At 59.9% G+C, this 56922-nt stretch carries 54 protein-coding genes and 2 pseudogenes (1 of these 56 only partly in view); 31 read left to right on the top strand and 25 right to left on the bottom strand.

Translation table 11 applies throughout. The annotated features are described in order from the left end of the window. Positions 1-507, bottom strand: the start of a protein-coding gene (locus BQ8794_RS13190) for an arylsulfatase (RefSeq protein WP_077377954.1). 1215 nt of this gene lie to the left of the window's left edge; only the first 507 of its 1722 coding nucleotides appear in the window; its start codon is at positions 505-507; the stop codon falls past the left edge of the window. A gap of 221 nt (positions 508-728) precedes the next feature. On the opposite strand from BQ8794_RS13190, the gene BQ8794_RS13185 reads away from it, so the two are divergent. The 7 genes from BQ8794_RS13185 (at position 729) to BQ8794_RS13155 (ending at position 5247) form a co-directional block, all read left to right on the top strand. Beyond that, positions 729-2612: a sensor histidine kinase gene (locus tag BQ8794_RS13185; RefSeq protein ID WP_077377952.1), complete on the top strand. Its 1884-nt coding sequence runs from the start codon at positions 729-731 to the stop codon at positions 2610-2612. 5 nt (positions 2613-2617) lie between these two features. Further along, positions 2618-3289 carry a response regulator transcription factor gene (locus BQ8794_RS13180; protein WP_077377950.1) on the top strand — a complete coding sequence of 224 codons (672 nt, stop codon included), beginning with the start codon at positions 2618-2620 and terminating at the stop codon, positions 3287-3289. Between the two features lie 99 nt (positions 3290-3388). Beyond that, entirely contained in the window at positions 3389-3727 is a 339-nt protein-coding gene (locus BQ8794_RS13175; protein ID WP_077378365.1) for a response regulator transcription factor, read from the top strand. Between the two features lie 23 nt (positions 3728-3750). Beyond that, positions 3751-3960, top strand: coding sequence for a hypothetical protein (locus BQ8794_RS13170; protein WP_143744543.1), 210 nt, complete (start codon positions 3751-3753; stop codon positions 3958-3960). Between the two features lie 63 nt (positions 3961-4023). Further along, positions 4024-4422: a polyketide cyclase gene (locus BQ8794_RS13165; protein ID WP_077377944.1), complete on the top strand. Its 399-nt coding sequence runs from the start codon at positions 4024-4026 to the stop codon at positions 4420-4422. Between the two features lie 29 nt (positions 4423-4451). Further along, positions 4452-4808 carry a VOC family protein gene (locus tag BQ8794_RS13160; RefSeq protein ID WP_077377941.1) on the top strand — a complete coding sequence of 119 codons (357 nt, stop codon included), beginning with the start codon at positions 4452-4454 and terminating at the stop codon, positions 4806-4808. 4 nt (positions 4809-4812) lie between these two features. Beyond that, entirely contained in the window at positions 4813-5247 is a 435-nt protein-coding gene (locus BQ8794_RS13155) for a hypothetical protein (RefSeq protein WP_143744542.1), read from the top strand. Here the strand turns inward: BQ8794_RS13155 and BQ8794_RS13150 are convergent. The 5 genes from BQ8794_RS13150 to BQ8794_RS13135 all read right to left on the bottom strand — a co-directional run bounded on the left by BQ8794_RS13150 (position 5228) and on the right by BQ8794_RS13135 (position 9399). Further along, positions 5228-5485, bottom strand: a complete 258-nt coding sequence (locus BQ8794_RS13150; protein ID WP_077377934.1) for a hypothetical protein — start codon at positions 5483-5485, stop codon at positions 5228-5230. The genes BQ8794_RS13155 and BQ8794_RS13150 overlap by 20 nt on opposite strands. 135 nt (positions 5486-5620) lie before the next feature. After that, on the bottom strand, positions 5621-5824 hold the full coding sequence (locus BQ8794_RS13145; protein WP_077378362.1) for a hypothetical protein: 204 nt from the start codon (positions 5822-5824) through the stop codon (positions 5621-5623). 117 nt (positions 5825-5941) lie between these two features. Next, entirely contained in the window at positions 5942-6175 is a 234-nt protein-coding gene (locus BQ8794_RS34645) for a hypothetical protein (protein ID WP_143744541.1), read from the bottom strand. A 644-nt stretch (positions 6176-6819) separates the two neighbouring features. Then, a complete protein-coding gene (locus BQ8794_RS34640; protein ID WP_143744540.1) occupies positions 6820-7044 on the bottom strand; it encodes a hypothetical protein in 225 nt (74 codons plus the stop codon). A 633-nt stretch (positions 7045-7677) separates the two neighbouring features. Continuing rightward, positions 7678-9399: a hypothetical protein gene (locus BQ8794_RS13135; protein ID WP_077377928.1), complete on the bottom strand. Its 1722-nt coding sequence runs from the start codon at positions 9397-9399 to the stop codon at positions 7678-7680. A 351-nt stretch (positions 9400-9750) separates the two neighbouring features. Between BQ8794_RS13135 and BQ8794_RS13130 the strand changes: the two genes are divergently transcribed. From BQ8794_RS13130 to BQ8794_RS13105, 5 genes are all read left to right on the top strand, one after another. Then, positions 9751-10062, top strand: a complete 312-nt coding sequence (locus BQ8794_RS13130) for a hypothetical protein (RefSeq protein ID WP_077377925.1) — start codon at positions 9751-9753, stop codon at positions 10060-10062. A 322-nt stretch (positions 10063-10384) separates the two neighbouring features. Continuing rightward, positions 10385-11197 carry a YfaZ family outer membrane protein gene (locus BQ8794_RS13125; RefSeq protein ID WP_077377922.1) on the top strand — a complete coding sequence of 271 codons (813 nt, stop codon included), beginning with the start codon at positions 10385-10387 and terminating at the stop codon, positions 11195-11197. A 34-nt stretch (positions 11198-11231) separates the two neighbouring features. Beyond that, the gene (locus BQ8794_RS13120; RefSeq protein WP_077377919.1) at positions 11232-12548 is read left to right on the top strand and encodes an alpha/beta hydrolase; all 1317 of its coding nucleotides are present in this window, start codon (positions 11232-11234) and stop codon (positions 12546-12548) included. Between the two features lie 105 nt (positions 12549-12653). After that, positions 12654-13667, top strand: coding sequence for an Lnb N-terminal periplasmic domain-containing protein (locus tag BQ8794_RS13115; protein ID WP_077377916.1), 1014 nt, complete (start codon positions 12654-12656; stop codon positions 13665-13667). 1155 nt (positions 13668-14822) lie between these two features. Beyond that, positions 14823-15098, top strand: coding sequence for a hypothetical protein (locus tag BQ8794_RS13105; protein ID WP_077378361.1), 276 nt, complete (start codon positions 14823-14825; stop codon positions 15096-15098). Positions 15099-15220: 122 nt separating this feature from the next. On the opposite strand, the gene BQ8794_RS13100 is transcribed toward BQ8794_RS13105, so the two are convergent. The 14 genes from BQ8794_RS13100 to BQ8794_RS13030 all read right to left on the bottom strand — a co-directional run bounded on the left by BQ8794_RS13100 (position 15221) and on the right by BQ8794_RS13030 (position 30260). Beyond that, positions 15221-15793 carry an alpha/beta fold hydrolase gene (locus BQ8794_RS13100; protein WP_077377913.1) on the bottom strand — a complete coding sequence of 191 codons (573 nt, stop codon included), beginning with the start codon at positions 15791-15793 and terminating at the stop codon, positions 15221-15223. Between the two features lie 56 nt (positions 15794-15849). After that, the gene (locus BQ8794_RS13095) at positions 15850-17466 is read right to left on the bottom strand and encodes a DUF1254 domain-containing protein (RefSeq protein WP_077377910.1); all 1617 of its coding nucleotides are present in this window, start codon (positions 17464-17466) and stop codon (positions 15850-15852) included. A gap of 508 nt (positions 17467-17974) precedes the next feature. Beyond that, the gene (locus tag BQ8794_RS13085; RefSeq protein ID WP_077377904.1) at positions 17975-18502 is read right to left on the bottom strand and encodes a hypothetical protein; all 528 of its coding nucleotides are present in this window, start codon (positions 18500-18502) and stop codon (positions 17975-17977) included. A gap of 342 nt (positions 18503-18844) precedes the next feature. Then, positions 18845-19051: a mechanosensitive ion channel family protein gene (locus BQ8794_RS13080; protein ID WP_077377901.1), complete on the bottom strand. Its 207-nt coding sequence runs from the start codon at positions 19049-19051 to the stop codon at positions 18845-18847. Between the two features lie 215 nt (positions 19052-19266). Continuing rightward, positions 19267-21111, bottom strand: a complete 1845-nt coding sequence (locus tag BQ8794_RS13075; RefSeq protein WP_244554933.1) for a mechanosensitive ion channel family protein — start codon at positions 21109-21111, stop codon at positions 19267-19269. 283 nt (positions 21112-21394) lie between these two features. After that, a complete protein-coding gene (locus BQ8794_RS13070) occupies positions 21395-22108 on the bottom strand; it encodes an LssY C-terminal domain-containing protein (protein ID WP_077378359.1) in 714 nt (237 codons plus the stop codon). Between the two features lie 354 nt (positions 22109-22462). Beyond that, positions 22463-23062, bottom strand: a complete 600-nt coding sequence (locus BQ8794_RS13065) for an outer membrane beta-barrel protein (protein ID WP_167378728.1) — start codon at positions 23060-23062, stop codon at positions 22463-22465. Positions 23063-23204: 142 nt separating this feature from the next. Beyond that, a complete protein-coding gene (locus BQ8794_RS13060; RefSeq protein ID WP_174654430.1) occupies positions 23205-23708 on the bottom strand; it encodes an ion channel in 504 nt (167 codons plus the stop codon). A 354-nt stretch (positions 23709-24062) separates the two neighbouring features. After that, the gene (locus tag BQ8794_RS13055; RefSeq protein WP_077377895.1) at positions 24063-24773 is read right to left on the bottom strand and encodes a hypothetical protein; all 711 of its coding nucleotides are present in this window, start codon (positions 24771-24773) and stop codon (positions 24063-24065) included. Between the two features lie 114 nt (positions 24774-24887). Beyond that, positions 24888-25460 (bottom strand): OmpA family protein, encoded by a 573-nt coding sequence (locus BQ8794_RS13050; protein ID WP_077378357.1) that lies wholly within the window; start codon positions 25458-25460, stop codon positions 24888-24890. A 27-nt stretch (positions 25461-25487) separates the two neighbouring features. Next, on the bottom strand, positions 25488-25916 hold the full coding sequence (locus BQ8794_RS13045; RefSeq protein WP_077377892.1) for a hypothetical protein: 429 nt from the start codon (positions 25914-25916) through the stop codon (positions 25488-25490). A gap of 430 nt (positions 25917-26346) precedes the next feature. After that, on the bottom strand, positions 26347-27864 hold the full coding sequence (locus tag BQ8794_RS13040) for a DUF1254 domain-containing protein (protein ID WP_077377889.1): 1518 nt from the start codon (positions 27862-27864) through the stop codon (positions 26347-26349). A 68-nt stretch (positions 27865-27932) separates the two neighbouring features. Then, on the bottom strand, positions 27933-29363 hold the full coding sequence (locus BQ8794_RS13035) for a DUF1254 domain-containing protein (RefSeq protein ID WP_077377886.1): 1431 nt from the start codon (positions 29361-29363) through the stop codon (positions 27933-27935). A 75-nt stretch (positions 29364-29438) separates the two neighbouring features. Continuing rightward, positions 29439-30260, bottom strand: a complete 822-nt coding sequence (locus BQ8794_RS13030; RefSeq protein WP_077377883.1) for a hypothetical protein — start codon at positions 30258-30260, stop codon at positions 29439-29441. Between the two features lie 805 nt (positions 30261-31065). Between BQ8794_RS13030 and BQ8794_RS13020 the strand changes: the two genes are divergently transcribed. From BQ8794_RS13020 to BQ8794_RS12975, 10 genes and pseudogenes are all read left to right on the top strand, one after another. Beyond that, positions 31066-32388 carry a DUF3300 domain-containing protein gene (locus BQ8794_RS13020; RefSeq protein ID WP_077378356.1) on the top strand — a complete coding sequence of 441 codons (1323 nt, stop codon included), beginning with the start codon at positions 31066-31068 and terminating at the stop codon, positions 32386-32388. A gap of 20 nt (positions 32389-32408) precedes the next feature. Then, positions 32409-33395, top strand: coding sequence for a DUF2950 domain-containing protein (locus BQ8794_RS13015; RefSeq protein WP_077377877.1), 987 nt, complete (start codon positions 32409-32411; stop codon positions 33393-33395). Positions 33396-33926: 531 nt separating this feature from the next. After that, positions 33927-34739 carry a DUF2092 domain-containing protein gene (locus BQ8794_RS13010; RefSeq protein ID WP_077377874.1) on the top strand — a complete coding sequence of 271 codons (813 nt, stop codon included), beginning with the start codon at positions 33927-33929 and terminating at the stop codon, positions 34737-34739. Further along, positions 34736-34945 carry a hypothetical protein gene (locus BQ8794_RS13005; protein WP_077377871.1) on the top strand — a complete coding sequence of 70 codons (210 nt, stop codon included), beginning with the start codon at positions 34736-34738 and terminating at the stop codon, positions 34943-34945. The genes BQ8794_RS13010 and BQ8794_RS13005 overlap by 4 nt, the downstream gene beginning before the upstream one ends. Before the next feature lie 14 nt (positions 34946-34959). Next, positions 34960-36021, top strand: a complete 1062-nt coding sequence (locus BQ8794_RS34635) for a hypothetical protein (RefSeq protein WP_143744537.1) — start codon at positions 34960-34962, stop codon at positions 36019-36021. Beyond that, positions 36018-37952 (top strand): DUF3604 domain-containing protein, encoded by a 1935-nt coding sequence (locus BQ8794_RS12995; RefSeq protein WP_077377866.1) that lies wholly within the window; start codon positions 36018-36020, stop codon positions 37950-37952. The genes BQ8794_RS34635 and BQ8794_RS12995 overlap by 4 nt, the downstream gene beginning before the upstream one ends. A gap of 117 nt (positions 37953-38069) precedes the next feature. Further along, positions 38070-38948 carry a peptidyl-prolyl cis-trans isomerase gene (locus BQ8794_RS12990; protein WP_077377863.1) on the top strand — a complete coding sequence of 293 codons (879 nt, stop codon included), beginning with the start codon at positions 38070-38072 and terminating at the stop codon, positions 38946-38948. Positions 38949-39046: 98 nt separating this feature from the next. Then, positions 39047-39967: a HupE/UreJ family protein gene (locus BQ8794_RS12985; protein ID WP_244554931.1), complete on the top strand. Its 921-nt coding sequence runs from the start codon at positions 39047-39049 to the stop codon at positions 39965-39967. A gap of 10 nt (positions 39968-39977) precedes the next feature. Continuing rightward, positions 39978-40313: pseudogene (locus tag BQ8794_RS12980) on the top strand (DUF2950 family protein); the annotation flags it as partial. A 216-nt stretch (positions 40314-40529) separates the two neighbouring features. Continuing rightward, entirely contained in the window at positions 40530-42662 is a 2133-nt protein-coding gene (locus BQ8794_RS12975) for an adenylate/guanylate cyclase domain-containing protein (RefSeq protein WP_174654428.1), read from the top strand. 659 nt (positions 42663-43321) lie between these two features. Here BQ8794_RS12975 and BQ8794_RS35610 read toward each other — a convergent pair. Then, positions 43322-43768, bottom strand: a complete 447-nt coding sequence (locus BQ8794_RS35610; RefSeq protein WP_167378724.1) for a sodium/glutamate symporter — start codon at positions 43766-43768, stop codon at positions 43322-43324. Between the two features lie 30 nt (positions 43769-43798). Between BQ8794_RS35610 and BQ8794_RS35605 the strand changes: the two genes are divergently transcribed. After that, positions 43799-44239 carry a calcium:cation antiporter gene (locus tag BQ8794_RS35605; protein ID WP_174654436.1) on the top strand — a complete coding sequence of 147 codons (441 nt, stop codon included), beginning with the start codon at positions 43799-43801 and terminating at the stop codon, positions 44237-44239. 75 nt (positions 44240-44314) lie between these two features. Here BQ8794_RS35605 and BQ8794_RS12960 read toward each other — a convergent pair whose 3' ends face one another. Then, complete coding sequence (locus tag BQ8794_RS12960) at positions 44315-45964, bottom strand: alpha/beta hydrolase (RefSeq protein ID WP_077377849.1); 1650 nt, start codon at positions 45962-45964, stop codon at positions 44315-44317. Between the two features lie 702 nt (positions 45965-46666). Then, positions 46667-47191 (bottom strand): PTS sugar transporter subunit IIA, encoded by a 525-nt coding sequence (locus BQ8794_RS12955; protein WP_077377846.1) that lies wholly within the window; start codon positions 47189-47191, stop codon positions 46667-46669. 436 nt (positions 47192-47627) lie between these two features. On the opposite strand from BQ8794_RS12955, the gene BQ8794_RS12950 reads away from it, so the two are divergent. The 3 genes from BQ8794_RS12950 to BQ8794_RS12940 all read left to right on the top strand — a co-directional run bounded on the left by BQ8794_RS12950 (position 47628) and on the right by BQ8794_RS12940 (position 49492). Then, a complete protein-coding gene (locus tag BQ8794_RS12950; RefSeq protein WP_077377843.1) occupies positions 47628-48041 on the top strand; it encodes a DUF5602 domain-containing protein in 414 nt (137 codons plus the stop codon). Continuing rightward, complete coding sequence (locus BQ8794_RS12945) at positions 48038-48562, top strand: plastocyanin/azurin family copper-binding protein (RefSeq protein ID WP_167378727.1); 525 nt, start codon at positions 48038-48040, stop codon at positions 48560-48562. The genes BQ8794_RS12950 and BQ8794_RS12945 overlap by 4 nt, the downstream gene beginning before the upstream one ends. Before the next feature lie 108 nt (positions 48563-48670). Next, positions 48671-49492, top strand: a complete 822-nt coding sequence (locus BQ8794_RS12940; protein ID WP_077377840.1) for an ATP-binding protein — start codon at positions 48671-48673, stop codon at positions 49490-49492. A 14-nt stretch (positions 49493-49506) separates the two neighbouring features. On the opposite strand, the gene BQ8794_RS12935 is transcribed toward BQ8794_RS12940, so the two are convergent. Continuing rightward, on the bottom strand, positions 49507-50358 hold the full coding sequence (locus BQ8794_RS12935; RefSeq protein ID WP_077377837.1) for a LysR family transcriptional regulator: 852 nt from the start codon (positions 50356-50358) through the stop codon (positions 49507-49509). A 156-nt stretch (positions 50359-50514) separates the two neighbouring features. Here BQ8794_RS12935 and BQ8794_RS12930 point away from each other — a divergent pair, with 156 nt between their 5' ends. Continuing rightward, complete coding sequence (locus BQ8794_RS12930; protein WP_077377834.1) at positions 50515-50814, top strand: hypothetical protein; 300 nt, start codon at positions 50515-50517, stop codon at positions 50812-50814. Positions 50815-51066: 252 nt separating this feature from the next. Here the strand turns inward: BQ8794_RS12930 and BQ8794_RS12925 are convergent, their stop codons facing one another. Beyond that, a complete protein-coding gene (locus BQ8794_RS12925) occupies positions 51067-53115 on the bottom strand; it encodes a family 16 glycosylhydrolase (RefSeq protein WP_077377831.1) in 2049 nt (682 codons plus the stop codon). 1262 nt (positions 53116-54377) lie between these two features. Between BQ8794_RS12925 and BQ8794_RS12915 the strand changes: the two genes are divergently transcribed. From BQ8794_RS12915 to BQ8794_RS37360, 4 genes and pseudogenes are all read left to right on the top strand, one after another. Then, a complete protein-coding gene (locus BQ8794_RS12915) occupies positions 54378-54809 on the top strand; it encodes a transposase (protein WP_077377824.1) in 432 nt (143 codons plus the stop codon). Beyond that, positions 54806-55699 carry an IS3 family transposase gene (locus BQ8794_RS12910; protein ID WP_078060887.1) on the top strand — a complete coding sequence of 298 codons (894 nt, stop codon included), beginning with the start codon at positions 54806-54808 and terminating at the stop codon, positions 55697-55699. The genes BQ8794_RS12915 and BQ8794_RS12910 overlap by 4 nt, the downstream gene beginning before the upstream one ends. A gap of 65 nt (positions 55700-55764) precedes the next feature. Then, a pseudogene (locus tag BQ8794_RS12905) lies at positions 55765-56323 on the top strand (helix-turn-helix domain-containing protein); the annotation flags it as partial. A 74-nt stretch (positions 56324-56397) separates the two neighbouring features. Then, positions 56398-56646: a DUF982 domain-containing protein gene (locus tag BQ8794_RS37360; protein WP_077377821.1), complete on the top strand. Its 249-nt coding sequence runs from the start codon at positions 56398-56400 to the stop codon at positions 56644-56646. Positions 56647-56922 lie beyond the last annotated feature (276 nt).

Here is a 56922-nt window from a genome sequence, read left to right as displayed (position 1 = left end):
GCTCACCCCTTGCATGGCATCGAGGTGATACAGATACCCCCAGAATTCCTGGAAGCCATGTGCAGTAGGCAGGGCGTCGGTGTGATCGCCGAGGTGGTTCTTGCCGAACTCGCCGGTGCTGTAGCCGAGATCGTGCAGGAACTTTGCGATCGCCGGGGTGCCAGGCTTGAGATATGAGGGGCTGCCCGGCAATTGGGGCGGGATCATGCCGGTGCGCAGGGGGTGCATGCCGGTGAAGAACGCATTGCGGCCGGCGGTGCAGCTCTGCTCGGCGTAGTAGGTCATGAATTTCGCACCCTCCTGGCCGATGCGATCGATGTTGGGCGTTTCGCCGACCATCAGGCCCTGATGATAGATGCTGGGTTGCATCCAGCCGATATCATCGCCCATGATGAACAGGATGTTGGGTTTTTGCGCATCCTGGGCCTGTGCCGGCGCTTGCGCGCCCCATAGAACCGCCGCGGCAGCCAAGGTCCCAATGCTGTAGTCAAGGATCTTAAAACTCATGTTCAGCTCCTCCTGCTGGGATAAAATCTCGCCAACCGTTCGAATTGGCACGATTTCCGGGCCTGTGCGCCCCTCCTTTAACTAGTCGGCACGCTCAAGCTGACGCGACGGTAGCCCTAAGGAAGCCTTGGTGATATTGTCCTTTGGGGAAGTTGTTCCGGGCGCAGATGCGCCCGATCTACTTTCCCAGCCAAAAGCTTGGCTTGTCAGGGGGTACCACCATGCTGTGCGATCCGCCTGTTCGGTCGCGCCGACGCGCCCAGAACGCGGTCAGGTTCCTTGTTGCAATTTTGATTGCGATTTTTCTGGACGGCGGCTCTGCAGCAGCTGAGGTCGTCGGCCGGTCCCCCCGTGTGCTCATCCTCCATCCGTATGACGAGTGGCTGCCAGCGAGTGCGATTGCCGGAGCTAACGCCAGGGCGCGACTACAGGAGGCGACGGCCGGCAAAATCGATCTGTTCTCGGAATATCTGGACCAAGCGAGGTTTCCCGAGCGTGCTCACATCGACCGCATGGCACGGTCCATGGCCGATAAATACGTCGATCGTCGCCCGGACGTCGTGATAGCGCTCGGCGAATCAGCAACACGTTTCATCGTCGAGCATCGTGAGGCGATCGCGCCCGATGCAAAAATCGTATTCGGTGGCTTTGGTCGCGACAGTGTTTCGAAACTCAACCTGCCCGTCGGTGTCGTCGGGGCTTTCAGCGAATTCGACATAACCAAGACGCTCGAACTGGCCAGCGCCCTCCAGCCGGATGCCGAAAATCTTTTCATCATCGGCGGTTCGGCGGCTTTCGATCGCACTTGGCTCGCCAACGCCAGACGCGACTTGGCAGACGCTGCAAAAGACTATGAAACGACGTACCTGGAAGGGCTTGCGATCGATGAATTTGCTGAACGCGCCTCTCGTTTCCCGGCCGACAGCATAGTCCTGTTCCTCACCATTCTGGCTGATGGCACCGGCCGCAACTTCCTGTCCAAAGACGCTTTAGCAATAGTGGCGGCGAAGGCCAGTGCGCCGATTTATGGCCCCTATGACACCTATATTGGTCAAGGTGTCGTAGGCGGAAACTCGGTAACCTTCGAGTCCTTAGGAAACGCGGTCGCCGGCTTGGCTTTGGATGCACTCGCGGGAAAGCCGATCACAGACATCGAAGTGCCGCAAACATTCTTTGCCGACGCAAGGCAGCTAAAGCGATGGGATTTGTCGGAAAGCGCGCTGCCGGCGGGGACCGCTTTGAGCTTCAAGCAGCCGGACATCTGGCAGCAATATAGGCGGTTGGTTCTCGGCATCATCGCTGTGGTCGCATTGCAAGCCGCCGTCATCACAGGGCTGCTCGTAGAACGGCGTCGGCGTTTCGCCGCCGAAGGCGAATCCAGGCAGCGTCTCCTTGAGCTGGTCCACATGAATCAGTCCGCAACCGCCGGCGCGCTTTCGGCTTCGATTGCGCACGAATTGAACCAGCCCCTGGGCGCCATCCGCAGCAATGCCGAGGCGGCAGAGGCGATACTGAATGGAAAAAATCCGGACCTGAATCTCATCCAGCAGATTTTGGCTGATATCAGGGATGATGATCAGCGAGCGGGGGATATTATTCTTCGCCTTCGCGGCATGCTCAAGAAAAGGGGTGAGGTCGACTGGCAGGAGTTCGACCTCAATGAGGTCGTCGACAGCGCCATCAATATCTTGCACGCCGAAGCTGCGAAGAAACAAGTGGCGGTCAGCGCCCAGCAATCCGGGCGCAGACTGCCGGTGCGGGCCGACAAGGTTCATCTCCAGCAAGTGATCCTGAACCTTGCGACCAATGCAATGGACGCGATGGTAGAGGCCGCCACAGCCGACCGGAAGCTGGTTCTACACACGACGTTGCATGGCGATACCAAGGTCGAGATGTCGATTTCGGATACCGGACGTGGCATTCCGAAAGATAGACTCAACAGCATCTTCGACGCTTTCTACACGACGAAGCCAACCGGAACCGGGCTCGGGCTCTCCATCGCTCGATCAATCGTGGAAACCTACGGTGGAAAGATCTGGGCGGACAATCGCGCCGGCGGCGGCGCGGTGTTCCGTTTCGTCCTGCCGCTCGCCCAGGCTGCTTGAACGTCATGGAACCGTTCATTCATATCATAGATGACGACGCATCGTTTCGAACGGCGTTGGGACGGCTTGTCGAAACCTACGGTTTTTGTGCGAACCGCTACGATTCGGGCGATGATTTCCTGGCGCGGCTGCCGAAATCGGAAGCCGGCTGCATCCTGCTTGATCTGCGCATGCCAGGGCTCAGCGGCCCGGAGCTGCAGGAAAGGCTCGTGCTGGCGGTCCCGCTGCTACCCATCGTCTTCTTGACGGGCCAAGGCACGATTGCCGCGAGTGTTCAGGCGATGAAGGCAGGTGCCGATGATTTTCTGGAGAAACCCATTTCGTCCCAAATCTTACGTGAGGCGATCGAGCGCGCGCTCGCCAATAATGAAAAACGGCGCGCCGGACACGATCAGAGTCAGGCGCTCCAGACCAAAGTGTTCAGCCTAACGCCACGCGAAATCCAGGTTTTCGATCTGGTCGTTCGCGGCAGGCGTAACAAGCAGGTTGCATACGACCTGAACACCTCCGAGCGCACGATCAAAGCACACCGGCACAGCATCATGGAAAAGCTGGGCGTTACGTCCTTCGCCGAGATGGTGTCGATCGCGGAGAGACTGGGACCCGTCCGATCAACGCAGGCAGTCTCGAATCCAACATCCGGTTCTTCCCCAAAGGCCAATATCCAACGACATTAACTCGGCTCACAATCCCGTCTGCAACTCCGTCAGCTCTTTGAGGAGCGGAATTTGGAAAGCCCGCCACGCACAGTGGCTGTCGTGGAAGACGATCCGAGCATGCGGAGAAGCATCGAACGGTTGTTAAACGCGTACGGTTACCAAACGCATGGATACGCGTCGGCAGAGACGTTTCTTGAATCCGATTTCGCCGGCATGATCGGCTGCCTGGTGCTCGACATTCACCTTGCCAACATGTCCGGCATCCAGCTGCGGCACTGGCTTAGCGATTCCAACTCCAGCTTGCCGGTCATCTTCATCACCGCCGTTGACGACGATGCGCTCGAAGCGGAGGCCCGCGATGCTGGCTGCGTGGCCTATCTGCACAAGCCCTTCGCAGCCACGTTTTTGCTATCCGCCGTAAACGACGCCCTGTCGGGATTGTCGCCGAATAAATGACTTCGCTTCCAAGAGGTGCGGAAGTGAAAGCAATTCAAACTGTTTCAGCGGCCATCGCCCTTGCAGCCGTATTGGAATCTGGCGATTTTGCCGCAGCCCAGGACGACAGCCAGGATCTTGTATCAGCGTTCCACCCTCCAGTTCAATTTGACGAAGGCTTCGGGCCGAACGACGGCGCGCCTGTCGGGCTTCTCGCCCGCGACGGTTCTGCGACAGCTCAGCGCTTGAGCTGACCGTTTCGTTCAATACGCCACCGCCAACTCGGCCTAGTCTGCCTGCGTTGAAAGGAGGCAGATATGACCATCTACAAATCCCGCATCATCACGGTGTCCATCGACCGGGACTGGCGCGAAGTCTATGACTTCGCCTCTATCCCTGAGAATTTCCAGCGCTGGGCGGCAGGCCTCGGCAGGCGCTTCGAAAGATCGGGCGAGGAATGGACTGCGAAGGACCCCGACGGCCGGCTCATCCGCATCCGCTTCTCCCGGCCGAACGAATACGGCGTCCTCGATCACATCGTCTTTGCCGAGGACAAGGAAACCCGCAATGCGGTGCGCGTGGTTGCCAACGGGACCGGCGCGGAGGTCATGTTCGTGCTCTTGAGGACGCCGGACATGACGGAGGAGATATTCGCTGCCGACGCCGAGGCGGTGCAGCGCGACCTCAACACCCTGAAGGCAGTGCTCGAACGCTGAGCATCCAAAAACCGCGAAAGGAGAAGATCATGGCCAAATCCAGCAACGACAAGCGCATCGATTATGTCGAGTTTTCCGTCGGCGACATTGCGCGTTCGCGCGACTTCTATGGAAAGGCCTTCGGCTGGTCCTTCAAGGACTACGGGCCGAGCTATTGCGAGTTCAACGACGGCCGCCTGACCGGCGGCTTCGCTCTCGGTGGGCAGAGCAAGGCGGCAGGCGGGCCGCTGGTGATCCTTTATGCCGACGAGCTCGACGAGACCCAGCGCCATGTCGAGGAAGCCGGCGGAAAGATCGTCAAGCCCGCCTATTCCTTCCCGGGCGGCCGCCGCTTCCACTTCTCCGATCCGGACGGCTACGAGCTAGCCGTGTGGTCGGACAAGTGAAGAGGTGAGGGGGCGCCGAGCCGAGCCCAGCGTCTGTCTCGAATGGTTTGGGGCCGAATGGTGCGCCAGCTGGACCGTGACACGCTTCACCAGACTGGCAGGCAGCGCGGGAAGCGCCGTCGTGCTTGCCGAGTTCGAAGCTCTCGCTGCTGACCCGAAAGCGCTCGGCTCGGTTCCTTGCGAGGCGCGGCTTTCCGATGGGAGCGGTCGCGAATGGCGGCCAACCCTGTTTGCCGATCCGGTGGTCAGGAAGCAGTATCCGGAGGCCGAGCAACGGTCCCTGTGCGGCGGCATGGCATTCGCCGCGACGGAGCCCGGCAAACCGGCACGGATGGCTGCCAGTTTTTCGATCCCACCTGCGCCGAGCAGCCTCACGCTATCGATCGCCCTCTACTCGGGGTTGCCGAGTTATCTCAGCGTCAGCGAGCCGCGGACCTGACGCCATTGGCTGCGCCAGCCATGGCGACCGCGGTCTCGAGCACGGCTGCAAGCAGAGCGACCCGGACCGCGTCGAGCAGGATTCCTCCGTCGAGTTCGCTTGGGCTGCCGATGAACAGGCTGATGGCATCGGCGAAGATCTGCCAGGTCCCGAAATCGTGCGCTCCGATCAGCCTCGTCAGGCCATACCATGTCCAGGCGCCGGCCCAGGAGATGGCAAGGTGACAACGCGCAGCCATGCTCGGCCTAGTTGTTTCCGGGCGATCGGCGTTCCCCGTCATCTTCCAAATCAATTCATCAGTTCGCCAAAACCCTTTGGAATCACAGGGAAGTCGAACCTGGCTCTTAACCGCGTAAGCAGCGTTGAGTTATTGCTATGCCCCTTGCGCGGTCAATAGCTTGTGCTTTTCGAAGATCGCCAGTTTCTGCGGATAAGTGATCCGCACCTTGGCGTTGCACCCATCGCATCTGAAGTGCGCGATCGTTTTCAGCGCAGAGCCCTTCCTTACCGCCGGATAGGAGCAATCCGGACAAGCGAATGTGAGGGCAACATCAGACAGGTCTTCGGCTAAACCCATTTCCATCTCCTTCGCAAGCGCTGTGGCTACACTCTGGCGAGACTCAAAGGGCAATTAAGATGCCAATCCGGCTGTGCCAAAGCGGGACTGGAACGATTCGCCAGGGAAGCCGCCAAGCTAGCGCGCCATTTCTGCGCCCTTTGAGCGACGAAGCGACCTGACCTCTTTCAGCAGTTCGCGCTCACTGGTGGTAATGTTTCGGAAGATTGCGACAATCATCACCGCCAAGGCTTCGGCATCCCGGCTCAAAGGGTCGATGTGTTCATCTGCGCAAACCTGATCATACACGCGTTCACAAATAGCCAGATCGTGAGGGCTGAGGCGGGTGCGATTGAAACGCCGGTGCGGCATTGCGAACCTTCGAGGCTCGCTGCCCGTGCAAAAGAAGCGGGCCCTCGCAACAAACGCAAGTCATCGAGTGGTTGTTCCCGGTTACAAGCTTTTGTTACGCCGACCAACAGCAGGATCCGCGTCTCGGCTCCATGCGATTACGCCAACGTGCGTCGTGGGATGGCGTATAAATCCGTCTGTGGTCGTCATTTGACGACTGTTCAAAGCGGTATGCGTTGAGCATTCTCAGCGCCAAGCGCGGGGGCGGAGATGTTGTTCAAACAGAATCCAATGGATCATATAGCGGACGATCCCATTATCCGCTGCGATATCGCAGATCGGGTATTAAAGGCCGCCGAGAGCGATGGGAATCTCCCGATTGTGTGGCGCGTGTACAGATCGCCGCAAGTTGCAGAAAAAACCTGTCAAACCCGCGCGTCTCTTGGCCCAATGCATGTTGCGCAAATGCATGCCCTCGGGCCTGACCCTGCGCCTGACCCGAGGGTGCGCAGCCGAGCGGCCGGCGCCGCTTGGGGGGCGTGGGGTAAGAACGCTTGACGGCGCCGGCCAGGCGGATTGGTGGGGTCCGCCGCGTTGGATAGTACCGATTTTGGCAAATCAAGTAATTCCGTTATCGCGGAATGTCACGAGCCGGTCGACAACGCTCAGCCCTTTGCATCCTCATCGTCTTGGACAGAGCCATCGTTTTCATCTGCCAGGCTTTCAAACCCGGCCAGCTGCCGGTCGGCCACTTCTTTGGCGAGGCCTACCAGGGCGTCGACCTCTTGCATCTGGTCCACATGACCGTCATTGGCGACGTGTTTCCGGATCCTCTTCAGTTGGTCAGAGGTTCGTCGCAACGTTTCGGCGATTGACAGCTTCTTGGCCACGCCTGCATCTCCTGCATCCCAATCAACCATCCAGACGAGCAAGCGTTCCGGCGCGAAACCTTTTGCGGCAAAAAAGCCGATACTCCATCGACCCGCCCGATACGGGCCGTTGCATGGGCATCAATTGGGGGCGAGTGGGGGGCCCCGCCGCTTCGCAAATGGAGCGGCGGGGCTTTTTTGCGTTTTCAGCCATTATCCTTCATTGGCAAGTGCTCAATGATGCAGCACCTCGCCAAAGATGATGCCGCTGGAGTGCTTGTTGGTTCTAATCCTGGAAGTCCGCGCCTTCCATTGAGCAAGTTCGAGTGGCCCGGCAGCTCTATTAGGGGGACTATCAGCAGGCCGCCGGGCCTAGACCGCCAGCGGGCTTAAGAGGAGGTGCTGTGCTGGCTGAGCACAACCTGCGCTCAAGACAACGCAATAGCATCATTCGAACGAACACTTCCGTCCATCCAGATCTCGTTGTTTTGATGCCGGCTTCGCCGCAGGGCAGGGTGAGGGCGGGCACCGCTGACCTCTTAGTCGTCCCCGGGGACCGCCGAAACTTGACGCCGGCTGCTTCGAAAGCGGGACGATCGCCACGGCCTCTGGCATGCACACACCACCTAAAATGCCGTGTCTTACGGGCAGAGTTTACGTCTGCCCGCCTAAGTCCTTGAATGCGAGCCCGGCCTTTTTGAGCGAACCGAGGAAGAAATCGACGTCCTCTGGTCGAATGATCCGCATCGCAACCTCCTGCCGGAGGTTCTTGATCAAGCCTGGCGCGTTTTCTTCAAGCCAGACACGCTCGCGCCGGGCGTCCGCTTCATATCCACCCTCGCCGAAGATCGCGGCCGCGATAGTGTGATAGTTGGCATTGCCGGGAACCGTGGCTTTCCTGATCCACATGGCCGCCTGCGGATAATCGCCGCGAAAATAGGCGCAAAGGGCAATCGCGGTCTCGTAATAGGCAAGGGGACCCGGATTGCGCGTGTGAGCTTCCTCGATCAGCGGGCAGCCGTGGTCCCAGCCTCCTGAAAGCGCCAGCCGATATCCGTACTCGCCCATCAGTTCGGTATCGTTGGGGTTGATGTCCAAGGCACGTTTGCCCACCAACAGCGCCGCCTCGATCTCTTTGCTGAAGTATAGCGCGAACATTTCCGCCTGCAGGCCGCGGATGTTGAGCGGGTCCAGCTCCACGGCCCGCCTGGCCGCGGCAAGAGCGCGCGCGATCGAGGCCGTAGACGTGGCTTCGTCGGAAGGATACAGAAATCGGATCTCGTCGATATAGGCCTGCGACAGCAGACCCCAGGCCGTGGCGTAGCCCGGGAAGCGCTCAACGGCCTTCTCCAGGCACGCACGCACGGCTGGAAGTGCCGTTTGATCGAGCTTTGCCCGGTATGTGTAGAAGGAAAGCGTGCAGGAATAGGCAGCCCAATCGTCGGGAGGATTCGAGACATTGAGCGAGGCGTCGGCCTGAAAGATCACGCCGTATGTCTGGGCCAGGCTTGTCGCTACTTTCTGTGCGATATTGGCCTCGGTCTCGAGAAGCGCGGCGACTTTTATCGCTCCATCATAACTGTCCGCCCACAGGACGGAGCCGTCGGCGCGGTTTATGAACCTGACCCGAAGCCGGAAGGAATCCGCCGACAGGTGGACGCTTCCCGCAAGAACAAAGCGAGACGGCGCGACCAAATTTTCGGAAGACTGGACGACGATGATGTCTCTGAACTTAGAGAGTTGCCCGACAATTTCCTGTGTCAGTCCGCCCGCAATCGCCCTGGAGGCTTCCGTTCCTGAAAGGTCGTCAAACGTCTCGACCAGCAGTCGCGGAATCTCAGGCGAAGTCGGGCGAACGCCGCTCCTCGCCAATCCCAATGCCAGAACAGCCAATGCCGCGACGATTGCCGCAAGAGCCACCGTCAACCATGATACCTTCATCCATCGAGCAGGGCTCGGGACTTTCTCTGCGCGGTTGACCGGCAAGGCCGGCTCAATGGTCTCGGGGGGCGATCGCGCCGAGAACGTTGGAACGTAACCGCCTTTCGGGATCGTGATGAGAATAGGATCGTCGTGTCCGGCAGTCAGGTAGTATCGCTCGAGCCCGCGCCGGAGGTGACCAGCCTCGATTCGGACAATCGGATCCGTCTGCGGGTCGAAGGACATGTCACGGCCGAACACTTCGACTGCGATCGAATAGGCCTTGATACGATCACCGCGACCCGCCAGCGTCTCCTCCACCACATGGCTGAGGAAGCGGCGCTCGCGACCGGTTGCATCGAAGTCCGCGCTGTTGAGGATCAGGGCAAGCTGGGCACGACAATCCTCTGGGGCGAGCCAATGCTCCCTCCCTGCGGTTGGTTCGGGCCGGATCACCTTGATTCCCTCACCTGACGTTCTGGGTGCTATTCCCAGTTATATTTCATTTTTCGCCGGTTACCTCTCGCTGCTTAATTTATACGCGCGAGCCTGTTCTTGCAATACTCCTAATAGTCTGAACGGATGACGTTCGGATGAAGGCGACGGTTCGCGCAATGCAGCGGCGGAGGACAACGGATCAACAGTTAGGCGGCCTCACCGGCAAGCGCAATTTGAATTTGCGATTTTATAGGCTTGGTGCCCACCGCGCTCGCTATGGTTGTTCAGAAATTACCCTGTAGCCCACGTAACTTACATTCCGCAGCCGCCTCCATGCGATAGGCTAAGGTGGTCTCGGGAATTTGCGCCATGAGGATGGACGACGAACCAGCTGATAAAAAAAGAGCGGTCTCGGCGGCGGTGCGTCGGTTCCCGCAATTTGAATTGGCGATCCATCGGCTGATAGGCCGAAGTGAGGGTTTTCAGGATATGTGCGAGGAACTTGCAGAAGCGGAGCTTGCACTCTCGAGGATCGACATGGTGCCGCCGGCATTGCGCGAGTCCAGACGAGCCGAATGGCAGGGACTGGTGGATCGGTTGGTTGGGGAAGTCGGAGCCGTGCTGCACGCGGATGCCGCCCGGAAACCGCATTTCATTCCTTGGCCGCCACGCCAGAACTAAGCGGAGGCTGGCTTGGATTTCTGTCTGGCAAGCGATCTCTACAAACTATAGCAGCCGTGCTCCCGGCCCTGCTTGTCGTCACGGTAAGCCCCGATAGCGGACCCGACGGGCTCGATTGCGCACGGGAATTACCCTGCTGTTCCCGAAGTAGGCCCGGCACTGTCCGTGACCACGAACAAATGAACCGCTGTCGATATGAAAGACGATCGGAATGCGATATCCGTTAGCTGAGCAGCGCGAACACATATATGTTGTCACTGCGGGCGCGCAAGACGATCGCATCGGACATGAAGTAAGAGACGGAATTAGAGGGGACTTCGATATGGGAATCATCCGAGCTCTGGTGTTGGCTTCGGCGGGAACAGCGGCAGCGCTGTTTGCGGTGCCGGCGATCGCTGCGGACGCTGCGACGCAACTTCCTGAAGCCGCACCCGTGCCTGCTGAAGCCGCACCGGCCTGGACCTTCACGGCAGAGCCCTATTTCTGGATGGCAGGCATGAAGGGCAGGGTCGGCGTCAGGGGCCTGTCGCCGGTCGATATCGACGTCGATTTCGGCCAGATTTTCGACCACATCGATTGGTCTCCCCCGCCGGTCATGCTTGCCGGTGAGGCGCGCAATGGCCGCTACGCTCTTTTCACCGACTTCATATACCTGGGACTCGAGGCCGACGGCACGTCGTCCGGCCCGTTGGCTCTTTTTTCGGCCGAAGCAAACATCAACACGGTGGTGTGGACCTTCGGCGGCTCCTATCGGGTCGTCGACAACGGCACCGCGACCCTGGACGTTCTGGCCGGCGGACGGCTCTGGTACGTCGATGCGGATTTGACCGTTACTGGCCCTCTCGCCGTAAGGGAGGCCAGCGGCAGCAAGACCTGGGTCGACCCCATTATTGGCGTGGCCGGCGATGTCGCTCTCGGGAACGGATTCGGACTCCATGGCGAGGCGGATGTCGGTGGCTTCGGCCTTGGCGCCGACATCGATTGGCAAGTGCAGGGCACGCTTCAATACCGGTACAGTGATTCGGTCACGCTGGAAGCGGGCTATCGCTACCTTGCCGTAGACTACGACGACGACCGATTTGTGTTTGACATAGCAATGCAGGGACCAATCATCGGCGCCAGATTTCGGTTCTGATCGGATCTGAGCCTGGACGACTTCGAAACGGGAGATGAGTTTGGGAAACTGTTTCGTGAGTCTGTCCAAAGTCAGGCGAATCAGCAACGTTTTGCTGGCGTCGGCGTTGATTGGCCTGCTGTGGGGGTGCGCGTCCCGTCCGACGAATGTGCTGCTGCCCGTGGCCGATACCTCGCCTTCCTCCAGCAAGGTGGAGATGCTGGTCGCAACGACACGCAGTCGTTCCTCCAATCCGGCACAAATGTATACGGGCGAGCGCGGACTGACCCCCTCGTTCGCGGAAATTACGGTGTCGATCCCTCCGGCTTCGGTCCGCAAGGTCGGAGAGGTCGCATGGCCCAAGAAGCTGCCATCGAACCCGGCAACCGATTTCGCGGTTGTAAGAGCCGAGGAAATAACAAGGGAGACCGCGAAGGGGTGGCTTAGCGCCTCTGTCAGGAAGAGCCCGGATCACAGCGTCCTCGTCTTCATTCACGGATTCAACAATCGCTTTGAAGACGCGGTCTATCGCTTTGCGCAGATCGCGAAGGATACGGACACGCAGAGCGTCCCGATCCTGGTCACATGGCCCTCCCGAGGCAGTGCGCTGGCGTATGGCTACGATCGTGAAAGCACCAACTACACGCGAAATGCGCTTGAACTGCTGTTCCAATATCTTGCACGCGATCCCGAGATAAAGGAAGTTTCGATCCTCGCCCATTCGATGGGCAACTGGCTTGCGTTGGAAGGCTTGCGCCAGATGGCCATCCGCAATGGCGGCCTTCCGGCGAAGTTCAAAAACGTCATGCTGGCCGCGCCTGACGTCGACGTCGACGTGTTTCGCACTCAGATTGCCGACATGGGCAAACAGCACCCGCAGTTCACCCTCTTTGTCTCGCAGGACGATCGCGCGCTCAAAGTTTCGCGACGGGTCTGGGGCGATATCCCCCGGCTCGGATCGATTGATCCGGAACAAACTCCATACAAGGAAGAACTCGCCGGCAACAACATAACCGTCATCGATCTGACGAAAGTCAAATCCGGCGATCCTTTGCATCACGGCAAGTTCGCGGAGTCACCGCAGGTCGTGCAACTGATCGGGGCGCGTATAGCCGGCGGCCAGACGTTGACCGACAACAGGATAGGTCTCGGCGACACGATCATCCACGCAACGACAGGTGTGGCGGCAGCGGCGGGCAGCGCGGCAGGGTTGGTGATTGCGGCACCTGTTGCGGCGGTCGATCAAAACAGCAGAGAAAATCTTGGCAATCACATCGGCGCCTTGACGGGTTCCCGGACCGGCCAGAAATCGAACCCTAGCAGTAAGGATTGCGCTGTCTCCTCTCGGACTATCAAAGACTGCAAAAGATAATCATTCGCCGAGCCAAAGCGGCAGCACTGAAGCCGATTACGGGGAGAGTCTATCGCATCCGCAGGAACGTTGCCGCGGTCCCGTCTGGCTAAAAAGGGGGAATGAATGCGTCGCATCGCTCGGATATCGCTTGCCATTATCCTTTCGCTAGCCGTCGCAATCCTGACTGTCTGGGCAGGACTTGCCATGTGGTATCGCCTGCCGGTGGCCGAGCTTGTACGGGCTGTGGCCGGCCTCCTTTTCATCTTGTTCGGCCTCGCCACCGTCGTCGCGCTCTTCAGCCGGTTTCGCATCAGGGCGTTTGTCCTGTTTGCAGCTGCGTTTGCTGTGGTTCTGGTTTGGTGGAGCACCATCAGGCCTTTCGATCACGCGGACTGGGCGCCCGAGGTCGCCCGTCAGGTAACCGGCACCCGCGACGGGACCCTGTTGACGCTGACAGATGTGCGCGACTTCGAATGGCGTAGCGCTACTGATTTCACCGAACGCTGGACAACGCGGACCTACGACCTCTCCACCCTTCAGACGGTCGACCTCTTCATGTCTTATTGGTCCGGGACCAAAATCGCCCATGTCATCATAAGCTTCGGCTTTGCAGGAGGTGACTATCTTGCCTGGTCGATTGAGGTGCGACGCCAGGGAGGCGGCAAGTTTTCTCCCATGGCAGACCTGTTCAAGAGCAATCCCCTGGTCATTATTGCGGCTGACGAGCGAGACGTCGTCGGCGTCAGGTCAAACGTTCGCGGAGAGGATGTCCAAATCTATCGGCTAAAAGCGTCACCGGAAGCGGCCCGTGCGCTCTTGCTGGAATACGTCTTGGACGCAAATGCACTTTCCACGACTCCGGAATTCTATAATTCCATTACGACGAACTGCACGACCACGATCGTCAAGATGATGCGAGCCGTCGGTGACGTGGTGCCTCTTGACTGGCGCCTCATCGTTAACGGCTATCTTCCCGAATATGCGTATGCACGGGGTGCGCTCGACGTCAGCTTGCCGATGTCGGTTTTGAGGGAGGCAGCCCACATTGACGGTCGTGCGCGGGAGTCGGGCCTTTCGCCAGACTTTTCAAGATTGATCCGTGTTGGCGTACCGTCTCCCATCCCAAATGCGCATTGATCTGCATCATCTCGGGCAAACGCGTATGCATCGGAACGCACCAACGATACATCGACTTCTATCCTTTCCACATCGTCGAACGGAGAAGAGCCTGCATATGCTCTGCCAGATCGTGCTCACCGCGCGCCTCCGATCTTCAGAAGATATCGGGCCTTGGCCCGGCGATCACCTTCCCTGACCGCAGGATAGCGCATACAGCCAGCAGCGCCCTTTCCTCAGTCCGGCTGGCTCTGTCGTGGTCGCGGTTACTGCCGTCCATTTCGTGGATTGCCTTGCCGAACGCCGTGTACCCTGCCTTGTGCGCCTTTTATGGGCGTTCATGCCGACCGCGCTCGCTGCGGGATGTTCAGCAAATACCCCGTCACCCACGTAACTTACATTCCGCTACCGCCTCCATACGATTATGCTACTGCGGTCCCGGGAAAACACGAATTGCGCCATGAGGATGGAAGACGAACCGCCTGATAGACGAAGAGCCGTCTCGGCTGCAGTGCGCCAGTTTAGGCTTTCGCCGCCTTTTGAAACAGTTTGGGGGCAGGGAGCAGCGGCGCTTCGGAAACTGCGTGCCGCGTGCCAAGGAGAGCGCAATGAATAGCCGTCCAAGATCGTTGTGGATTCGATCCCTCGCCACACGCGTTCTCTTATCGGTTGGTCTCGGAGGTTCTATTGCGACCGCCACAGCCCAAGACCAGAGCGCTGACGTAGGGATCGTTGGCGACCAGGTGCGAAGCCAGGGCTTTCCTTGCGACAATCCAAGCTCGGCTGAGCGTATCGAAGCGGAGTCCGCCCCCAATCACACTGTCTACCTGCTCAAGTGCGAGGGCGTGACCTACCGGGTGGTTCTGATTCCAGATCAAGCAGCTCAAGTGACCGAAGCTAAGTAAACCCGCCCCTGGCGGCGCGCTCCTGCATGGATCGGTGCTTGACCGGATCGTAGTCCCAACAAGATCGTACACGCCTTGCAGATTGAGGCCTCGAAGATCTCACGGACATCGAACTGACTGCCATCAAGGCTGACTGTCTTTGTCCCGCCTGCAATTCCACCTGTAGGATACAGTTAGTTACGTTCCCTAAAGCAAAGCAATCGGCCAAGGTGACGCGTTCCTGCATGGATCGCTGCTTGGACGAAGTTAAAAGCAACCAGGAGAAATGATCATGAACCTCAAGATGCTTTGCACGGGCGCGATGGCGCTTTCGATGTTGACCGGCGCCGCACTTGCCGACCACGGCGGCGCCCTCGACGAGCCGACGAAAATGGCGCCCTTCTACACCGCTGCCGACATGAAGACCTTAAAATCGGAAGCCGACTTCAAGGCCTCTTGGACGGGGTTGAAAGACGAGGATCGCGCCACGATAAAGCAGGAATGCGGCGGCATAGCCGCTGATGACCAGAACCATGGCGCCTTCTGCACGATGGTTGGCCACCAGTAAACGCAGCCGGAAGTCGGAGATGGCGGGCAGCGTTGCCTGCCATTTTTCCGTGACCGGACCTTTTCCCTCAGCGCTCATAAGATTACTGGCGGGCGCGTTCATCCGGGTGACATTGCGGCTAACTAAACGACGCTTTCAGATCGGCCCCCGAAACTTCCGCTAAGCGCCCATACTGGACACTTCCGAGCTTCGGTAGGCCTTGCGCGGACCGTTGGCGCCAGCGCCGGCTGCACCTTGCCGCCTGCGGCCAACAAAATGACACTGCGCGTCAGCTCAGGATGAGACGCGGCGAACATACGCGCAACGCGATTGCCGAAGTCGTTTCCAGCCACGTTTACCGGACCAAGGTTGAGGGCCTTGATCACTCCGGCGACATCGTCCGCCATCGTCTGGAGCGTGACGGCCTCGCTTGGGCCGATGCTGTTGCCCGAGCCCCGGAAGTTGATGCCGACCACCCGGTGGCCGGCCTTGGCAAGGGCATCGGCCAGGCCATCCAGGTAGCCCACCTTGAGGGTTCCGCCGGGTAGGAGAACGATCGGCTCGCCTTCTCCCCGGCTGAAGTACTCGATCTTGGAGTCCTTCAGCTCGACGATGCCCGTTTCGACAGTCTGCGCACCGGCAACCGTTACGGATACCGGCAGCGCCAGCCAACCGAACAACAGTGCGAACATAGCCAAGCGTTTGGTCGGGTTCATGTGCGTACACTCCCGTGCAGGGTTAGGGGACACGATCTTTCAACAGCCAGCGGCCGTCACTGCACCAGTTCGATCTCGCTCGGTCGCCATTCCTTGCTGAAGAACGGCTCAAGCGGGCTGTAGAGGCGCAGGAGCGTAAACCAGCCTTTCTTCGGGTCGGTCTGGATCCAGTTGCCGCGCGCGACGCCGTCGGGCTGGGTCGGGCCGAAGTAGATGGTCGTGGAGCCGTCCGCCGCTGCCTCGGCTGCAGGCGAGGGGAAGCTCTGGCTGCCGGCGCGCGGGTAGCCTTGCGGCGTGTCGAGCATCGAGCGGGTCATGTTGTCGTAGAGCGTGAACGACCAGAAATTCGCTTCCGGAATGTCCTTCGGCAACGTCACCTTGTAGGTCTTGGCGCCGTCGAAGTGGTTCTTTTCGGCATCCGCGAAGGCAAACAGATACTGCGACCCGATGCCGGTCAGGCGCATAGCCATGCCGGGCGTGATGCCAGTGATGCCGTAGAAGAAATTGGTGCGCGCGTCCATCGTCCTGTAGCCGGTGGCTGGATAGGGCTTGACACCCTCGGGCGTTATTTCAGGGATCGGCGTCTCGAACTCGTAACCGGTCTGGAACAAGTAATTCATCCAGGACGAGTCCGGATAATAGAACCAGCTCGGATCGCGCGAACTCATGAAGAGGGTGCGCGAGGTAGCGTTCGCCAGCGCCAGCGCGTCGGTCATGATCTTTTTCGTGCGCTCGTCGGGTGCAAACGGCTTGCCCTTGACGATGCCGATCGCCGCGATCGGGCCCATCAGCTCCGGGTCGAGCGAGGTGGCCGGCTCGTACTGCACGACCTCGTTGAGCATTTCGTAGAAGCTCCAATCATTCGGCGGAAGGGTGTTCATCACCTTGCCGCTTCCGTTGTGGAACACGGTCGGCGGGGGCGGGGCGATCTTGCCGAGCTTGGTCTTGCCGGCCAGGAAGTCGGCGACGGGAGTGCCGACACCGCCGACTTCGTAAGGATAGACCTTGGTGAACTTCTTGATTACTTCGACCGCCGGCTTGGGATCGTTATTTTCCAGGAACGACCGGCCGAACCACACGATTGAATTGGTGCGGGCGTGCGCGACAAAGAAACCGCCTTGCGGCAGTGGCCCAGTGTAATCCGGCCCGACGATCAGATATTTGCCGCCTTCCCCGCGGTCAGGCCCAGGCCCGCCGAGGTCGATGACCCAGCGGAACCAAGCATCCTGCACGGCGCCGAGAAACTTGGGCGGCGTCTCCAGCACCACTGGTCCCTTGCTGAGATCGAGGGTGCCCATCACGTAGATCGTGTCGGCATTCGCGGTCAGGAAGAGCGACTTGGCATCCATCAATTCTTCGAAAACGATGACCTCGTTGTCCTTGACGCCAACGCTTTCCAGACCCTTGCGGAAGCCCTGGATGCTGACGCCACGCAGATTGTCCATGAAGGCTCGATAGGCGTAGGTGAAGTCGAGGTTGTCGTAGAGTTTTTGCGCAGTCGCTTCGCTGGGTACGCCGTCCTTGAAGTCGAGCGCGCCAAGGGGTGTTTCAACCTTGTCGGGGGTGACCAAACTCGGCGGGATGGCCGTTTGGGCAGTGGCCCCAAACGTGCCGGCGAGAAAACTGGATGCCGCAAGAAATATCAACAGTCGAGTGCGTCTTGAGAATTTCATGGCCGTTCCTCCTCCTTATGGATGCAGCCTTACGTTGCGGCACCTGTGCGCTGCAGGGAACGTAAATAACGGTAGCCTACATGGTATAGCCCGCCCAGGAGCACTCTTGATCCCTGGGCGTGGTCATTTTCTTCGGCATAGCGAAGCCTGTACGCGCGCCCCATGTCGGCCAGGACGCGGGTACCATTGATGAACGGGCCATCCCCAGCGAGCCGTACCAGCTTTGAGATTGCCGCCATCCAGACCTCACCAACGCAAACCGGCCTCACGCGCGACATTCAACGCGGAGCGGCGAACGCCTGGATCGGGTCGATATCGCTGAAAAAGTCCGCGACTAAGTCAAGTAGGACGCTTGCCGCGACCGCGGACCATGGTGCTCCGCGCCACCCAAGAAATACACCGCGCCCGGTGCCCGATTAGGGGTCGGGTGGAACAGAATTGCCAATTCTGTTTCAAACGCCAACCTCCCGTTCCGGACCATGAAAGGCAAATGAGTGGTCAGAGCGGGTCACTGCGTGAGGCACTTGCGGCCCATTGCCATTGCCTTGAAAGTCCCCTTCAGATCGACGACAAAGGTCCCCTCGGTTTCCGGAAACACGATCATTTCGTATTGCTTCGCTACGTCGCGCTTGAAATTCGGGTCGTCTGTCAAAATGTAGCCGCCAGAATATCCGCCCTTGAGTTCGCCGCTCGTGCTGGTGGCCACACCCTCGTAGAGACGGCCGCCGATGGAGACGAAGATTTCCGACTTGTTCCCGTTCTGAAGGCCGATATCCTCCTTCGTGAACACGCCAAGATACCCGACCTCGTGATTTGCGGTAACGCCCATTTGCACTGAATTTGGGCCATCTGAGTGCACGATCAAACAATCTCCGCGGGTTTGATTTGCATAGACGGTCCAGCCCTCGACGTCGTCCCCGTATCGGACAAGCACATCGCTGGCCTTGGGAAGGGGATTTTGATCTTGTGCGTAGGCTGCCATCGCAGACGAAAGTGCTACTGACGTTGCCGCGATGAGTGTCATGAATGTTCGCATTGATATTCCCCTTGTGTGCAGGCTAAATTGTTTCCGGCTATGGGCGCCCTATTCGATTGCTCCAGAGGCTGCTGTCCTCTTGCGGGGCGAGGCGATATGGCGCGCTATGAGTGACCTTGGCCGATCGGCTCACGTTAGGGAACGTAAATAACTGTAACCTACGGGCTAATACTGGCACTGCGGACCGTTCAGTCCTGGACGCATCGACAAATGGCGGTTTGGCACGCATACGAACACGCCGCCTAATGTCTTGCCATGCGACTATGTTCGTCAGAACGCCCGCAACGACGGCATGATGTCCGGTACCCCGAGTTCGGGTGACGTGGACAGGACCGCGCAGCTCTATGGCGTGTCCCCCACCGCCTCCAAGGGGGCCTTGCTCTTTTTCAGGGTTTGGGTTGCCTGATGAGCAGCGGCCGCAGTCTCCCCGCCACTCTCGACGTGAACGGTGGGAACCGCCATCTTGATACCGTTTTCCGCGAATGCCGCCTTGATCATCATGTATGCGCGCCGCTTGATGCCGAATTGGGTCCCGGGCTTCGTCGTCAACTTTATCCTCAGAACGATCGCGTATTCCCCAAAACTGTCGATGCCCTGCAGGCGTCAGAAATCCTCAGCGGTCCTGGTAGGTCAAAGGCCCACTGTCGGCAGACTGGCCTCGCCCCCCGCGCATACAGCATCCACGGGCTACCTCAGTTAGGTCCAGACACGCGCGACGTGATCAGCATACATCAGCACGTCTTAGCCGTGACTATCCGGAATGCTCAGGCTGCTCCGGGATTAGATGTCAGTGGCTTTGGGACGGCCTTAATGCCGTGTTCCTGAAATGCCTGGTGCACGGCGATCAAAGCGGCGCGGCGGATCATGAAGTGTCTGCCCGCTTTCGCCTTGAATTTGGCCCGGATGACCAGCGTGCCGTCCTCAACCTCGGCAATTCCCTGGCTCTTGAACGGCTCGAGCAGATCTCCAGCAAGTTCCGGGTCGGCCGAAATATCCTGGCCGATCTTCTTGAAAATCTTGCGGACTTTCTCGACATCGGTGTTGAATGCAACGCGAAAGGTCAGTTTCTCGATCATCCAGTCGCGGCTGAAATTCTGGATCTTGCCAATCTCGCCATAGGGAATTGTCGCCAAGGCACCGCGCTGATGGCGCAGGGAAACCGACCGGACCGAGATTTTTTCTACGGTCCCCTTGGCGCCTGACGTTTCGATGTATTCGCCGAAGCGGAATGCATCGTCGATCAGGAAAAACAGCCCGGAGACCAGGTCCTTCACCAGCGTCTGCGAGCCGAAGCCGATGGCCAGTCCGAACACGCTCAAGCCGGCGATCAGCGGCCAGACATTGACCCCGATCGACACCAGGATCGAGAGCAGCGCCAAGGCCACAATGCTCGATTTGCCGACCGCGCTGAGCAGCGGCACCAGCGTGCCCAGTCGTGAACGCGGCGCACCCAGCGCCTCCTCGTCACCACCTGCGGCGGGCAACTCCGCGCGCAAGGCGCGAGTCGTCCCCGTGCCGACCACGTTCCACAGAAACGCCGCCCCCAAGATGATCAGCGCCAAACCGGATGCGCCCTTGGCGACCTCTCGCAGATCTATGCCGAACCCGGCAGCCAGCGGTGTCGCCCATAGCGTTCCCAGCATGGCAATCATGATAGCCACGACGGTGAAGCGGGCGGTCTGTCGCCCTGCCGCTGCAAAGATCGAGATGTCAGGAGACTCCAATCCGCGCTGCGCCCAGTTCCCGATCATTGCGTCGAGATGCGGCGCGGCAAGAAACATCAACGCGGTCAGCAGAACGGCCGACCCACGAAGCGATGCTCCCAGGGTCAGCGCGGCCTGAGCGCTGAGAAAGGTGATTATCAGGAACGCGATCACGATTGCCGGCCACATTTTGGCGAGACGGGTGCGCCAGCGGCTTCTGGGGCGCGGGCCGGCGACGGCGGCAGCCATTGTGCGTCTGTGCCGCCATACCGCCAATGCAAACAGAAGGTAGATCGGAATTCCCAAGCCTGTTCGCAGCAGATCCCCCAAGGCCGGCCCGACGCTCCAGAGCCGCAACGTCGCGAACAGCGTAACGCCGATCATCGCCAAGCCAATAGCAAGCGAGAGGTCGTGCACGAGCGCCGCCAGATGGACGGAGCGCTCTGCGAACTCGGTTCGCCGCGATGCCATCAAGAGTGATCTGACGGCGGCGAGGATGATGAAGCCGAGCACGGTCGCCACCGCCCAAAGGCGAAGGGTTTGCAAAGGCACGCCAGAACCGGCCAGCAGTCGCGCAGCAATGAAACCGATCACCAGCGCCACCACAGTAGCCGCGACGCCCGCGAAGAATCTGCGCCATGCACTGCTTGTGGCACTCGCCTTCTTGACCCGCCGGGCGAGCAGGATGAACACGCCCGCGACGAGCGCAACAACCAGCACAATCTCGAACAGGAGCGCAAGGAGAGATGTTCCCCCGGCCGCAAGCGAGGCCCTCAGGTTTTCAATTTCGACGGGGACGTCGCTCAAAGCGGCAAACCGCGCGAACAGTCCGGAGACGAAACGCTCGGCGAGCTGTTCGAAGCCCGAAATCAACGAAGTAACGTCCGTTTCCGCCGTCGTGTCCACGATTTCTCCCCCTAAGCGCCTCGGAAGCCGGTTCCGGCGGTCGCTCGTCGGCCGCTGTCTCGCTATCAGCGCCCGTCCGTCGAAGAATTCAAGCTTTTCTGTCCGGTCCTTTGCCCCGCGCGGATCAGAGCGCACCAAACTTGTCGGCCCAGAGCGCAACGACCGCGCCGATGTCGTAGGTCTGATTTGCGCTGCCTCTGCAGCCACAGCGTCGTGCGATCGCGGCTGCGATTTACGGCGGATAAGACACGAACGCTCAGCGTGAGCGCGGGCGCTCAGGGGGCTAAATAGGGGAACGTCCTTTTAGCATACCAACGAGAGCCTTCCCGTCCGTATAATAAGGATCCCCACCGCCGTTGCGGCCGTCCTTGGTGGCGCCGATTCCAGGGATCTCGTAACTGGAGGAAAGCTGTCCGGCTGCCGTCAGGTCGCTGATGACCAGATCGCGTTCCGCGTCGACATCGGGGCCAATGTGGTGGGTGATTTGGCCGGTGTCATGGCTAAGTCCGACGCCGCGATCGAAACTGGCCGAACCCAGCCAAAGTGGACGGCCATCGCTGCCCAATTTCTTGGTCAGCCAGAAACGGACATGGTTGCGCTGGTCCGCGCTGTCTCCGACCGGTTTTTCGAAAGCCAGGTCTTGCTTCCGCCCCTCAAAAAGCAAGGCACTGACAGGGGCATCCAGATCGGGTCGACGGAGCACGACGCTGAGACCGATATCGATGGAAGAACGGAGCGTGATGGGGTCGGCGGGGTCCCAGTCGGCTGCCACGAATGCACGAATGACCTCTTCCTTTGTTCCGACGAGCCCGACGTTGATCGGATCGCCCGGGATATCCTGCTCGGTATGCGTGAGCATGCTGCCGAAGTCCGATATCCGTGAGGCATCTCGAAACACCCAGATTTCCGGCACGACGAAATAGGCGAGGAGCAAATAGGTGATGGCCAGACCTAATACGACCGTGGTGGCAGTCCGTGTTTTGGTTCGACGCGGCATGAACAATTCCATCCTTCGATGCGCAACGGTCTTCGATCAGCTCAATAGCAGACGGCTAAAGTGTGTAACCGCAAGCCCGACGAGGGGGTGTTTATGTCGCCCGCAGCGAGATCGGAAGCCGCCAGTAGGGGGCTCCGTCCTGTTGGTCATTTTGCGATCCTTTGCCGCATTCCCACCGAAGGTTTGCTTCACCTCCCGTGAACTTTGGCGGATAAATTGACGTGGCGGAACGTAACTAACTGTATTCTACTCGGAGAATTAAGCGCGGCAGGCCCACGAAGTCAGCAATCGACGTCTCTTCGATAGCGGATGGAGGGGGCACGCAGAAGCAGTTTGAGCTGGCACGTGTGCGCTCTAGAAAGAGCGCGAGTATCCGAGAGCGAAGCCGACGGTGTCGGGATGCCAATCCTTCCAATTGTATTGGACCTTGCTCGATATCGAATTGTGATCATCCATCTTGAAGGTAACGCCGGTCGCAAGTTGCGGCGTCAAATAGTCGTCACTGGATTCGAACGCATCACGGTATCGAAAGGCAACCGCATTCCAGGTTACTTTCTCACTGAGCTTCAGGTCCGCTGCTGCGCGCAGCACGTAGTAGGCAATGTCACCGCCATCGCCGGATACCTGCAAACGATCGCCAATTCCCACACTGCCGATCACCGAGAGGAAGTCGTTGAAGCGAAGACGGTAGCCTACCGTGGCTTCGAGGTTGGCGGTTGCCGAGTCGCTAAAGGCCTCATTGGAATATTGGGCCGAGGCACCCAAAATGACTCCGGTATCGAAGGTGTGTGAGGCACTGACTTCAAATTGGGTGCTCTGCGGTTCGCCCAGGTTTTGCTGATCGCGATCAGACGTAAGCGATACACCGATGGAACTGCTGTCGGCCATCGCGTCAGAAGTCACAACCACCATAGCTAAGGCGATCAAAAGCGGGATTACATGGGTTGTCGACACCGCGTCTGCTCGGGGTGCGCTCCTCACTGAAAATCTTAGCATACTACGTCCCCTTGCGCCTGCCGAACATCGATCCGTTCAGTGGTGGAACCCGTTTGTCGTCGTCTCGGGAAGGGAGACAATGCCGCATACGGACCTGTAGTCATGGTTCTGGGTCAGTCCCTTCAGGAGGCCCGCGATCCCTCAAATCCTTGGCCCGCACTTTGTCGAGTTTGCCGAAATCGGTCATGATGCTTACCAGGACGCTCCCCGTCCAACCGAATGTGAACAACCCCGACATCGCTATGATCGGTCCGACCAAACGCCATCGATCAGGCAAACTAATGCTGCCCTCGCCGAGCGTCGTATAGCTCTCCAGGACGTAGTAGTAGCTGTCACGCATTGACGGGATTAATCCGGCCAAAAATATAGGGATGGCCCAGAGGAGCGTTTCGGCGAAATGCAAGGCTGCCAGAGACCCTATCGTGACGGCGAGCAACAGGTTGAGGCGCCAATATGCCGTGGTGTCATTCACCTGAACCCAAGACTCGCTGAAGCGCTGATTGATTGTCCGAATTCCCGCGCCGTGGACGAAAATAATGACAATCATTATCAACGTGCCGAAAACAATTTCCAAAACCGGCTTGGGAGCTGACCCTTCGTCCATCGAGTTGTCTTTCTAGCCTAATCGATTGCTTGAAGGAAGCACTCTCGTGGGGATTTGGCCGTAGTTGCCAGTGCGGCCAGCACAATCGGGAGTGCTAGCCGGCTGCATCAGACTCCGCCTCCTGTCCGCGATTGGAGTTTGGTTGCATGTCGTCGGTCTGAATTAGCGGGCGCCATCACCTGGACCTTTGCGTGTGTCGAACCAGAACTTGCATTCTCCGTAATTCGATGAATCCGGCAACCCGCGAGACGAACCAGACGGATGCCATGTCGGCGGGGTTGGGCGCCGGTTCGGCTGCATCGGATTGCGAGACGACGGCGCTCGCCCTCAATAGCACGGCGGATAAGGGTAATATCAACAGTAGGGCGGATATGCGTATGGGGCGGCGGCGGCACCGATGGCAGCGCCAACAGCGGCCCCGGCAACTGCGGCTCCCGCGACAGCGCCAGCACCATACCAAGCGCCGTGATAGACAGGGGCATGCCAGTAAGCGCCGCCGCCGTGATAGACGCCGCCGTAGCCGCCCACATGGGCGAATCCACCGCCGCGCGGTCCACGAACCGCGAACGCATCAATGAAGAGAGCTGCCGGACCGCTCGCGCTGTTGAGACTGCCTTCCAGAACGGCAACGTCGAACGTCAGTGTGTTTCCCTCAAGTTTCGGAGCTTTGAGCGTAACGACGGCGTCGTTCACCTCCGAGCCGTCGCCCCCAAGAACAGAGATGGTCGCGTTCGGGGGGTCAATCGCAAAGTTATCCTTGCCCTCACCCCACTGCATAATGAATTGCTCGGTCGCAACATGACCTGCGGCGCGCACGGGACGATCTGCAAAGACGATCGAGGTTTTCGAAACGCCCGTCAGGACAAGCTTGCCGCCTTCGAGCGTGGCGCCCTGCGAATTGAGGACCGCAAGGGACGGGATCGGACCGGTCGGAGTAGCCGCGCCGATGGTCTTCTCCAGCGGGACATGCGGCTTCTTGGTTGTATCCTGGGCGACGGCTCCGGTGGTTGCCAACCCCAGGCCTCCGACAAAGAGCATCAGACGTGCGGCGTGATTGAATGTCATGACAAATCTCCTCAGATGTTAGCCGCCTTCGGCGGACCTGATGTCACTACACTGGACGCCAACGCCCAGTATGAACGAGAGTAGCTGCACGGCACCTCCCGATCCCCAGCGGAGCTACTTGACCAACCCAATATTGAGCAATTGAACCCGACGGTTGTCCGCTGCCTTCGGATTGGCGGGGTCGACCGGCATCTCTGATCCCACTCCGATTGAGAACAAGCGATTCGGTGCCACCGAAAAGGTCGTCCCCAGAGCTTCCGCAATGGCTTCAGCGCGCCGTGCGCTGAGGTCAAGGTTGTGCTTGGCATCGCCTGTGGCATTGGTGTGCCCAACGACAAGAAATTTGTAGCGGAGCAGCAGCGGATGGTGGAGCGCGTCGGCGATCAAGCCAAGCGTCCTATAAGACCCGGGTTCGATTGCGACGGAGTTATTCTCGAAGTTGATCTCGACAAAGAACTGCGGGAGGGTTGCCAGCCGGCTCCAGTGGGGCAGACTGGCAATTCCCTTGCCCGGATTGGCAGCCAATTCTTGCGCAAGCATCGCCACGTCGACGGCTGATGCGGCTTCGGCAACCTGTCCTAAGGTGTTGACGAGTTGATGTTCACTCAACTGCTGAGCCCCGGCGTCGCCGGCAGCGGCCAGTAGAACGGTCAGCGCCAAGCTATTGCGAAATCGACGAATAGACATTTTCTTTTCTCCCGGTCTCAACATGGGTCACCGCCATCCGGCATCGGTGATGGCCTGACTGCATTTCGCGCCGACGATACGCGTCGCCTTCAGGAGACATCCAAGAATGTGCGCCTTGCCCGGCACCACGCCTCTGCACGCCCGGGCTGCGTCACGCGCACATATCTTGTCGACGCTTGCCTGCGCCGCAAGCCGTTGCTGGATCGAGGCGGTCACGCCGACCATGGTCGAGGTGCAGGCCGGTGAGACCTTCGCCTGATGCTGCGCAAGGCAGTTCTGGATTCGCCCATTGCCGAGATTGAGGCCTTTGCAGAATTTCTTGACGTCGGCGCCGCACTCCTTGGCAAGCAATGTTGCGGCGTCGGCATAGCTGATGGTTTGCGTCTGCCCGACCCCGGTTTGGACAAGAACGGCAATCAGGACCGTCCCGCTAAAAACGCTCAGTCTATTGGCCATGCGTCACTCCATCCCTTGGCTGATGTCGTTCAAAAACTTCGCCCCACCGCAGTCGCCAGTTCACGGCACCGGTTGGCGCGTTCCCAATGAACGTTGGCCCATTACTTGACCCGACGGAACGTAACTAACTGTATGCTACGGGCAGAATTGCAGTCGTTCCGCAAGGGCGAGGCGAGCGCACGCCAGAACTCCGCCCACCCGCGCTTCTGCTTAGCAATAGTACATACCAACCGCGCAGCGCCGTACCGTGCGCCGCGCTACGCCAGCCACGCTGAACGGCGTGAGCGGCCGCCCGCGGGAACATCAGCACCGGTCTTCCAGTGGCTGAACTGGATGCTTTGAGCGGCAATCACTTACCGCAGTCATTGAGCATTCGCCTGAAGATCGAGCGAGCGGATGGAGAACCATCCGCTCGATCGACTGTTTTCCCCTATTGCACCAGTTCGATCTCGCCCGGCTTCCAGGTCTTGTCGAACCATGATTCCAGCGGGCCATAGAGGCGAAGAAGAACGTTCCAGCCCTTGCCGGGAACTGTCTGGATCCAGTTGGCCTCGTGGCCTTCCGGCGCTGTCGGGCCGAACCAGACATCGACCGAGGAGTCGGCGTTGATCACAATGTTTTTCTTGTCGCTGCCGATGCTGGGGAATTGCTGGTCCGTCTGCAGCATCGAACGCGTCTGATTGTCATACACGACGAACGACCAGAATTCCTTTGCCGGAATGTTTGGCGGCAGGTGGATCTTATAGGACTTGCCGCCATCGAACGGCTTGCCGTCCTTATCGGTGGTGGCGCCGGCGTATTGCGAACCGATGCCGACGCGCTTTATCGCCATGGCCGGCGTGATGCCCGTCGCATAGTAATGGAACAGGACACGGGCATCCAGATAGCGAACGCCGGGCTGCAGAAGAAACTCGTAGCTCCCGCCGACAAAGCCGGTGAACCAGGCACTGTCCGGATAATAATAGGCGTCCTTCATACGGGTCTTGAAGGTAATGGTGCGCGCCGTCGCATTGCCGACGGCCACGGCTTCAGTGAGGATCTTCTTCATCCGCTCGTCGGGTGCGAAGGGTTTGCCTTTTACAATGCCGATGGCGGCGAGCTGTCCCAGCACTTCCGGGTGATAGGTCTCATCCGGCTCGTACTGGACGATGTTGTTCACTTCCTCGTAGAAATGGAAATCATTGGCATGAATGGTGTTGTACTCCTTGCCAGACGTATTGATGATTTTCATTGGCGGCGGATTGCCGACGTCCGAAAGAGGATACACCTTGGCGAATTTCCTGGTGTTTTCGACCGCAGTTGCGGTGCTGCCATTTTCGAGGAAGCCACGCCAGAAGAACAGGTTTCCGTAGGTCGACGTCCGCAATACGAAATAACCTTCGGGGACCTCGCCCTCGTAGCCCGGCGGCAAGAGCAGGTATTTTCCACCCTTGCCCTTGTCCGGACCGGCATTGCCGACATCGCCGACATATTGGAACCAGTGATTGTCGATCATGCCCAGGATATTGGGCGGCGTCTCGATGACCAGTGGACCGGCTTTGGTGTCCAGCCACATCAGATTGTAGATGCTTTCGGTATTGCCGGTCAGGTACAACGAATGCGAGTCCATGAGGTTTTCGAAGATCAGAATGGTCTGGTTGTTGTCGGCGCCCTGACTTGCCAGTCCCACTCGCAGGGCTTCAACCGATGCGCCGGGCATGGCGTTGAGGAAGGCGTCGACACCGCGCATGAAGTCGAGGTTGTCGTAAAGCTTCTCCGAAGTGGCGTCATCGGGGAAGCCGTCGAAAAAGTTCAGCTTGCCAAGCCTGGTGTCCAAACTCTCCGGCGTGATGATCGAATCCGGTATCGGCGTCGTCATCTTCATCTTGGGCGCTTCGGCGGCCGCAGTGCCCAAGCCCATCAGTACCACCGCGGCGGTGGCGCAAAGCAGTCTCGTCGTGCGTATCATTTGCTCTCTCCTCATCGACATCCGACGCCCACGCATCAGCATGTCGGGATAATTCATGGTCGGAATCACTATTGCGCCACCGCCGCCGGGGGCTGCCACGTCCCTTCGCCGGCCGGCAGGATCGAAGGCGCCTCGCTCTTCGGCCAGTACAGGCGCATCACGAGATAGATTGTGTCATTGGGCGCAGGCAGCCAATTTGCTTCCTTGTCCGCGCCGGGGCTGTCTTTCTGGATATAAAGGGTGTGCGAGCCATCCTCGTTCTTCTTCGTATCCGGCAACATCGGCGAGTTGATGAGGTAGCGGTTGATCGGGTTCTTGATCAGGAGCTGGCTCTTGCCGTCATACATCGTCACCGACCAGAAGGAGTTCACCGGCGGGAGTTGCCCGGCGGGAAAGGTGATGGTGTAGTTGTGCTTGCTGGCGTCGAGTGTTTCGCCTGTCGCATTCGTGCGGGTAAAGGGATACATGGCTTCCACGGCATCGTTTCCGTAAAGACCCGCCTTGGCGGCGGCGGCGCGCTTCAGCCAGTCTCCCTTGTAAAAGGTGCGGTCGCCAAAGAACGAACCGACGCTCCAGCCGTTGATGTTTTTCACTCCGCTGGCCGCAAACTTGGCGACCTTCTCATCGCCATCTTTCATGCCAAGGCCGATTTCCAGCTTGTGAGCAATCGGAAGGTCCTTGAAATCGAATGATTTACCCGGGCCCACACCAATACGTGCGAGCTTGGCACGAATGGCCTCGTCCTCTTCCGTGGGCGGCACGAACTCGAGGGCGGCATCGAGATAGTCGAAGAAATTGTCTTTGATGCCCTGCGTCGTGGCCGGCAGGAAGTCGATCTTCGGCGCGGCAGGAGGCGCAGGTTGCTTGAGGAAGGCCGACAGCGGCTGCACGTTGTAGCCGGCCTGCACCCTTTCCACGTTCGGCAAATCTTCGACGTTGATGAGCTGGGTTCGAAAGTTGGCGAACACGAACGGGGTGGTCGAGGAAAAGACCTGGTTGATGCCGGTGGGCTTCTCGCCTTTCCAGTCGGGTCCGACCACAAGATAGTCGCCCGGATCGCTCCCCGTGGCGCGCGTGCCGATATAGCCAAAGTTGTAGGTATTACCGTCAATCAACTGCACCGAATAATAGCGCTCCTTCTCCACCGCCGGCACGGAGATCACCATCGGCTCGGCGCGCAGATCCAGCCACAGTATGGAGTATGGCGTGTCGCTGTTCGGCGTGACGATCGCCGTGTCTTCGTAGGTCGCGACGTGGTGCATGTTGTCGATCTTGTTGAACGGCGCCTTGAACTGGCTGGACTTCGGATCGACGGCGAACTCGTGCATTACCGCATAGTTCATCACGAGCGGCAGGCCATAGATGAAGCCTTCCTCGGCGATGTTCTTGGCCTCGATGATGCCGGGGTAGCTCTGCGCCATCACCAGGCTTGGCCTCGCAATCGCGGCGCCGGCGGCGATCGCCGCCGCGGAGCGAAGTAAATCTCGCTTCGTCAACACTTGTTGTACTCCTTTATCGTTCGATCGAATTCGTGCGTTTCATAAATTTCGCGCCGGCAGGCGGCGCCGGTCTTCTCATTTCTTCGGGAACAGAAGTGTAATTCCGGTGCGAAAACCCCACCCGTCCGAGCCGCTGTCGGGGCTTTCAGCCCAGTAGCGGACGCCGGCGAAGAGGCTGATCGGCTGCTTGTCGACGACGACGAGCTTCGCGACCTGGAAATTGACCGGAACGGACCATTCCTCCGCCTCCCAGTTGTAGGTGCTCTCGGTGTTCAGCGTGAACGTCCAGGCGTCCTTGGTCGTGTAGGAGACGAAGGGCTGCAGGAACGTCGAACTGATGTCGCCGCGATCGCTGTCGCCCGCGAACGACCAGACGTGGTTCGCCAATGCGCCGACCGTCCATCCGTGGCTCTGCTTCAGCACAACGGCGGTCGGGCCTGCGCCCCATTTGCCGCCGCCGAGCAGGTCGTCGGTCGCGGTAGGAACCAAAAACACCGGGCCGACGCCCCAGACGATGCCGGACTCGGTCGGTTGGGACGGCGAGAAGAACAGGCTCTGGGTTATGTCGCCGAGACCAGACTGCTCGCCCGACGGGCCGGCTATGTCATTTTGCCAGATCACCGGCAGGATCGTGCGCGAGATCATGTTCCAGTCGGCATTCAGCGAGACGGGGATGACCGGCTGGATGTTGACATAGGCTTTCTCGCCGTCGTTCGGGCCGTAGCCGCTGTCGTAGTTGAACTGGAACGGCACGCTGATCAACGAGGCGATCGGGTTCGACAGCTTCTTGGCGAGTTCCTGCGTGTCGTCCTGGGCAGACGCCGCGCCGCTGAACAACAACGCCGGAAACAACAAGGCTGTAACTTTGAGAACCCGAGTAGCAGATCGAATATCCATTGCCCCTCCATATCGGTGCGAAATAATGTCGGGTGTCACCGAACGCCCGGTTCTTGCCATGCTATGCAGAAATTAAATTCAACTGCTTGACCTGGGGCTCCGCAGCCGTGCGTGCTAACCAACCGTTGCTGGCACAGAGTAAGGCAACCGATACTCCATTGGGCAAGTCGCGGGGGTGTAACTTACGTGGGCAACTGTAGTTGGAACGGCAGCAATCGCCCTGAGGACGATGCAACCTGACCATGTAAGGTCGGCAACGGTGGAAAGCGGGCATGGCCGGATTGCCCTTCGATGCGGAGATAGGGACCCTTTTGCCGTAGTTCGGTTTTCTGAGAGCATAAGAAAGTACGCACAATCCGGGAGTCGATATTTCATGCTGACAAGAACCGACGATAGTGGGCGCCTCGATCGTTTGCCGAAGATCTACGTAGCTGAACAGTTCGCCAGTCCGACTATCGCTGCCCTGCACGCGACGTCGGCAGCCCGTATGCCATCGGCTCAGGGGATGGAGGGCACGATGGCCGCAACAACAGCCTCAAGGCCGAACCGGGCGAGGCCCTTGAAGCAGGCTGCAATGCGTACTTCGAAAAACCCTTTCCCCGGAATGTCGAGCCCGGGATCCGGAGTAGTGACTGGCAAGGTGCAGTTCTTCGCTTTACCGCCAACGGCGGGCCACCTCGCATTCACTGCGGGGCGTACGACGTAAATTACGTAGAGTCGCTGGTGCTGCCGGGCCTATTGGCGCATCGTTTCAGGCTGCGGGACGACGACAAACAGGGAGGATAGAAGCATGATGGGCAATGACATGTTGAAGGCGGGCGTTGCGGCGCTGGCGCTGCTGCTTGCCGGGTTTGGTTCGGCGCACCCTGTCCTTGCACAAGAACAGGTCGCGGCGGCTGAAGCTTCGGGTGATGCCACGACTTCGCCGGAGCCGCTGAGCGCCGACGAGATGGAGGTCTTGGTTGCGCGGATTGCGCTCTATCCGGACGAGCTGATCGCAGTGATCACTGCGGCAGCGCTTTATCCGCTGGAGATCGTCGAGGCGGGGCGCTTCCTCGACCGGTACGAGAAGGACAAGAGTTTGAAGCCGAAGGAGAGCTGGGACGGCTCCGTGGTGTCGCTGCTCAACTATCCGGACATCGTCAAGATGATGAGCGACGACCTCGAATGGACGCAGACGCTCGGCGATGCCATCGCCTACCAGCAGAAGGACGTGCTGGTTGCCATCCAGCAGCTGCGCGACGAGGCGGTTGCCAAGGGCGTCATCAAGACCGACGACAAGATCCAGGTGGTCAAGGAGAACGACAATTTCGTCATCAAGTCGGCGAGCCCCGAGGTGATCTACGTCCCGCAATATCCCCCGCAGATGTTTTATGAGCCGGATTACGTGTGGGAACCGATCCGCTATTATCCCGATCCTTACCCCTATTATTGGTATCCGGGAGCGACCTTTTTCGCCGGGGCGGTGACGGGCGCCATTTGGGCCGCCGCCGTCGACTGGGACGACTGGGGCGTGTGGGGCGGCCGCTGGAACGGCAACGACATCGATATCGACTGCAACAACTGTTTCAACAACCGCGACTTCAACGGCAATATCAACATCAACGACGTCGACTGGAAGAATGTCGATCGCAGCAAGATCAAGATCGACCGCGATCAGTTGAACAAGTTCGACCAGAATAACATCAAGAACAGGATCGAGAAGAATGGCGACAATGCCATCCGCGACCGCGCCCGCGACATCAAGAAGAACGACAGCCTCGCCAACAGGGCGCCGGGCAAGACGGCGGGAACGAGAGACGTGCGCAAGAGCACGCTGGACGGGCTGAAGGCGAAGCCCGCCAACGTCACCCGCCCCGCCAAGCCCGCCAACATCCAGAAACCTGCGGGCAGGCCTACCGCCAATCGCCCGGCGGCGAAACCGGCCAAAGTGAACCGTCCGGCTGGCAAGCCGAAACCGGCGGCCAAGGTCGACAACCGGCCGAACAAACCGTCGGGGCTTGGTAACGTCGATCGCGGCAAGGCGACCAAGGTCAGCTCCAACCGCGGCCATCAATCAATGGGTGGCGGCAGCCGTGGTGGCGGCCACAAGCAGATCAAGCGCTCCGGTGGCGGACGCCAGCGTTAACGGAACGGGAGGACAGGATCATGACACAGTTATTCAGCACCCCCCGTCACACGGGAGTTTTTCATACAATCCTTCTCCACTCTGTCGGCGCCTTGGCGCTTGCAGTGGGCATCGCTGTCTCGCAGCCAGCCGCCGCACAAGATGCGCCGGAGGCGCCGGAGATCACCGCCTTTGCGGCCGCTGCCGAGCCGCCCGTCTTCGACACGCCGGAGGCAGCGGTCGAAGCATTCAAGCAGGCCCTCAACGACGCCGGCAACGGTGCGGTTGCGGCCCTTCTCGGCCTCGATGCGGAAAAGCTGAAAGCTGACGAGAACTCGGACGAGACGCTCGCGGCGATCAAGGAGGGTGTGGACAAGCAGCTTGTCCTCGATGGCGAGGGCGACCGCCGCACGCTGCAGATCGGCGACAAGCTGTGGCCGCTGCCGTTTCCGATCGTCAAGGGCAAGGACAGCAAGTGGGCTTTCGACACCTATGCCGGGCTCGAAGAGATCGTGAACCGGTATGTCGGCGAGAACGAGCTCACCGCGATCGAGACGATGCGCGCCTATGTCGATGCGCAGGAGGACTATGCGTCGCAGGACCGCGACGAGGATGGCGTGGAGGAGTTCGCGCAGAAGCTGATCAGCTCGGAAGGCGCGACCGACGGACTCTACTGGCCGACAGACGACATCAACGGTGAGAGCCCGGCTGGCGCCAATATCGATCAGGCCGAACTTGAGGACGCGGCCAAGGGCGAAGGCTATTTCGGCTACAAGTACAAGATCCTGACCGGCCAGGGCGACCAGATCGCCGGCGGCGCTTACGACTACGTCATCAACGGCAACATGATCGCCGGCTTTGGCCTCATCGCCTGGCCGGCCAAATATGGCGAGACAGGCGCAAAAACCTTCGCCGTCAACCAGCACGGCGTCGTCTACGAGGCCGATCTCGGGCCGGCTACTGAGGCGATCGTAAAACATATCGACCGCTTCAATCCGGACGACACCTGGCAGGTCGTGGCCGACTGAGAAAAAAGCGTTCTAGTTGCCTGCGGACAATATCGATGGATTGAAAATCGGGTTGCTTCAAATCGTTATTTCGCTTGCAGCGCCATGCTCACGTTCCGGTTCGCGCCGCCGATGTCATATCCGCTACAGTGCCGGCCGTTGAGCCGACGGTAAAACGACGGCTGGACCTTTTCCGTCACACCCTATTTCTGGGCCGCGGGTCTATCGGGGAAGACGAGCTCGCTTGGGCTTCCCGTTGTTGATATCGACGCCGATTTCAGCGACATCCTCGACAATCTCGATTTCGCTGCCATGGCGATCGTCGACGCGCGCGACTCTGGGCGGCGGCGGTCTCCGCCTCGGCGCTGAATCGCGCGGCAAGGATAAGCCCGCTCGCAAGACGTCGACTTCTTGATTGGCTCGCTGAGAAAAGCCGGCCTCACCATCGCAGACTGACCGTAATTCTTCGAGTAGGATACAGTTAGTTACGTTCCGCACGGAGCGGCAATGCCGCAATGTCACCTGGGCGCAACAAGCCGGAAGGTGACTGGCATGAAAACCAACAGACGATCTTTTATAGGTCAAGCATTGGCCGGAAGCTTTGCGGCACCTGTTGTGGCGCTGGTTCTGGCGATTGGCCTGGGAGCGCCCGCAAGGGCCGACGAGGCTGCGGCCAAGAGCATGCTCAAGGCGATGTCGGATTATCTGGCCGCGCAGACGAACATATCATTCGGATACGACACCAATCTCGAGATCGTCACCAAGGATCACCAGAAGCTGCTGCTGGCGAGTTCGGGCATGATGGATCTCAGCCGGCCCGACAAGTTCCGCGGCAGCCGCCACGGCGGGTTTGCCAATGTCGAAATGGTCTTTGACGGCAAGACGCTGACGCTGCTGGGCAAGGACGCCAATCTCTATACGCAGGTCGATATCCCCGGCACACTCGATCATCTGGTCGACGAGCTGCGGAACAAATACAAGAGGCCAATCCCCGGCGCCGATCTTCTGCTGTCGAACGTCTACGACGAGTTGATGCGCGACGTCACCGACGTCAAGGATCTCGGCAGCGGCGTGATCGGCGGCACGGAGTGCGATCATCTGGCGTTTCGGAAAAAGGAAGTCGATTGGCAGATATGGATCGCGCAGGGTGAGCATCCCTATCCCTGCCGTTATGTCATCACGTCCAACGCAGTCGACCAGGGTCCGCAATACAGCATTCAGATCAGCGACTGGAAAACCGGTGCTGATGTTGCCGCGGACGATTTCGCCTTCAAGGCGCCGGACGGTGCCAAGAAGGTCGATCTGAAGGAACTTGTCGACTTCGATGAACTGCCCACACATCTTTCGCCAGGAGCCGCCAAATGACCGTGTCGAGAAAACTGAGAATCGTCGTGCTCGCCGGAGCCGTTGGACTGTTCGGGCTTGAAGCCTCGCAGCAGCTAGCGCTTCCCGGCTTTAGCAGCCTTGTCTCCAGCGCCGAGGCCAGGGTCGGGCGTCCCCTGACGCCGGTCAGTGTCGCCGGGGTGGCGCGGCGCACGGTACGGCGCTGCGCGGCCGGTGTGTACTGTTGAGTTCGCGGCGAGCATTGATAGCGGTGCCGGTTGTTTGGTTACTTGCGGCAGCAGGTGTCATCGAGGCGGCCATGGGTGTGGCCCTGATCGTCGTTCCGAGCACGGTCGCCGTATTGTTGCTCGGCGACGGTCTGACCGGTACGGGGCTGACAGTCGCCCGCGTCACCGGCGTCGCGCTGCTCGCTCTGGCAGTAAGTAGTTGGATGGGCCGGCAGGATCAGGGAAGGAGCTCGCCGCTGGCGGGAATGCTGACCTACAACGTCCTTGCCGCCATCTATCTCGCCTATCTCGGGATGGAAGGTGCGTGCCGCCGAACAATGCGCGAGCCTCACCAAGGGCAGGCAAAGCCCTCGCAGCGGCCAGCCCGGCTGGACGACGCGACCTTCCTATTAGGTGGGTGCACTATGAGAGTTCTAGCGTTGAGAAACTCCGGCGTTGTCTGGCTAACCCTGATGGCTGGGGTGATGACCCCCTCTTCGGAAGCAGTCGCGTGCGGCTATGACAGCCCGCAGTCGGTTTCGCGCGGCGTTTTGAACTGGGCCTATCCGGATTCGCTTCATGTCATCGGTGCCATATCGCGGGAGGTCGCGGCGCGGCGGCTGCCCTTGGCGAATTTCAATCGGGCCGGAGCAGATTTGTTCGGGCAGCGATTTCGCGCGACTCAGACGGCGCTCACCGGGTTCGCCGAATTGCTCCGCGCCGCGTCATCCGAGCCATCGCAGCCAGCCTTTTCTCTTGTCCTTGTCGAGCCGGTGCTTTGGACCCGTTTCGAGCCGAGCGCCGATGGCTTGCATGCCAAGGTCCATGTTGCCTCCGCCGAACCGGGCGATCTGGTTCTGGTAACCGGCGAGGCTGTCATCAGCGAGATCGCGCTCGGCCGGCTGGCTGTCGGCGAGGCCGGCGAGCGCGGCCTCATTCGCTTCTACGGATCCGAGAAGCAGAAGTCGGACTTCATCGGCACCTATCGACACGTCGGAGGCCAACCTATTGCCAAGTGGGGCACGAGCCATGCGGCGATGCCGCCTGCCGCCCAGCTCATCACTGACGCAGTTCAACCTTCAGGAGGGAATCCATGACCAAGACATTGCTGTACGGGACGGCACTAGCAAGCCTGATGGGCTTCGCGCTTCCGGCGATTGCGCAGGACGCCGGGGCCCTGGACAAGGGAAAGGCCGATGCCGCGCACCAGCACCCGCCGGCCTACTCGCCATACGCGGAGCGCGACTTCCCGACGCGCCCATTCTTCGGCGATACGCATCTGCACACCGCGTTCTCCATGGACGCAGGCGCATTCGGCGCCAAGCTGACACCGCGGGACGCTTACCGCTTCGCCAGGGGCGAGGAGGTTACCTCGTCCACCGGCCAGCCGGTGAAGCTTTCCCGCCCGCTCGACTTTCTCGTGGTCTCCGATCACTCCGACAATATGGGCTTCTTCCCGGATCTGTTCGCCGGCAAGCCCAGCCTGCTCGCCGATCCGACCGGCAAGAAATGGTACGACATGATGCAATCGGGCAAAGGCGCCGATGCGGCGATCGAGATCATCGTCGCCTTCTCGCACGGGACGTTTCCCAAGGATCTCATGTATTTCCCGGGCACCACCGCCTACAAGGGCGCGTGGCAGGAAACGATCGCCGCCGCGGAGGAATACAACAATCCCGGGCTTTTCACCGCCTTCATCGGTTACGAGTGGACGTCGAATACCGGCGGCAACAATCTGCACCGCAATGTCATCTTCCGCGACAATGGTGACAAGGCGAGCCAGGTCGAGCCGTTCACCGTCTATCCGCCCTACGGCAGCGACAATCCGGTCGATTTGTGGAAATGGATGGGCGCTTATGAAGAGAAGACCGGCGGCGATGTGCTCGCGATCGCGCATAACGGCAATCTCAGCAGCGGCCTGATGTTCCCCACCGTCGAGCAGTTCGGCAAGCCGGTGGACCGCGAATATGTCGAGCAGCGGGCGAAATGGGAGCGGCTCTACGAGACCTCGCAGACCAAGGGCACCGGCGAGTCGCATCCGTTCCTGTCGCCGAACGACGAATTCGCCAGTTTCGAGATCTGGGACAAGGGCAATCTGGACGGCAGCGTTGTCAAGACCAAGGAGATGCTCGAGTTCGAGTATGCCCGCTCGGCCCTCAAGAACGGACTGAAGCTCGAACGGGAGCTCGGCACCAACCCCTACAAGTTCGGCCTCATCAGCAGCAGCGATGCGCACACCGGTCTGACCGCGATGGAAGAGGACAATTTCTTCGGCAAGACCACACCGCAGGAGCCGAGCCCGGAACGCATCGGCGCAACCTTTGTCAACAATGCCCAGACCGGTGTCAAAATCATGGACTGGGAGGTCGGCGCCTCCGGCTACGCGGCCGTCTGGGCCAAGGACAACACCCGTGCATCGATCTGGGATGCCATGCAGCGCAAGGAGACCTACGCCACCACCGGCCCGCGCATGCTGGTGCGGTTCTTCGGCGGTTGGGAGTTTGAAAGCAAGGATGCGCAAAATCGACTGCCGGGGCAGATCGGCTACACCAAGGGCGTGCCGATGGGCGGCGATCTTCGCGCAGCCCCTGAAGGCAAGAAACCGACCTTCCTGGTCGCCGCCTTGAAAGATCCGCTCGGCGCCAACCTCGACCGCTACCAGATCGTCAAGGGCTGGCTGGAGGCGGACGGCAAACTGAACGAGAAGGTCTATGACGTGGCTTGGTCCGGCGACCGGAAGCCCGACGCGGGTACCGGCAAGCTGCCATCGGTCGGCGACACTGTGGATGCCGCGAACGCCGGCTGGACCAATACGATCGGCTCCCCGGAGCTCAGCGCGGTGTGGGAGGACCCGGATTTCGACGCGAGCCAGCCGGCCTTCTACTATGGACGGGTGATCGAGATCCCGACCCCGCGCTGGACCGCCTACGACGTCAAGCGGTTCGGCGTAAAGGCCCTGCCAGGCACGGCGATGACCATCACCGAACGGGCCTACACCTCGCCGATTTGGTACACGCCAGGCACTTGAGGAAGCAAGCGACGCATCAAGACAAGGCAGACGCCCAGAGGCGTCTGCCTACCGCTCGCCACTCGCCAAGGCGGCACCAACTCATCGACACCGCCTAGCTAGCAAGGACGTCCCCCAATGAAACTTTTTCATGAACCCTTGCTGCATTTTGTCGTGGCGGGCACCGTGCTGTTCGCTGCCTTTGCATGGCTTGGCGACAGCGAAGAGCAGACGAAAAGCATCGAGCCGGTGCGTGTCGGCGACGGCGAGCTGAAGTGGCTCACCGAAACTTTCAAGGGCCAGTGGCAGCGTCCCCCGGATGGCCAGGAGCTGCAAGCCTTGATTACTGAGCTGATAAAAGAGGAACTATTCGCTCGCGAGGCGCGGGAAATGGGTCTCGAAGAGCACGACACGATTGTCAGGCGCCGGCTGGCCCAGAAACTGGAGTTCCTGCTCAAGGACACTGCCAAGGTCGTCGAGCCGACTGTAGCCGATCTTAGAAAATACTATGAAGCCAATCTCGACCTGTTCCGCGTCGCAAGCAAGGCGAGTTTCCGACAGGTCTATTTCAATCCGGACGGCCGCAAGGACGCCGCCGCCGATGCGGCAGATATGCTCGAACGGCTCCAGGCCGGCGATGCCGGCGACGTGGCGGGATTCGGCGACAGATTTCTGCTCGGCACCGAGTTCGAGCACCTCGGCGAGCAGGAGGCGACCGGCATGCTCGGCGAGGAGCTTTCGCGCGAGATCTACGCCGCGAGAACGGGAAGCTGGGCCGGCCCGTTCAAGTCCGGCTATGGCTACCACCTGATCAATGTCTCCGAGCGGAACGAACAGGGTTCGCGTCCTTTCGAAGAGGCGCGTGAGGCCGTGTCAGCCGAATGGCTCAGAGATCGCCAGGACGAAGTCAGCCGCGACTACATTGCACGGCTGCGCGAGAAATACGGTGTCGTCTACGGTGACGAGGTGGCGAAGCTGCTTTCTCCTGGCCCGAAAGCCGATGTGGCGTCGCGATGAGCCCGGTCCGTTTCCTAGCCTTGCTCCTGCGGTTCGGGCGCGCTGCATTGCTTTTGGTTGCGGCATGCGTTGGAGCCTCCCCGGCCCTGACGCACGAGATGCGCCCGGCGTTTCTAGAGCTTCGAGAGGAAAACCCGGGTGAGTTCAGCGTAACCTTCAAGACGCCGATGCAGGGCGACTTCAGGCTCGCGCTTTCGCCGCGCTTTTCTGGCGCGGTCGAGAATCTGACGCCGGTGGTGTCGCACGCGACGGGCGACGCCATGGTTCAGACGTGGCGGATTACAGCGATCGAACCGCTCCCCGGCCAGAAAGTGAGCATCGAGGGCCTATCGCAGACCATGACCGACGCGCTGGTGCGCATCGAATTCGCCGATGGCGGCACATGGGTCGAGCGGCTCACCCCTAGCGCGCCCGACGTGGCGATCCCCGCGACGCAGAACCCTTGGGATGTGGCCGCGACCTATTTTCGCCACGGCATCGAGCACATCGCCTCCGGCATCGACCACCTCCTGTTCGTCGCCGCGCTGATGTTGATCGTGCGCGGCTGGCGACGGATAGTCGAGACGATCACCGCGTTCACCGTCGCCCATTCGATCACGCTGACTCTCGCCACCATCGGTTGGATCACTTTGCCGTCGGCGCCGGTGGAGGCAATGATCGCCCTCAGCATCCTGCTTGTCGCGACCGAAATCGTTAGGATGGAGCGCGGGCAGTCGAGCCTGACCATCCGATGGCCTTGGGTCGTCGCCTTCGCTTTCGGCCTGCTGCACGGCTTCGGCTTCGCCGGCGCCCTGGTTGATCTTGGGCTGCCGCGCGGCGATATTCCGCTCGCTTTGCTGTCGTTCAATATCGGCGTTGAAATCGGGCAGCTCCTATTCATCGCGGCGATCCTGCTCGCCGTTCATTCGATACGGCGCATCATCACGATACCGCGGCGGGCTATCGTCGCTTCGGCCTATGTGATCGGAACCGTCGCGGCGTTCTGGAGCATCGAGCGGCTGGACGCGATGTTTCTATGAGGGAGGCATGAACGGTGAGAGCCCGACTGGCGGCAATATCGATCAGGCCGAACTTGAGGACGCGGCCAAGGGCGAAGGCTATTTCGGCTACAAGTACAAGATCCTGACCGGCCAGGGCGACCAGATCGCCGGCGGCGCCTACGACTACGTCATCAACGGCAACATGATCGCCGGCTTCGGCCTCATCGCCTGGCCGGCCAAATATGGCGAGACAGGCGCAAAAACCTTCGCCGTCAACCAGCACGGCGTCGTCTACGAGGCCGATCTCGGGCCGGCTACTGAGGCGATCGTAAAACATATCGACCGCTTCAATCCCGACGACACCTGGGAAGTGGTGGCCGATTGAGGAAAACCGCGTTCCATCTGCCAACGCTAATATCAATGTATCGAAAACCGGATTATTTTCGAGTCGATCGATAAAACACTGTGCTGTGCAGAAGAGGTCCCCAATGCGATCTGACATGAAGCACCTTGTTCTTTATTTTGCTTGTAGCGCCATGCTCACATTCCCTGTTCGCGCTGCAGATGTCATTTCTGCCGCGGCGGGTTAGCGGGTTAACTGATGTCTTCTACAGATGTGACCGGCTCATCTCGACCCGCACGCTGGGGCTTGGCCGCGAAGCTGTTTACAACCCTCGTCCTGCTCGGCGCTATCGCGGTGCTGGTGACCGGGGTGCTCGGTTACTTCCGCGCACAGAATGCTCTCGAAAAGGCAGTCTTCGGCCAGCTCACGGCCGCCCGCCAGACCAAGACGCGCCAGGTTGAAACCTACTTCCGCACGATACAGGCCGATCTGCGCCTGCTCGCCACCTCCAAGATGGTGGTCGATGCGACGCGCGAGTTCCGGATCGCAGTCGACCAACTCGACCGGGCGGGTGTGCCGCCCGAACTGCAAAAGAAGGTCGGCGACTGGTACGTCGCGAACTTCATTCCCCAGATGACGCGCATCCTGGGCAGGGAACCAGCCCTGTCGGACTACCTGCCAGTCGGTGGCGCCCCCTACCATCTGCAGTATCACTACATTGTGGAAAATCCGAACCCGGCGGAGCGGCGCAAGCTTCTGGACGATGCCGGCGACGGGAGCGACTACAGCAGGTTGCACGCCGTGTATCATCCATTGATGCGCGCCGCGGCTACGACCGTCGGCTTTTTCGATTTCATGATCGCCGATCCCAAATCCGGTCGCCTGATCTACACCGTCCAGAAGGAGGCCGACTTCACGACGTCCCTCCAGTTCGGTCCGTACCGCCGCTCCAACGCCGCTGCCGTCGTCGCCCGCTGCGCGGAGAGCGCCGACCGATCGGCCGTCTGTCTCGAGGATTTCGCTCCTTATGCGCCCTCTGGCGGCGCGCCGATTGCCTTCATGGGGGCTCCTGTCATTGACCGGGGCGTCGTCATCGGCGTGCTGGTGGCGCAATTGTCGAACGAGGAGATCGACGACGTCGTCACCGGCGGTCGGCGCTGGCAGCAGGAGGGGTTCGGCGACACGGGTGAGGCCTATCTCGTAGGGCCCGACCATCTGGTGCGCTCCGGCCCGCGGGCGTTCTACGAGAACCGGAAGGGCTACTTCGCCGAACTAAAGTCCGTCGGCGCCGGCGACGAGGAGCTCGACGCCATTCAGCGTTACGGGACGCCGGTGCTGCATCAGCGCATCGACACCAAGGCCACTCAGGCGGCACTGGCCGGTGTCGAGGGTACCGGCGAGATCATCGGATACCGTGGTGTCCCGACGCTCGCTTCGTGGGGGCCGCTGGCGATTCCCGGCGTCAAGTGGGCCCTCGTCGCCAAGATCGACAGCGCCGAGGCTTTTGCACCGATCGCCCGGCTGCGCCGGGATCTACTGATCGTCGGCGGCCTGGCGCTGCTGGTGGTGGCCGCCACCGCCGCGTGGTTTTCCCGCGCGCTGCTCGGACCGCTGCGCGAGCTCACGGCCGGGGTAAAACGCTTCGCTGCCGGCGACTATCGCGCCAGCGTGCCAGTGCGCACGCGCGACGAGATCGGCCAGCTGTGCGCAGCTTTCAACGGAATGGTCGAGGAACTGCGTGAAAAGAATGTCGTCATCGAGAACAAAAACCGCGAGAATGAGGAGCTGCTGCTGAACGTCCTGCCGGCGCCGATCGCCAACCGGCTGCGGGGCGGCGAGGAAGGGATCGCCGACGGCTTCGCGGAGGTCACGGTGGCCTTCGCCGATCTTGTCGGTTTCACCGCTCTCACATCGGAGATGCCGCCGCAGGAGGTCGTGACGTTTCTCAACGGGCTGTTCACGCGCTTCGATGCCGCGGCCAACGATCTCGGCATCGAGAAGATCAAGACTGTGGGCGATGCCTATATGGCGGTGTGCGGCCTGCCCGTGCCGGTCGCCAACCACGCCGAGCGCATGGTGCGCATGGCCATCCGCATGGTCCACATTACCCGCGAGCACGCCATGGAGCACAACGTCCCGATGAAGCTCAGGGTTGGCGTCAACAGCGGGCCGGTGGTGGCCGGCGTCATCGGCAAGAGCAAGTACATTTACGACCTGTGGGGTGACACGGTGAATCTCGCGAGCCGCATGGAATCAGGTAGCATTCCCGACGCGGTTCAGGTGACGCGGGCCGTCTACGAGCGGCTTAAGGACCAGTTCGTTTTCGAGCCGCGCGGCGCTATAGAAGTCAAGGGCAAAGGGAAAGTAGAGGCCTGGCTCTTGAGGTTGTAGAGTCGTGGGCATCAGCCTGAGCCGGCCCCCGCCCATTATCCGCCTGAATGCGTTGAAAAAAAGCAAGCATCCCCGGGGCGTAAGGGTGATTGGCGGTTCGCCGGATGCTAATGCAAAGGGCTCACGAAAGTCAGCAATTGGGTGGGATCGCGAGATCCACGTCCTGACCTGTGAGAGGCTGTTTCTATGAATTCTTTCGGTTCTCGAGCTGGAAGGTTGCGCCGGCTCGGTCGTCGGCCGAACCTCTGAAGCGGCTCGTTTCGGCGCAATCGCGCCGGGTCCATCTCTTCGCGATGTCGGCCCGCCGAATCTACAATTGCAATGAGGCTTTGCAGACTTAGGTGAGGGCAGGGCGTACGCTAACTAACCCTGTAGGCATTTCTGCTGTTTGCGAGCCATTCCAGCAGAAACCAATCGGATCGATGCGTAGGAAAAATCGCACGGCGGCGCGCACGCCTGCGGCGTCCACCGCGGGGCGGAAACCTCGACGCTGCGATCGACGCCAACGCGAAAATCCAGGCGACATTGCTCAGCCAAGCCTCCCCCATCATCGCCGAGGCGGTCAAGGAGGGCAAGCTGAAGGTCGTGCCGGCCCGCTACGACATCGGACAGGTCACCCTGCTCGCCTAGATCAGCGGTATCGCTGCCTCGCGGGGCTATCAAATCGCCGCGAGGAACAGCTTAATCACAATGGCGTTGGCGATGTCGATGAAGAACGCGCCGACCAGCGGCACGACGAGGAACGCCACGTGCGAAGGCCCGTGACGCTGGGTCACGGCGGTCATGTTGGCCATTGCGGTCGGCGTCGCGCCGAGGCCGAAGCCGATGAAGCCGGCCGACGCCACCGCCGCGTCGTAATTCCGCCCGAGCGCTGGGAAGCAAATATAGACAGCAAACATCACCGCCAGGACCAGCTGCAGCGCGAGCAGCGCCGAGAGCGGACCGGCAAGGTCGGTCAGCGTCCACAGCTTCATGCTCATCAGCGACATCGCGAGGAACACGCCGAGCGACACCTCGGCGATCAGCGCCAGCGCCGCTGTCCGGCTCGGCCAGACGCCGTCCGGCAGCACGCGGGGCCGCCTGAGGCGGGCGATGAGGAGGCGCACGCGTCGCCGCCCTCCAACAGGACGGCGGCCATCAGCGCAGCGCTGCTCCTCGTCGCGCTTGTGGCTGTCGTGGCGCTTGCGAAATCCCTGACGCCAACGGTGGAGGCGGGAATCGCCCGGCTCGGGGTGCCAAAAGCCGTCGTGGGGATCGTAATTGCGGCGGTGGTGCTGCTTCCGGAACTACTGGCAGCGCTTAGAGCGGCCCGGGCCAACCGACTGCAGACCAGTCTGAACCTGGCGTTGGGGTCGATACTCGCGGCAATCGGCCTGACCATTCCCGCAGTTGCGCTCGTTTCGATAGTGCTCGGCCAGCCGCTAGAGCTCGGTCTGCACGAGAAGGACCAGGTCCTGCTGACACTGACGCTGATCGTCAGCGTGATCACGTTGGGTACCGGCCGGACCACGGTGCTTCAGGGCATCGTACACTTGGTCATCTTCGCAGTGTTCTTGTTTTTCGCTGCTGTGCCGTGAGGCCTCACCGCCTTCGCCCGGGATGGTCGTGAACGGCATACGTCCAGGCGCTTGGCCTTCGCCAGCCGCGCCCCTTCACCGCCGTCGCAAAAATTCCAGCTTCAGCCGGTTGATCTGCTCCGCGGTCCATCCCCGCACGTCAGTCACTTCGATCCAGGCATCGATGTAGTGCTCCGGCGCATACACATGCCCGTGCCCCATCGGGGCCGTTGTGGCCATCGCCATGTCGACGGTGAGTTGGAGAAGCGTCACGACCGGATACCATTTGAGCTCGGGAGACACGTCGGAACCGCGCGGCCCCGCCATCCATTCCGGCTGTCGGTACAGGGACCGGTAGTCGAAGAACGTCACCGGGTCGCTCGCATATTGAATATAGACGATCCGCATCGGTCCCCAATGTGCGTCCGGGATCGCCAGGCCGTTCTCCTGGCTCGTGAACCGCACATACGACCCGTCCCTGAAGCGTGGCAGCCAGGCTGGCGATCCTCGCTCGCGGTCGTCGGTGACGGAACGCCAGATCCTGCTCGGAAATGGCGGGCCGCTCCAAAGTGCCCCCTGATACGGGTCGCCGATCACTTCGAACAACTCGGCGGATTGCTCGGAGCTCAAGGCGCCAAGGCTCAGCCCATGCAGGTAGAGCCTGGGGCGCCTTTCCTTGGGAAGCGTGGTCCAATGCGCGTAGACTTCCGCAAACAGGGCGCGAGCTGCCTCGGCGCCATAGCCGGGCTCGACCAGGAGGGACAGCCAGCTTGTGAGATACGAATACTGCATGGCGACGCTCGCGACGTCGCCGCCGTGGAGATATTCGACGGTGTCCATTGCAGCAGGGTCTATCCAACCGGTGCCTGTCGGCATCACCACGATCAGCACCGAGCGATCGAATCCGCCGACGCGCTTGAGCTCCTCGAGGGCGAGCTTTGCGCGCTCCTCGGCTGTCTCCGCAGACCGCAATCCGACATAGACGCGGATCGGCTCACGCGCATCCATCCCCAGGAACGAGCCTAAATCCCTGCTCGTCGGTCCGGTCGCGATGAACTCCCGTCCCGCCCTTCCTAGCTCGTCCCACTCGATCAGCGAGGTATCGCTTCCGGTCTTGCTGGGGTCGGCCGGCTGTTGGGTCTCGGGCTCGATCAGCTCATCGAATGCCTGGAAGGACGAATCCGCGGCATGGAGCGCAAACCTGAAGAAAACGCCGTTGACCACCGTCCAGAATAACGCAGCCGCAGCGGCAATGCCGATCACGTATGACACGCGTTTCGGCACGATCCGGCCAAGCATTCGCGAGATGAACAGGAACGTGATCTGAAACAATCGCGCCAAGAGGATCAAGAGCACGAAGGTCAGCAACGCGATCAGACCGACCTTCAGGGGGTGCGCAGTGTCTACCGGCTCGAGCCTCATGAGCTGCCGGATCGAATTTTGCCATTCCGAAGCCTGCCAGAGAAACGCGACGGCAACCAGGATGCAGGTGGCCGCAGCGACGAGTTTGATGGCCCGCAAGATGCGGCCCGTGGGCTTGGGCAACTCCAGGTAGTCGGCCAGCCAGCGCCCGAACACGCCAAGCCCATATCCGGCCGCGAAAGAGCATCCGGATAGAACGCCTTGCGTTACAAACGTGCGTGGAAGCAGCGTAGGGGTGAGCGAGGCCGCAAAGAAGAGTGTTCCGATCAGCAGGCCAGCGGCTGAGAAGGAACGCCAGAACCTGAAGATCCAGAATAGCCTCATTGGAGCGGCCACGTGCGATCGCTGGAGTGCTTCGAGGCAGCTTGCCGTGCAAGATACGTCGGCGCAACCCGCAACTGCGCGGAACCACGCGACGCCACGAAACTCGATACCAATCTGGAGCAGTCTTTGTTCTGGAGCAGTCTTTCCAAACTTTAGGGGTGCGGTATATGCGCCCGCCGTTCACCGCGCGTGTCAAAGGAGACTGAGCAGCGCGGCACGATGGCCGAGCTTCATCGTTTGTTGAGGTTAGAGACGGAGTTGGGAACAGAAAGGCCACAACTCACAAAGCGCGAGGATAATAACCACTTACTGTATATCTGACGGGCCATGGCCGAGAATGATGATCACTACGTTACGCCATAGCCCTACGATAGTTATGTGTTTGGATGTTCGCCACGGCTCAAGAGTGATGGGAACTTTATGTCCTCACCGAATCTCAGGCCAGCGGCTTGCGCCAACGCTTGGAGCGCTCGCTTGAGGTCTTCCTGACCGATGTTCTTGCTGATCCACCAGCCGGACGCAGTCCGCATGACGGCAGGTCGCGGCGTCCAGGATGGATTGCTTCCGGATTGCGGGCCACAGATCGCCTTTTTCTAGCATACATCGCGGCGAGTTCATGGAGCGCTTCAGGCGCGACCTCCGCGGTCAAGTCCACGACTTGGACGAATATCTCCGGCAGGGTCCGTGCGTTAAGCGTCGTGCCTAGGCATGGCTCAAGTGCCTGGACACCAGAACGCCAGGCTCGAAGCAGCAAGTATGCAAATTGGTGGAAATTGCCGGAAGCGGCTTAGCTTCGAGAATCGCCAACGCCTCATCGGATGACCGTGCCTGTCGGAGTCGCGCCCGAACCTGAGATGCCCGAAGCAGCCGGCATATTTGGGAAAGGGCAGGGAGGAAGGCGGACCTGGCAGAGGCCGGCCAAAGTATAGTGTAAATGAGGTCGACGGGATCGTCGTCCGGGCCGTCGAAATCGATAGGCTGAGCCAAACGTGTCAAAGACGCGGCAGGCGAAGAGATCATACCGAGCAGAGCGTGGGGGATCGCGACGCCACGACCGATGCCCGTCGAGCCGAGACACTCACGATCGAAAAGACCACGGAGAACCATCTGCTCGTCAAGCCCATTTCTCCGAGCAATCCTGGTCGCAATTTTTGACAAGGCTGATTGCTTTCCCTTAGTCACAAGATCAAGCGAAATGTCTTCTTCTGACAGGATGGGGGAGATCATCAGGTTCAACCTCCGTGTCGATCCAAACGCGATCGCAAATGAGCGTCTAGCCGCACTGGTTAAGCAGGACAGAGTTCTCAGTGGACTGAGGAGTGGAGATGAGGCTGGCTGTCCCGGACGCGAAGCCAGTGCTTTCTCGCGTCCGGGCTAATGGCCCGTTTTGAGGAGTTTAGGCTCCCGCCGGAAATCGAGGCTGACAATATTCATAGCAATTCAGAGGTAGTGAAAGATTTTTCGAAATCAAGCAAAACAGGTACGCACCTGACTAGCAGAAATAATGGATTTAAATGCCAGTTATTTTCGTTTGACGAACAGAACAATCTCCTGCTTGCTGGCTGAGCGCGAACAGGCCGTGTCAGAAAGTGAAAATCGAATTTTAGACGGTCTTCCAGATCTTCAGCCGTCGCGATTTTTATTTCAACAAGGAGATACCGTGATGAAAAAACTCGTCCTCGCAGTTGCACTGACAGTGGGCAGTTCGCTTTGCGCCATGGCGGCGAATGAAGTCGCCAAAGCTCCGCCAGCCGCTCCTTACGAACAGGTCAGCAAGCTTGTGAAACTGCCCGACTTCCTGCCAGGCATGGGCAAACTTTTCGTCGATCCGACGACATTGCCTGCCGGACCGTTCCTTGCCTATGACCACGATGGCGACATTGTCAGCACGATTTACATGCTGCCGATCGAAGACCTCAATCCAGACAAGCGTTTTGATGACCTCGCTTCACCCGGCGGCAATGTCGACCATGTGGACGTCTACTATAATGCCGGCCATCCGGGGGTAGAAGAGCCGCATCTCCATGTCGTGCTGTGGCATGTTTCGGTGGCTGACGAGGCACAGGTCGCCAAATGACACCGACGCGACGTGAGATACTGGGCGCTGGCGGCGGGCTCGCCGCCGCCCTTTCCCTCTCTTCTCTGGCCGTATCGGGTGGCGAGATGATCGAAGTCAAGATGCGAGGGCGCGACGACGGTTCACACGTTTGGTTCGACCCGATAGGCATTCTGATCAAACCAGGACAGACGATCCGCTGGACCAATCTCAATCCCGGCAATTCGCACACGACGACGGCGTACAATCCCACAAACTTCGAGCGGCCGCTCCGCATGCCCACAGCGGCAAAATCTTGGGATTCTGACTATCTACTGCCCGACGAGAGCTTTTCAGTTACTTTCACCGAGCAGGGGGTCTATGACTATTATTGCATTCCGCATGAGCATGCTGGAATGGTCGGTCGTATCGTCGTCGGCAGGCCCGAGGCGCATGACTGGACGGAGCTAACCGGAGCGAATGGAGACCTGCCGGAAGAGGCCGTCAAGGCGTTTCCGATGGTCGAAGACATCATGACGAAAGGGATCGTGCGGCGCGCCTAGACATGCGTGCAGGAGGCATGACGACCAGCAACAGGAGAACCCAAACGACGATGCGAATGGGAGCGCGAGTTTCCTGTTTGTCGTCAATGATCGATAGGGGCGACCATCATGACTGGCAGTGCGTTTCAATACGATAATAAAACGCGAGCGAAGCGCGACGAGCGCTCTCAGGTAGATATGCCTCTCGGTGCTTGGGCGGCAGCCCAACAACGTGAGCGTGCCACACATCGGCTTGCCGCCTTAGGCGAGATGACTGGCGGTATTGCCCATGATTTCAGAAACCTCCTAGCAGTCATCGGATCCGGCCTGAGGCTTGCCGAAAAAAGAGCCGAGGAGCCCGAAAGCGTGAGGACCTACATTGCGGCAGCGCGGCAGGGAATCGATCGAGGTATCGAACTGACGTCACTGGTACTGGCCTTCGCAAAACATCAGGAAGTCGATATCCACGCTGGCAATTTGAATGAATTCCTCAGGTCTTTTGAGCCTTTCCTGAGATATGGCGCAGGCCCCGGTGTCCGCGTCAAGCTGGAGCTTGGTTCCGATATCCCGAACTGCTTGATCGACCCGGCCCTGTTCGACTCTGCAGTGCTTAATCTCGTAATGAACGCACGAGATGCGATGCCAAGTGGCGGGGAGATCCGCGTCACCACTGAGCGATTGGTGCAGACGGCCCCGACGCCTGATCTGCCCGGGCCCGAAATCTACGCATGCGTTCGCGTCAAAGACGATGGTTGCGGCATGGCTCCGGAAGTCCTGCGGAAGGTGTTCGATCCTTTCTTCACGACAAAGGGTGAGAAGGGCACCGGGATAGGGATGTTGCAAGTGCAGGCATTGGCGCAAATGGTTGGTGGTCGGATCCGGATAACGAGTGAACGAGGGATTGGAACAACGGTCGACCTTCTGTTCCCGTCAATCCAAGCGGACCTTTAGACGCCCAACAACTCCTACAATTTGATGTCGGCGCTCGCGACGGAATGCAATCCTGCCAGGGCAGGACCTACCACGCTCTCGTCCGCACTTGCGGATTGCACCGCGTAAACCGGATAGGAGAACTGCGGCATTTCAGGCACAAGGTGCAGCCGGCCGGCCTCTATGTGAGGCTGCACAGAACTCATCCTGAAATATCCGGAGCCGCCAATCGCAAGAACATAGCTCAGTGCGAGCGGACCGAGATCGAAAGAAAGATCCGGCGCAGCACTCGGGAAATTCATCCCGTGGTGAAGTTCAAAATCCGGCCCCCAATCCATATAAACATAATCGGATTCGTCCAGGAGGCGCGCTTCGGAATTGGTAGTCACGAGGACGAGTTTTTCCTCCAGAAGCAGATCGATCTTCAAACCCGGTCTGTGGGGTGGGGCGTACATGATAGCTAAGTCGACCATTCCTGACGCGACCTGATTGATCAAATCCTGCGGCACATCGACGTGTACTCGAAGTGCAATATCCTGAAGCGACCCGCGCATCCATCGGACCCAATCGAGCAGAAGAGGTTGCGCAAGGCTGACTTCACTGCCAACCGTCAGAACAGCTCGACGTCCCGGGGGCACGGCAACCTGGTGAAGGGTGCGTTGCCATAGTTGGACGAACATCGGGGCGTGGCGCAGAAATTGCTCACCGGCCGGGGTGAGAGAAGCTCCGCCTTTGTGGCGAACAAAAAGCGCGCGGCCCAATTGCTGCTCGAGGTTGCGAATTCGTGCGCTTACGGTCGTCTGGGCGACATTCAAGCGCTCCGATGCCCGAATGAAACTGCCTGTCGAAACGATCTCGATGAAAGTCCGGGCGAGCTCAATGTCCATCAGACATATAGCATAAAAATTGCGTTTAAATGTCAATAACTTTCGTTTGCTAGATAGCTAGCCAGATCAATAGGCTTCGAGAATATCCACCCAGCTCAGCGCTGGCGCAGCGCCGGTTGAAGGGAGCGCCAGCAAATGACCGAAAGGAGTTCGACTATGTCCACAGTGCAGCAGCAGGAACTTAGCGTCACCAGTGGTTTGCGCACGGTTGCGCCCGCCCGGTACTATTCAAAGGTCGTGAAATTCATCAACGAGGTCGCCAAGGAGGCGGCCAATGATGCACCGACCTCGGTTGAAATCTTCTCTGACAGCGGCCACTGGTACTGCCGGGTTCGTCGCGGCGATGAAAAGACCCGGCCGATGGGTCCCTATACCAAACAACAGGCTGAGCGGATCCAGGAAACTCGGAGAATGTTGATCGCAGAAAGAGGAACCTCTCGGATCATGTTCGAGTAAGCGGGGATCTCACGATCACGCCGGCCGGCACACTCACTCGACATGATGGTTCGTCATCGAATTGTTTGAACGTTGCGAGCAGGCCTGAGGGACGTCGTCAGATAGAGATTTGATACGTATCGCCTAGCAATATAAATTTAGAGCATCGCTCGAAAAAGTAGTCACCGGTTTTTCGAACAAAGCGATGCGCAAACAAGAAGTTACAGCGGTGCGCTTGATCTCGTTTTCACGCGCACCGCTGTGGGCGCCGGATCAGATCACGAAAAAATCGTCGGCCAGCAGCGTCGGCATGTTCGTCAGCGTCGCGAGCTGTGTCACGCCGCCTGCGACGTTTCCGTTGGAATCGTAAAACAACGCACCCGTAACGTTGTCATAGACGATGCGGTCGTCGGCGTCGTGCGCGCTAGTCCCAGCGAAGAAGTACCTTGGCTCGAGGGCTCCCGTGGTGGCTCCAAGCCCCTGCATTACCGAATTCTGGAGCCTGAATGCATCGGCCGTATGGTCGAAATCCGTGATGATGTCGCGGTTGGCCACTGAGAGCGGCGCGCTGAAAACGAAGAAATCGTTGCCGGCGCCACCAGTAAGCTGGTCAATGCCCAGGCCGCCCGTTAGTGCATCGTTGCCACCCTGCCCAAGCACGGTATCATTGCCTCGGCCGCCGTCCAGTTTGTTGTCGCTGTCGTTGCCGTCAAGCACGTTGTCGAGGGAATTTCCCGTGGCTCCGACGTTGGCGCTTCCGGTCAGACGCAGATTTTCTACCAGCCGGCGATCGACCGCCAGTGAGTACGTGACCAAGCTGAAAATCTGGTCGAGGCCTGCTTCGTCGATTATGTTGTCCAGTACATTGTCCACATAATAGGTATCGTTGCCGGCTCCGCCATTCATCTGGTCGGCCCCGGTCCCGCCATCGAGAAGGTCGGCGCCATCATAGCCCGCTAACCGGTCGCTACCCGCCCCGCCTCTTATGGTGTCGTTGCCGGCAAGGCCGTCCAGCGTGTTGTTCCCATTGTTCCCGGTCAGCTCATTGTCGGAAGAATTGCCGCGACCATTGATAGCGCCAAGGCCGATGAGAGTCAGATTTTCGACATAGCTTGGCAGTGAATAGGTGATCGAGCTGAATATCCGGTCGTTGCCCGCCGCGTCGCCCTCGACCACGCGGTCGAGCGCATTGTCAACATAGTAGGTATCGTTGCCTGCGCCGCCCTCCATCTTGTCGATTCCGACCCCGCCGTCGAGCAGGTTGCTGCCAGCGTTGCCGACCAGCCTGTTGTCGAGTTCGTTACCCATCGCGTCGATGTCGGCAACGCCGGTGAGTGTGAGCTGCTCTATTTGCTGGCCGGACAGCGAATACGTCATCGAGGTGATGACCAGATCGATTCCGGCGCCATCAGCCTCAATGACTACGTCGAATGCGTCATCGACGCGGTAGGTGTCGTTGCCGAAACCGCCGGACATTTTGTCAGCACCAGCTCCGCCGTCCAGAACGTCATCAAAGCTGCCGCCGTTCAGGATATCCGCCGCATCCGTCCCGGTCAGGTGCTGCTCCATCACGTCCGGCGCGGCATAGGCGCGCACGTAGTCGATGACCATCTTGTAGGTGCCGGACGCCCGTTCGACCTCAAGGGGATTCATGGCAAGCGAGGCTATCATATAGAGCGGCGTGCGGAAGGACTCGCTCATTGGAAAGCGGCTCAGCTCCTTGCCGTCATAGTACACGGTGATCCAGTCCGTCGTGATCCTCGCGCCGTAGGTGTGAAACGCCCCGTCGAACATCGAACCGGGGAGGCCCGTATAGTTGCTTTCCCAAGCGTGGCTTTCCTTATTGCGCAAGTGCACCGCCTGGTGATGACCATCGGGATCGCCCCCATACGCTTCAACGATGTCGACCTCGACGCGTGGCACAGTCTGATTGGGCGACAGCATCCAGAAAGCCGGCCAGGCTCCCGCCCCGCCGTGAAAGGCTGCGCGCATCTCGAAGTACCCGTACTCTTGCGCGAAACCCTGGCCGGCGCTGTTAACCGTTTGCATCGTTCCAGACTGCCAGACGCCGTCCACCTGCTTCATGGTAATGGTCAGCTTCCCGTCAGAGACGGAGAACGGATTCGTTGCCCCCACCGGCGACATGAACGTGGCGACCCCATAGGGGGCGTGCACAGGCGCGAACCACTTGCCGGTGCCGTTGTTCGGCACGACATCCATGGTATTGAACTCGTCAGAAAAGGAGAGGTTGAAACCGGAGAGGTTCAGCTCCGATCCCTTGTACTGTCCGGTCCAATCGCCAGGAAGAGTAATCGCAGCCATTGATGGGCTCCTCGTTCGCGCAACATTTTCGCGGTGACCCCACCAGATCTAATCGTCCATTTGTTAACGGAAGGGTAATGGACACCGATTCCCCCGCAAATGGGGTCAGTGCGGTTATCCCCAGCGCTTCACGAGAAATTTGGGAGAAGTCGCAAATCGGTTGACGTAGCCGGCACACGATATTGCGAATCCTCCGATACCGTGACGCAGGGCTCGAACGTCGCCGCAACCAGCCGCTCCTTCTCCGCCCGCGACCAGCGCCGCCGGCGCTGCACCGAGGTGATCACTTCCAGGCGGATTCGTCATAGGACTCCTCCCAGGATTATTCCCCCGACTTGCAATGTTCGTCCTAAGGCGACAAGGCCGCCTTCACCGTAGGCTGGTAGGCCGGCGGAGGCGGCCTTCAGTCGGGGTTCAAGAGGCTCACGGCGTCTCGCCAGCGGGGGTGGCGCGACGGTCGGCGCAGATAGGATGGCCGAACGTCCGTTTTCTCAATCCGATTCGGACCTGCAATCTTGCCTCCGGAATGACTACTGGGGCAGGGTGCATTGGCGGAGGGAGAGAGGACCTGAAATCCAACCTTCTCCACGGATTCGCGATCACCTTCGTAGTCGGGTGTGGGCTGATGCTGTTCAGTCGACCTGTTCAATCTGCGGACCTGGGTCAACCGGCGGAGCCGGCGTGCAACCTTGCCCCTTGCATTCCTCGACAGGGTTGTCGGCTGGTGGAAGGCAGTTTTGGCCCTCGCAATGAACTGCCGGCTCTGGCGCTTCTACGTGGTTAGGCGGAACAAGCTGATCCTCAGCGCGAACGGCCGGCATTGCTACGCTCATCATGCCCGTGCACAAGAGCGCAATCCCAAACAATTTCATTTCCGCCTCCGTGCCTGGCAGCGAGCTGTACCCTACACTTTCAAGCTGCGGCCGCATCCTCTCACCCGCGAACGACGTTAACACGGGGTTTCAGTGCTGGCCGGAAAGGGAGCGGCCGAATGATCAGTGGCGGTGCAGCGCAAATTGCGACAATGCGGACCATCAAAGGCCAAGCACGGTTGTTAGCGGCGTTGTTTTGGGCCTTCATCGTTTGTGGACGTTAGGAACGGAGTTAGGAACTAGGCTTGAGAAATTGTAAAAGGTGGCTTAAATCAGACACATAGCTTGCCCGACCTGAGACATAGGTGACGTTTTGTACCGGACGCATGGTGTAGTGCACCCCGGTTCTGAGACACGAGAAGGGTAACAGTTCTCCATTAAGGAGAGCTGATGAGGAAAGAAGACCCGGGGCGGCGGTTCAGTCGCGAATTCAAGATAGCTGCGGTGCAACGCATGGCTGCGGGCGCCAACGTGAGCAAGTTGGCGCGGGAGCTCGGCATCTCTCGCAAGGGTCTCTATCAATGGCAGAAGCAGTTTCGTGCAGGCGGGCCAGCAGCTCTGCGCGGTGGCGTGGGTCCGCTGCGAGCGGTACGCCGGCTGGGTGAGGCGCATGACCGGGGCGGTGCAGCGCCGGCATTGCCGTCGGAAGCGCTTGACGAGCTTTCGAAGGCATTGGCTCGGATCGGCGAACTGGAGCGTCTCGTCGGACAGCAGGCGGCCGACCTCGATTTTTTTCAAGAAGCCTTGCAGCACGTCGGGAAAGCGCACCAGCGGAGCGGCGCGCCTGGCGGGACGACATCTACGCGGTCATCCAGTCGATGATGGTGTCCGGGCTGCAAGGCATGATCGCGGTCGAGCGGATGTGCGGGCTGGCTGGCGTGAGCCGGTCAGGCTATTACCGGTACTGGCAGGCCTCGTCGCCACGCCGCGAGGAAGCAGGCTTGCGCGATGCCATTCAACGCCTGGCGCTGGCGAACCCACACTATGGCTATCGCCGGATTGCCGTGCTGCTGGGCCGGGAAGCCTGGCATGTGAACCACAAGCGCGTGCTGCGCCTGATGCGGGAGGACAACCTGCTTTGCCTGCGCAGGGCCGCTTTCGTGCCGATGACGACGAATTCCAGGCATGGCTGGCGGATCGTGCCCAATCTGGCAAGAGGCCTCGAACTGGCGGACATCGACCAACTCTGGGTCGCCGACATCACCTATGTCCACCTCGCCGAGGAATTCGCCTATCTGGCTGTCGTGCTCGATGCGTTCAGCCGCAAAGTCATCGGTTGGGCACTGGCGATCCATCTCAGGGCTGAACTGGCGATCGAGGCGCTCGACCAAGCGATTGCGGTGCGCAGGCCGGCACCGGGATCCATCATCCATCACAGCGATCGCGGCGTGCAATATGCCTGTGCCGAGTACGCCGCACGACTTGCGGCACACGACATCCAGCCGAGCATGAGCCGGGTGGGCAATCCCTACGACAATGCCAAGGCCGAGCGCTTCATGCGAACGCTGAAGGAGGAGGAAGCCGACGGCAGAGCCTATCGCGACATCGACGATGCAAGGAACAGGATCGGCGAATTCATCGACGCCGTGTACAACAAGCAGCGCCTACATTCCGCGATCGATTATCAATCGCCGGATGAATATGAAGCCGGCCTAATGCGATTGCGGCGGGAAGCCCCTGCGGCAATCGCAGAAACGGAGAACTGTTACTGATCTCTGTCTCACCCGAGGGGTGCACTTCAATGGGTTACACTTTTGGCTTTCGGCCGGAGGTGTTGATGCCGTGGAGAGAGTGTTCGGTGATGGAGGAACGTCTACGCTTCGTGGCCCGTCTTCTGGACGGCGAAGGCATGAGCGATGTGTGCCGGGAGTTCGGGATTTCGCGCAAGACCGGTTACAAGATCTTCAACCGCTACAAGGATGATGGCCTGGAGGCGCTCGCCGACCGCTCGCGGCGGCCGGTGCGCTACGCCAACCAGTTGCCCGATCAGATCGAGCGGACGATCGTGGCAACCAAGAAGGACAAGCCGCACTGGGGCGCCAGGAAGATCAGGGAGCTCCTGATCAGGAGGCTCGCCGGCGATGTCCGCATACCCTCGAAGAGCACGCTTCACGGCCGAGGGCACGCAACTGTCACAGGCCTCAGTGCCCAACGCGTTGTGGTGCACCGATTTCAAGGGCGAGTTCCGGCTGGGTGACGGCCGTTACTGTTACCCCGCCATGGGGTCAGCCGTCGAGCGAGCCGCCGAGGAACTCCTGGCGTGGGACACAAAGGGGCCAAGGTGGACGAAAGCGGTCCAATCATGCGTTGACGTATTCGAGGGCAGAGTGTCCCCCCAAGAGGGCCGCGAAGCGTTTGAGGCGGCGGCCAAGGAGGCGAGCGTATATCTCTCGCCTGAGTAGGAGGTATCATGGCAACCCTTTGGTTCGTCCCTCCGGTGTTCGTGAAGACTGAAACGGAAGGTGGCAGGCATGGCTGCAACAATGCGAGGGCAGCCCTTGAGCAGCTCAAGACGTGGACCCGGAGAGGACCTCACTGGCACAAGGCGTGGACTCTCTGCCTGTCAGCACTGGAGGACGATCCGATTGACCCTCACGTGATCCGAAAGGCTTTCGTTGCTGCCGCTAAGGAGGCGGAGATGTATCTCTCGCCCGAGTAGGAGGTATCATGGCTCTCCACTGGTTTCACCTTCCGGTCCGACCGACCTGGGCTCACCTACGGCTGCAACAACGTCGAGGTGGCCACTGCGGAACTCATGAAGTGGCCCGGAGACCCCGAGTGGAAGAAGGCGGTCGAGGCCTGCATGGCTGTCCTTGAAGACGAGGCACGGCCGATGACGTGAGGAAGGTATTCGAGGCTGCTGCCAAGGAGGAGGGCTTGCTACGCTCCTCTGGTTAGGTCTCAATTGCGTATTGGTCCTACCTCGGCTCAGGTC

This window comes from Mesorhizobium prunaredense (assembly GCF_900156895.1).
Classification (GTDB): domain Bacteria; phylum Pseudomonadota; class Alphaproteobacteria; order Rhizobiales; family Rhizobiaceae; genus Mesorhizobium; species Mesorhizobium prunaredense.
This window is presented reverse-complemented; position numbering and strand designations above follow the sequence as displayed.

Excerpts from the sequence above, each read along its gene's own strand:
- BQ8794_RS13185 (WP_077377952.1), top strand. The coding sequence starts at position 729 with ATGCTGTGCGATCCGCCTGTTCGGTCGCGCCGACGCGCCCAGAACGCG.
- BQ8794_RS13180 (WP_077377950.1), top strand. The coding sequence starts at position 2,618 with ATGGAACCGTTCATTCATATCATAGATGACGACGCATCGTTTCGAACG.
- BQ8794_RS13175 (WP_077378365.1), top strand. The coding sequence starts at position 3,389 with ATGCGGAGAAGCATCGAACGGTTGTTAAACGCGTACGGTTACCAAACG.
- BQ8794_RS13165 (WP_077377944.1), top strand. The coding sequence starts at position 4,024 with ATGACCATCTACAAATCCCGCATCATCACGGTGTCCATCGACCGGGAC.
- BQ8794_RS13160 (WP_077377941.1), top strand. The coding sequence starts at position 4,452 with ATGGCCAAATCCAGCAACGACAAGCGCATCGATTATGTCGAGTTTTCC.
- BQ8794_RS13150 (WP_077377934.1), bottom strand. The coding sequence starts at position 5,485 with ATGGCTGCGCGTTGTCACCTTGCCATCTCCTGGGCCGGCGCCTGGACA.
- BQ8794_RS13145 (WP_077378362.1), bottom strand. The coding sequence starts at position 5,824 with ATGGGTTTAGCCGAAGACCTGTCTGATGTTGCCCTCACATTCGCTTGT.
- BQ8794_RS34645 (WP_143744541.1), bottom strand. The coding sequence starts at position 6,175 with ATGCCGCACCGGCGTTTCAATCGCACCCGCCTCAGCCCTCACGATCTG.
- BQ8794_RS13130 (WP_077377925.1), top strand. The coding sequence starts at position 9,751 with ATGAGGATGGACGACGAACCAGCTGATAAAAAAAGAGCGGTCTCGGCG.
- BQ8794_RS13125 (WP_077377922.1), top strand. The coding sequence starts at position 10,385 with ATGGGAATCATCCGAGCTCTGGTGTTGGCTTCGGCGGGAACAGCGGCA.
- BQ8794_RS13120 (WP_077377919.1), top strand. The coding sequence starts at position 11,232 with ATGAGTTTGGGAAACTGTTTCGTGAGTCTGTCCAAAGTCAGGCGAATC.
- BQ8794_RS13115 (WP_077377916.1), top strand. The coding sequence starts at position 12,654 with ATGCGTCGCATCGCTCGGATATCGCTTGCCATTATCCTTTCGCTAGCC.
- BQ8794_RS13105 (WP_077378361.1), top strand. The coding sequence starts at position 14,823 with ATGAACCTCAAGATGCTTTGCACGGGCGCGATGGCGCTTTCGATGTTG.
- BQ8794_RS13100 (WP_077377913.1), bottom strand. The coding sequence starts at position 15,793 with ATGAACCCGACCAAACGCTTGGCTATGTTCGCACTGTTGTTCGGTTGG.
- BQ8794_RS13095 (WP_077377910.1), bottom strand. The coding sequence starts at position 17,466 with ATGAAATTCTCAAGACGCACTCGACTGTTGATATTTCTTGCGGCATCC.
- BQ8794_RS13085 (WP_077377904.1), bottom strand. The coding sequence starts at position 18,502 with ATGCGAACATTCATGACACTCATCGCGGCAACGTCAGTAGCACTTTCG.
- BQ8794_RS13070 (WP_077378359.1), bottom strand. The coding sequence starts at position 22,108 with ATGCCGCGTCGAACCAAAACACGGACTGCCACCACGGTCGTATTAGGT.
- BQ8794_RS13060 (WP_174654430.1), bottom strand. The coding sequence starts at position 23,708 with ATGGACGAAGGGTCAGCTCCCAAGCCGGTTTTGGAAATTGTTTTCGGC.
- BQ8794_RS13055 (WP_077377895.1), bottom strand. The coding sequence starts at position 24,773 with ATGACATTCAATCACGCCGCACGTCTGATGCTCTTTGTCGGAGGCCTG.
- BQ8794_RS13050 (WP_077378357.1), bottom strand. The coding sequence starts at position 25,460 with ATGTCTATTCGTCGATTTCGCAATAGCTTGGCGCTGACCGTTCTACTG.
- BQ8794_RS13045 (WP_077377892.1), bottom strand. The coding sequence starts at position 25,916 with ATGGCCAATAGACTGAGCGTTTTTAGCGGGACGGTCCTGATTGCCGTT.
- BQ8794_RS13040 (WP_077377889.1), bottom strand. The coding sequence starts at position 27,864 with ATGATACGCACGACGAGACTGCTTTGCGCCACCGCCGCGGTGGTACTG.
- BQ8794_RS13030 (WP_077377883.1), bottom strand. The coding sequence starts at position 30,260 with ATGGATATTCGATCTGCTACTCGGGTTCTCAAAGTTACAGCCTTGTTG.
- BQ8794_RS13020 (WP_077378356.1), top strand. The coding sequence starts at position 31,066 with ATGTTGAAGGCGGGCGTTGCGGCGCTGGCGCTGCTGCTTGCCGGGTTT.
- BQ8794_RS13015 (WP_077377877.1), top strand. The coding sequence starts at position 32,409 with ATGACACAGTTATTCAGCACCCCCCGTCACACGGGAGTTTTTCATACA.
- BQ8794_RS13010 (WP_077377874.1), top strand. The coding sequence starts at position 33,927 with ATGAAAACCAACAGACGATCTTTTATAGGTCAAGCATTGGCCGGAAGC.
- BQ8794_RS13005 (WP_077377871.1), top strand. The coding sequence starts at position 34,736 with ATGACCGTGTCGAGAAAACTGAGAATCGTCGTGCTCGCCGGAGCCGTT.
- BQ8794_RS12995 (WP_077377866.1), top strand. The coding sequence starts at position 36,018 with ATGACCAAGACATTGCTGTACGGGACGGCACTAGCAAGCCTGATGGGC.
- BQ8794_RS12990 (WP_077377863.1), top strand. The coding sequence starts at position 38,070 with ATGAAACTTTTTCATGAACCCTTGCTGCATTTTGTCGTGGCGGGCACC.
- BQ8794_RS12985 (WP_244554931.1), top strand. The coding sequence starts at position 39,047 with ATGCGCCCGGCGTTTCTAGAGCTTCGAGAGGAAAACCCGGGTGAGTTC.
- BQ8794_RS12975 (WP_174654428.1), top strand. The coding sequence starts at position 40,530 with ATGTCTTCTACAGATGTGACCGGCTCATCTCGACCCGCACGCTGGGGC.
- BQ8794_RS12960 (WP_077377849.1), bottom strand. The coding sequence starts at position 45,964 with ATGAGGCTATTCTGGATCTTCAGGTTCTGGCGTTCCTTCTCAGCCGCT.
- BQ8794_RS12955 (WP_077377846.1), bottom strand. The coding sequence starts at position 47,191 with ATGATCTCCCCCATCCTGTCAGAAGAAGACATTTCGCTTGATCTTGTG.
- BQ8794_RS12950 (WP_077377843.1), top strand. The coding sequence starts at position 47,628 with ATGAAAAAACTCGTCCTCGCAGTTGCACTGACAGTGGGCAGTTCGCTT.
- BQ8794_RS12945 (WP_167378727.1), top strand. The coding sequence starts at position 48,038 with ATGACACCGACGCGACGTGAGATACTGGGCGCTGGCGGCGGGCTCGCC.
- BQ8794_RS12940 (WP_077377840.1), top strand. The coding sequence starts at position 48,671 with ATGACTGGCAGTGCGTTTCAATACGATAATAAAACGCGAGCGAAGCGC.
- BQ8794_RS12935 (WP_077377837.1), bottom strand. The coding sequence starts at position 50,358 with ATGGACATTGAGCTCGCCCGGACTTTCATCGAGATCGTTTCGACAGGC.
- BQ8794_RS12930 (WP_077377834.1), top strand. The coding sequence starts at position 50,515 with ATGTCCACAGTGCAGCAGCAGGAACTTAGCGTCACCAGTGGTTTGCGC.
- BQ8794_RS12925 (WP_077377831.1), bottom strand. The coding sequence starts at position 53,115 with ATGGCTGCGATTACTCTTCCTGGCGATTGGACCGGACAGTACAAGGGA.
- BQ8794_RS12915 (WP_077377824.1), top strand. The coding sequence starts at position 54,378 with ATGAGGAAAGAAGACCCGGGGCGGCGGTTCAGTCGCGAATTCAAGATA.
- BQ8794_RS12910 (WP_078060887.1), top strand. The coding sequence starts at position 54,806 with ATGATGGTGTCCGGGCTGCAAGGCATGATCGCGGTCGAGCGGATGTGC.
- BQ8794_RS37360 (WP_077377821.1), top strand. The coding sequence starts at position 56,398 with ATGGCAACCCTTTGGTTCGTCCCTCCGGTGTTCGTGAAGACTGAAACG.